The sequence below is a fragment of the Nibribacter ruber genome, from assembly GCF_009913235.1.
Taxonomy (GTDB): Bacteria; Bacteroidota; Bacteroidia; order Cytophagales; family Hymenobacteraceae; genus Nibribacter; species Nibribacter ruber.
Map to the genome: position 1 here is coordinate 3,220,073 of NZ_CP047897.1, position 57,671 is coordinate 3,277,743.

Genomic DNA, 57,671 nt, shown 5'->3' on the forward strand with positions numbered 1-57,671 from the left:
GCGCTCAAGCTTTTGAACCAGCACGGCGAATTCATCGATGACCAGGAAGGAAAACTGGTGTTGGAGCTAGCAGAGAAAGAGTCGTTTCAATTTGCCGAGGTGACCAAGCTGGGCAAGTACACCCAGAGTGACAAATTCCTTAAAAAGCACATCAAGGCCATCACTGATCTGCCCTTGGTAGACGTAGAGGCCATCAAAGCCGCTAACTTTAAAGTGGTGGTAGACGCAGTGAACTCCTGCGGAGGCTTTGCCGTGCCAATGCTCTTAGAGGCCTTGGGCGTGACCCAGATAGAGAAACTGTACTGCGATCCAGACGGCAATTTCCCGCACAACCCAGAGCCTCTGCCAGAGAACCTAGGCGAAATCTCCCGCATGATGGAGAAGGGCAAGTTTGACTTGGGCATAGTAGTAGATCCAGACGTAGACCGTTTGGCCTTGGTAAACGAGGATGGCAGCATGTTCGGTGAAGAGTATACCCTGGTAGCCGTGTCTGACTATGTGTTGCAAAACACGCCTGGCAATACCGTGTCTAACCTGTCTTCTACCCGCGCCCTGCGTGACGTGACGGAGAAAGCCGGCGGTACCTACTTTGCCTCTGCCGTGGGCGAGGTGAACGTAGTGAATATGATGAAAGCCCAGAACGCGGTTATTGGTGGCGAAGGCAACGGAGGCATCATTTACCCAGAACTGCACTACGGCCGTGACGCCTTGGTGGGCATTGCCTTGTTTTTGACGCATTTGGCTAAGTCTGGCTTGAGCATCTCTAGACTAAGAGCTAAGTATCCTAACTATTATATCTCCAAAAACAAGATTGAGTTAACGCCAGACATTGACGTAGACGCGGTGTTGGCCAAAGTGCAGAAGCAGTACGCCAAGCAACCCATCAACACCATTGACGGCGTTAAGATTGAGTTTGACAAAGAGTGGGTGCACCTGCGCAAGTCCAACACAGAGCCCATCATCAGAATCTACGCCGAGTCTGACTCGCTTTCCACGGCAGACCATCTTGCCAACAAAATCATTGGTGACATCAAAGAAATCATCTCTGAATAAATACTAAGCAAAGGGCCGCATTGGTTGGAAAGAACTATTGCGGCCTTTTTTCCATTACACCCTATATCTTGCATTTGTATGCACCCTTCTACTTGTTTCACCTGTTGCTGTTGCCTTAATTAAGACCTATCACCATGCGAGTTTACCTGGACAATGCGGCTACCACGCCCTTAGACAAAGAAGTTTTTGACACCATGGCTCCCTTCATGCTGGAGCATTACGGAAATCCTTCCTCCATTCACTCGCACGGCAGGCAGGTGCGCGCCGCCATTGAAGGCGCCCGCAAAACAGTAGCCGGTTTGCTCAACACGTCGCCCGCAGAGATTTTCTTCACGTCTGGCGGAACCGAGGCAGACAACGCGGCCATTATCTGCACCATTCGCAGTTTGGGTATTCAGCATGCCATCACGTCTCCTTTAGAGCACCATGCGGTGTTGCACTCCTTTGAGTCTCTGGAGAAGCGCGGCGAAGTACAGGTGACCATGCTGCGCGTAGATGAGAAAGGCACCCTGGACCTGGCCCATCTGGAAGAGATTCTTGCCAGCCAGCCCCGCACCTTTGTCTCTGTCATGCACGCCAACAATGAAATAGGGAACCTGAATGACATCCAGACCATTGCCGACATCTGCAAGAAGTATGACGCCGTGCTGCACTCAGACACGGTGCAGACCATGGGCCACTACCAGCATGACGTCCAAACTCTAGGATTAAACTTTCTGGTAGGCTCAGCGCATAAGTTCCACGGGCCAAAAGGCGTAGGCTTCATTTATGTAGACTCGGCTATTAAAATCCATCCCTTGATCCAGGGTGGGTCACAGGAGCGCAACATGCGCGGCGGTACAGAGAACGTGTACGGCATCATTGGCCTGGCCAAGGCCCTGGAGATCGCCTATAGAGACATGGACGAGCATCACCGCCACATCCAGAGCTTAAAAGACCGCATGATTTCTAAACTGCGCGAGCAGATAGAGGACGTGCAGTTCAACGGCCTTTCTGCAGAAGCTGACAAGAGCTTGTACACCGTTCTGAATGTTAGCCTGCCAGCCTCAGAGATGAACGAGATGCTGCTGTTCAACCTGGACATCAACAAAATCTCTGCCTCGGGCGGAAGCGCCTGCACCAGCGGCGTAGACCTGGGTTCACACGTGCTTCGCGGCATGAACGCAGACATGAACCGTGGTAACGTGCGCTTCTCGTTCAGCAAATACAACACTGCAGAAGAGATTGACTACACCGTGGCCACGCTGGCCAAACTCTATCAGAAGGAAACGGTGTAAACCAAGACCCAAATATCCTCAAAAGCCCCACCTCAAACGTGGGGCTTTTCGTTTTTAGGCTATTTTCGCCAAAACAAGCCAAAAACGATCTACAACGCCCCAGGATGCTTTTGATAAGAAAAGAACAATTTTAAGCGTTAGAATAATGGCCTTTTCTTGCGTTGTGCTTGTAAAAATGCAACCTTACCATAAGTGCGGGTTGTTGTGTTTCTATACCCGTTTACTACCTTGTATATCAAAGACGTCAGTCTAAAGGCCGTGTGAAGGCAGGCCAACTTTCACGGCAGACCGCCGTACAACAAAGGTTTTGTGGAAGACTTATGCCGCCAGCAGCGCATAGTATCTGCCTATACAAGAAACAACCGGTACATTTATTAAATGTTTTTCCAGCCTGCTGATTTTTTTAAACAGTCGGCTTTGGCTTTACTTGAACCACCACTAGCATGAACTTAGAGATAGAAAGTACTTCCACTCCTAAGGCTATTAACCAGACAGAAGATAGGTACAGACTTTTAATTGAAAGCATTACAGACTATGCCATCTTCATGCTAGATGAAACCGGGCACGTGTCTACCTGGAACGCCGGAGCCAAGAAGATAAAGCAGTATGACGCTGAGGATATCATTGGCAAGCATTTCTCTACCTTTTACACGCCAGACGCCATTGCCAGAGACTATCCGGCGTATGAGCTGCGGGAGGCGCAGGCCCGGGGCAGGTTTGAAGACGAAGGCTGGCGCGTACGCAAAGACGGGTCCATGTTCTGGGCCAACGTCATCATTACACCCATCTATAGAGAAGACAAGAGTCTGCTGGGTTTCTCCAAAATCACCCGAGACCTCTCTGAAAGAAAGAAGGCCGAGGATGATCTGTACAAGGCCTATGAAGAAGTAAAGGAAAGCGAAGAACGTTTCAGGCTGCTGGTGGAAGGCGTGACAGACTACGCCATCTTCATGCTGGACCCTGCCGGGCGCGTAGCCACCTGGAACGAGGGCGCCAAAAAGATCAAAGGGTATGAGCCCCATGAAATCATTGGCCAGTACTTCTCAAAATTCTACGGCAAGGAGGCGGTGAAAACCGGTTTCCCGGCCTATGAACTCAGCGAGGCCAAAGCCAAAGGCCGCTTTGAAGACGAAGGCTGGCGCTACAGAAAAGACGGCACCGCCTTTTGGGCCAATGTGGTGATCACGGCCATTTACAACAGCAAGAAAGAACTGATCGGGTTCTCCAAAATCACCCGCGACCTCACCGAGAAAAAGCAACTGGAAGAACAACTGTTCCGGACGCACGAAGAACTGCGCGAGAGCGAGGAAAAATCGCGCCTGCTCATTGACAGCGTGCAAGACTACGCCATTCTCATGTTAAACCCAGACGGGTTGATCATAAGCTGGAACGCCGGCGCCGAGCGCATCAAAGGCTACAAGGCCAAAGAAGTCCTGGGCAAGCACTTTTCCACTTTTTACTCCAGAGAAGCCATTGAACGGGGGTTTCCGCAGTTTGAGCTGAGCAAGGCCATCAGAGACGGTAGGTTTGAGGACGAGGGCTGGCGCATACGAAAAGACGGAACTGCATTTTGGGCCAATGTGGTCATCACCACCATCTACAGTTCAGATAACCGGTTGCTGGGCTTCGCCAAAATCACCCGGGACCTGACGGAGCGCCGTCGCAACGAAGAGCTCATGCAGAAAAACCAGGACCTGGTACGCATCAACAACGACCTGGATAATTTTGTGTACACGGCCTCCCATGACTTGAAAGCGCCTATTTCTAACCTGGAGGGACTGCTGATGGCTCTGCTGGAAGATTTAGGGCCTGAAAAGGAGGCACACCAGGCGGTGATCTCCATGATGCAACGGTCCATTACTACCCTCAAAAAAGTGATCACAGACCTGGCAGACATCATTAAGCTGCAGCAGAGCAACGACGAGGTAGAGAACGTTTCCCTGGAGAGCCTGCTGGATGAGGTGAAAGCCAATTTGCAGGAATCCATAAAAACCACCAACGCCGAGATTATTTTTGACGCCTCTGGGTTTGACAAATTAGCCTACTCCAGAAAAAACCTGCGCAGCATCTTGTACAACCTGGTTTCCAACGCCCTTAAATACGCAGAGCCAGGGCGCGCGCCAATCATCAAAATCACCACTTTTGAGTCCCAGTCAGGGGATAAGCTGATTTCTGTAGAGGATAATGGCTTGGGCATACCGGCGCACCAGACAAGCAAAATCTTTTCCATGTACAAGCGGGTGCATGACCATGTAGAAGGCTCCGGCATTGGCTTGTACCTGGTCAAAAAGATTCTGGACAACTCAGGTGACCACATTGAGGTGAAAAGCGATGTAGGAACAGGCACCACGTTCACCATCTATTTCAGAAATAAACGTAGATAGGCTCTCCCACATAAAGCTGTTCCTCATTAAAAGCAGATGCTCCGCCTTGGATATACACAAACCAGGCGGAGCATCTGCTTTTAATTTATCAGGCAGTTTGCCTATAGATTAACCTGATTGCTTAGAACTCTGCAGAGACTAGGAAGTTTATGCTTGACCAGGCGTTTTTAGCCTCTTTTCCTGAAAACAGCCCAAAAACGGTGGCGCTGAGAAGGCATAGCTGAAAATAAGCTGAGAACGTACTAGCTTTGCATCCTTATATCAGCAACATGGCACGCATCGGCAAAGACATACCAACGGCAGTTTCATACCTAACCCAAGGCGATTTGGTGGCCATCCCTACAGAGACGGTCTACGGGTTGGCGGCCAATGCCTATGATGAGGCCGCCGTGGTCAAAATCTTTGAAGCCAAGAACCGCCCCGCCTTTGACCCGCTCATTGTACATACCCACTCTGTGCAGGAACTAGAAAAGATTGCCCGTGAGGTGCCAGATGTAGCCTATAAACTAGCCGAACGCTTCATGCCCGGTCCGCTCACGCTCATCCTCCCCAAGTCTGAGCAAGTGCCGTTGCTGGTCACCTCGGGCCATGATTCTGTGGGCATCCGCATCCCCAACCACCCGCTCACGCTAGACTTACTAAAGCAGTTGCCCTTTCCGCTGGCGGCGCCCAGCGCTAACCCATTCGGTTACGTGAGCCCCACCACCGCCCAGCACGTGCAGGACCAGCTAGACCAACGCATTCCCTATATCTTAGACGGCGGCGCCAGCAACATCGGGATTGAGTCTACTATTATAAGAGTAATAGGGGATGAGGTAGAAGTGTTACGCTTGGGCGGCTTGGCCCTGGAGGAACTGGAAGAATTAGTGCAGATTTCGCGCGCCAATATCAAAACCTCTAGCTCTAACCCAGCCGCGCCCGGCATGCTGAGCAGCCACTACAACCCTGGTAAAAAAGTCTTTTTAGGACATGTAGCTCAAAACCTAGAAAGGATAGAGGACAAATCAAGGGTAGGGATCATTTCTCTGCAACAGCAATTCTCAGCTATACCAGCGCACCATCAAATCCAGCTTTCAGAAACTGGTGATTTAAGTGAAGCCGCCCGGAATCTATTCTCTGCCTTGCGCAGGTTAGACACCCCCACAGTTGACATCATCCTAGCAGAGCGTATGCCAGAACATGGGCTAGGCCTCGCCATTAATGACCGCCTGCAGCGCGCCAGCTTTCAAGGGGAAGAGTAATAATAGGAATCATGAAAAGAAATTTCCTCCTACACGTCCTGCTGGCATGTTCCTCAATTACTCATTCATCTTGTCAAAGACCGAAGAAAATAAAATCCAAAGAATTTGGATTGGAGATTAAGACACATGGCCTTGGTCCAAGGTTTGAAGCTTTTATGTACAATACTGAAGTCAATGTCTATGACCAACAGCGCTTCAAAATCAACAATGGACGCTTGGATGAAAACACGCTCTATGTTTTAAAGCATCATTACAAAGATACAATTGAGGTAGTTGATACCTTGAAAGTAAAGTTTGAGGAGGACTCCGTTGATTCGCTGTATATTTTGAGTTATGCCTATCTCAAGACAATAAATATGGACAATGAGATGGATGAAAGTGATAGAAGTAGAATAAGAGAAGATATAAAGGATGGGGCAAGCTTTTCTGTTTCACTGCTTTATAACAAGAAGATATTAGAGGCTTCGCAATGGGGGCTGAGAGGAGTAAGAAGAGCATCTGGTCAAGCAGACCAGCTTTTTGACTTCATTAATAGAAGGTTACCTGAAGAGTTTAAGTTGTATTAGCAACACTCAATTAATAAACATCTCTCGTTTTTAGCTTACTTTCTGGAAAACAGGCCAAAAACGGCGTCAATAAAAAAGGCTCCCGTTCATCAAAGAACGGGAGCCTTTTCTTTATAAATCCAGAAACGACTACAAGTTGCGCAGGATAAACTCGGTCATTTTAGTGAATAGGTGAATGGTGGTGTTGCCGCCGCTGATGCCGTGGTTCCGGTTAGGGTAGTAGGCGCTTTCAAACGGACGGTTGGCTTTCACCAAGGCGTTGGTCATCTCAATGGAGTTCTGGAAATGCACGTTGTCATCGCCAGTGCCATGAATGAGCAGGTATTTGCCTTTCAAGCGGTCTGCGTAGAATACCGGCGAGTTCTTGTCATAACCGTCTGGGTTCTCCTGGGGAGTTTTCAAGAAACGCTCGGTATAGATGGTGTCATAGAAGCGCCAGTTGGTCACCGGGGCCACCGCAATGGCCGCTTTGAAAACATCAGCGCCTTTGGTAATGGCCAAAGAACTCATATAGCCCCCGAAGCTCCAGCCCCAGATACCAATTCTGCTTTTGTCTACATATGGCAGGTTGCCTAAATGCTTCGCGCCTTCAATCTGGTCAATTACTTCATAGTGGCCTAAGTTGCCATAGGTTACTTTCTTGAAGTCAGCGCCACGTCCGCCGGTTCCGCGGTTGTCAATTACGGCCACAATGTAGCCTTGGTTGGTTAAGTAGCTGTGCCACAGGTAGTTTCTGCCTCTCCAGCTATCCACTACTTCTTGGCTTCCCGGACCGCTGTACTGGAACATGAGCACTGGGTACTTCTTGTTCGGGTCAAAATCTGCCGGTTTGATGGTGTAGCCGTTCAGGTTAACTCCCTCCGACGTCTTGAACTGGAAAAACTCGGCCTTAGGTAGGTTGTAATTGGCTAAAGTAGTCTTCAGGCTCTCATTGCTCTCCAAGACTTTAATCTGCTTTCCGTCTGACGTATGCAGGCTTACCACCGTCGGGCTGGTGATGGTAGAGTAATAGTCCAGGTAGTATTTGAAATCACGGCTCAGGTTGATGGTGTGCGTGCCTTTGGCCGGCGTCAGGCTTTTCTTGTTCTTGCCGTTCAAGCCCATGCTGTACAGGTGACGCTCTAGAGGAGAAACCTCGGTTGAGGTGAAGTACACCAAGCCGTTCTTCTCATCTACGCCGTAGAAGTTGGCCACTTCCCAATTGCCTTTGGTGATTTGACGCACCAGCTTGCCGTTCATGTCATACAGGTACAGGTGGTTGAAGCCGTCCTTCTCTGAGCTGTGCACAAACTGCTTGCCGTTCTTCAGGTAATTCAAGTCATCAGTGATGTCAATGTAGGCTTTGTCGGTTTCCTTCAAAACCACTTTGCTTTGGCCGGTCTGGGAGTTGGCGTGCAGAATCTCCAGGGTGTTCTGCAGGCGGTTCATTCTTCTGATAGAAAGAAGGTTGGGCGTGTTGGTCCAGTTGATGCGCGGAATGTACTGGTCGGTCTCATTGCCGGTGTCCATCTTGGTGGTCTTGCCAGACCCTAGGTCGAAGGTGTAAATGGCCACGGTGGCGTTTTTCTCACCAGCCTTCGGGTATTTGAACTTGTAGTCAGTTGGGTACAAAGGTCCCCAGGTCTGCATGTTGTACTCTGGTACCTGGCTCTCATCGAACTTATAGAAGGCAATCTGATTGCCCTGCGGTGACCAGAAGAAAGCCTGCGCGAAGCTGAATTCCTCCTCATACACCCAGTCCGTACCGCCGTTGATGATGAAGTTCCACTTGCCGTCATTGGTCACTTGGCGCTCCTGCATAGAGGCCAAGTCTACGTAAAACAGGTTGTTATCACGCACGAAGGCCACGTACTTGTTGTCCGGCGAGAAGGTAGCATAGCTCTGCTTTCCGCCTTGGCTCAGCTTCTGCAATTTCTTGCTGGCTCGGTCATACACGTAAAAATGACCTTTACTGCTTCTGCGATAAATCGGCTCATGCTCGGTCTCAAACAAGATTTTGGTCTCATCTGTACTGAAGCTGTAGTCATCGTAGTTCAGGATTTTGCCGTCAATTTTGATGTCTTCGCCCTCAATGATGGTGCTCACCGGCTGGCCCGTGGTCACGTCTACCTGCACTACGTCCACGCTCTGGTTTTTCTGGTCGGCTACCTGGCTGGAGTAGAACTGGCCATTGCGCATCCAGTTCACGCCGTACACCGATTTGGCCTGGAACGTGCCCTTCCGGAAGATGTCGTCTAAATCAAAGCTTCGCTTCTGCTGGGCCTGCGCCTGTAGGGCAGTACCTACCACGGCTACTGTCAACAGCCAACGTTGTATGGTTTGTCTCATTCTAGTTTGTTAGATAGTTCTCAGCCTTAAAAATAGGGATTTATTTCGGCTTTGGCCTAAGAACGATGGCAAGGCGTTTTTAGCTTGTTTTCTGGGAATTAGCCGAAAAATGGGTTTGATTGTTAATTGTCAATTGCTGATTGTTTAGTAAGAATAACCGCCGTCGTTGGTGTTATCACCAATGACCTATGTTGCATCTCTAATTGCCATTACTTTCTGCTGCCGTTTGTGTGCACTTCCGTTGGCGATTCCTTCGTAGTGGCTGCTTCTTCCGGTGCGTACTCACTGCCCTGTTTCATTTGTTCCGGTAAGCGCTCACGGCCGCGGGGCCCCGTCCCGGCCCTTCGCACTGCTGGTGTTTGTGGGACTTTGTCCCTGCCGCCGCTGGCCGCGGCGCACAAACACCAGAGGCGCTCAGGACCAGGACTGGCTTGGGTTCCAATCCTGTAAAGGCTTGATGCTTGGTTAGCTGTTTGCAGGTAATTTACTTAGCTGTCGCTGCAGAGTCATTCGTGCTACGCACGGTTTGCTCTATCTTTTACTTATTGGTTTTACTTTGAAACAGCCTCCACGAAACGCGGATTCTCCCCTTGAGGGGAGCGTAGAGGGGTGTCTACATTAGCAGGTTTTAGAAAACCGTTTTTGCCCTATTTTCACCAAAACAGGCAGAAAACGATCACAACTTCACACAAACATTCTGCGCCTCGGTGAAGAAACGCAGAGCTTCCCAACCGCCTTCACGGCCTACGCCGCTTTGTTTCATGCCCCCGAAAGGCGTGCGCAAATCCCGGAGCAACCAAGTGTTCACCCAGACCATGCCAGCGTGCAGTTGATGCGAGACGCGATGGGCGCGGGTGAGGTCATTGGTCCAGACGGAGGCAGAGAGTCCGTATTCGGTGGCGTTGGCGTAGGAAATGGCGTCTTCCTCGGTGTCAAAAGGAATGAGCGTGACCACCGGCCCGAAGATTTCCTCGGTATTGGTCCGGCAGGAGTGAGGCAGGTTCTCAAAGACGGTGGGCTGTAGGAAAAACCCATTGGCACATCGGCCTTCCAATTGAACGCGTTGTCCGCCCGTAAGCAAAACACCGCCTTCTTCTTTGGCCAGTTCAATGTACTGCAATACTTTCTGCAGATGCGCTTCTGAGACCAGAGCGCCTTGTTTGGTGTCGGCCAACATTGGGTCACCCACGGTTAAGGTTTTGACGCGTTCTAAGAAAGCCGATTTGAATTGGTCATACAGCGGACGCTCTATTAGAATGCGCGAACCGCAAAGACAGATTTGGCCTTGGTTGGAGAAAGCGGACTGCACGGCAGTGGCCACGGTTTTCTCAAAGTCACAATCGGCAAAGATGACAGTAGCGTTCTTTCCGCCTAACTCCAGTGACAGTTTCTTAAACAAGGGCGCGGCCGTTCTGGCAATGGTTTTCCCGGTTTGGGTGCCGCCGGTGAAGGAAATGGCTTTCACCGAAGGATGTTCGCAGAGAGGCGCGCCTACGTTGGGGCCGGTGCCGTGCACAATGTTCAAGACGCCTGCGGGCAAGCCGGCTTCTATGCACAGCTCAGACAGAAGATAAGCGGTGTAGGGCGTGATTTCTGAGGGCTTGGCGACTACGCAGTTTCCGGCGGCTATGGCAGGGGCAATCTTCCAGGTGAATAAATAAAGTGGCAAGTTCCACGGGGAAATGCAGGCCACCACACCTAAAGGTTTGCGCACCGTATAGTTTACCGCCACGCCCTCCATGAAATGCGACTCAGACGCAAAGTGCTGAATGCCCGTCCCGAAGAAATGCATGTTACTGCTGGCCCTCGGGATGTCTACGGTCTTGGCCAGCCAAAGCGGTTTACCATTGTCGGTGGTCTCAGCTTCGGCTAGTCTATCCAAGTTCTGGTCAATGAGCTCAGAGATGCGCATCAAATACCGCCCCCGCTTCTCCGCTGACAAATTGGACCACGCTAGAAATGCCTCTTCCGCCGATTTTATCGCTTCTAAGACATCCTGCTCCCCAGAATCCGGAATCTGGGAATAGACCTCGCCGGTGGCTGGATTGATGTTAGGCAAGTACTGACCAGAAGCGGGCGCTACCAGTTTCCCGTTGATGTAATTCTGCAGGTGAAGCATAGGGCTAGACACAAGATGTAAGACGCAAGATTCAAGTAAATTTTAATTTAGGAAGAAAAGCAGCGCATACCGTCCCCCTTTGAAGGGGATAGGGGGATGATTTGCTCTATCTGATTTAGGCATTTTAGTAGGGGCAATCCCTTGTGGTTGCCCTCTTACATTGGCTCCCGTGATAGGGCAACCACAAGGGATTGCCCCTACTTTATGCATTGATTTCCGTTTTTGGCCTGTTTCCCAGAAAACAGGCCAAAAACGCATTCCAGACTCACGACTCAGGACTCAATCAAAGATTGCCAGTTCTTCCACCATCTACCGGCAGGTTAATACCATTGATGTAGCCAGCGGCGGGGGAGGCCAAGAACGCGGCGGCCGATGCCACTTCATGCGCCTCGGCGAAGCGGTTGGCTGGGATTCCGGACAGCATTTCGGCTTCAATGGAAGGGCGAGGCTGGCCGGTTTTCTCCATCTTGGCTTCAATGAGCGAATGGTGGCGGGCCGTGAGCGTGGCCCCGGGCAAGACGTTGTTCACGGTAATGCCAAATGGCGCGAGTTCAAAAGAAAGTGTCTTCGCCCAGTTGGCCACGGCCCCTCTAATGGTATTGGACACGCCCAAGCCTTTGATGGGCTGTTTCACCGAGGTAGAAATGATGTTGATGATACGTCCGTACTTGGCTTCTTTCATGTACGGTACCGTGGCCTGCGCCAGCACGTGGTTGCAAATCAAATGCGCCGCGAAGGCTTTCTCGAACTCTTCTACCTGGGCGTTGATGGCTGGTCCGCCCGCTGGTCCGCCGGTGTTGTTGACCAGAATGTGCGCCTGACCCATTTCCTGTAGGTGTGACTCTATGCGTTCCTGCACTTGGGTGGGATTAGTGAAGTCGGCTACTACGTAGCGGTGCTGTTGCCCGGCTGAGGTGGCTAGTTCTTGTACGGTTTCTTGCAAGCGGGCTTCGTTGCGGGCTACCAAGGTGACAGTGGCACCCATAGAAGCCAGTTCCACGGCAATGGCTTTTCCTATGCCTTGCGTGCTTCCGCAAACCATGGCATGCTTGTTCTGTAAATTCAAGTCCATATGTAGGTGAGTTCTGAGTCTAAAGTATGAATGGTCAAAATAGGGAAAATTGCGGTGAAGTGCTTCTGTTCCTTTGTTGTTATTATGCAAGTTATACCCCTTTGTCATCCTGAAAGGACTCTGTGAGCGAACTAGATAGGCGTTAGAGTAAACGCTATTCTCCCCTTGAGGGGGGCGAAGTGGGGTGTTTACATCAGTTGATTATAGCAAAGATGGCAATGCGCAGGAGACAAGGCAGTGCCTGGTCTCTACAATTGGAACATGTGTTTAATAGTAATTGCGCTTATCCAACCGCCTGCCTAGTTCGCTCACAAGGTCCTTTCAGGAGGACATGGAAGAGAGAAAGGGTAATTTGAAGTTTAATAAAAAACACAAACAGGAGAAATTCTAATTCATCGTTTTTGGCCTGTTTTCCAGAAAATAGGCTAAAAACGGAGGTCTATCTTTTCTGAAAGAGGTTTCGTACCTTGGAACGGCCTCCTGCGTGGAAGTGCCTTCATTTTTCACCTTAGATTTTTAGCGCCATGGCCATCCAATCAGCCTTCAATATTCAACAATGGATTGACGAACACCGCCACCTGCTCAAGCCTCCGGTGGGCAACCAGCAGGTATACAAAGACAACAAAGACTTTATTGTGATGGTGGTGGGCGGACCCAATTCGCGCAAAGATTACCACGTCAACAACGGCGAGGAGTTCTTCTACCAGTTGGAAGGTAATATCACGCTTAAGGTCATTGACGAAGGCGAGTTCAAAGACATCCACATCAAAGCCGGCGATATTTTCCTGCTTCCTCCTAACGTACCCCATTCCCCGCGCCGCGGCCCTAACACCGTGGGCCTGGTGATGGAACGCTACCGCGATGAAAAGGAGTTGGACGGTTTCCAGTGGTACTGCGAAAACTGCAACACCAAACTCTACGAAGAATATATTCCCGTCTCGGACATTGTAGGCCAACTGCCCGTGGTCATGGACGCCTTCTGGGCCTCAGAAGAAAAACGCACCTGCAGTAAGTGTGGGGAAGTGATGCAGAAACCAGCGCCAATACAGTAAATAAGAAAGCCAGCTACCTATTCTACATTCTCCTTTCTGTCATCCTGAAAGGGCCTTGTAGGCGAATTAGGAAGGCAGTAGCTATAGAAATAAAATCACTCATGGACACTCATCAAAGAGAGTACATCATCCATCAATACATAGAAGGCTACAACCAGTTTGATGTAGCTAAAATGGTCGCTCACTTTGATGAAAGTATTGTCTTTGAAAACGTGTCTGGCGGTGAGGTGAACTTGTCCTTACAAGGGATAGAGGCTTTTAAACAGCAGGCCGAGCAGGCAACCGCGTATTTCTCTTCCAGAAAGCAAACGCCCATCTCTTTCCAACACCAAGCCAACCAAACCGAAGTTACCTTAGACTATCACGCTATCCTCGCCATGGATTTCCCCACGGGCCAAAAGATAGGCGATGAGCTGGCGTTGCAGGGGAAATCTGTGTTTACTTTTTCGGGGGATAAGGTGATTAAGTTGGTGGATATAAGTTAAATACTCTAGGCTATTGGGAGACTGAGTATCTACGCTTCCTGTATGCCGGGGAAAGCATAAAATATTTTTATTCTACATTTTATATCTAAAATCTATGAAAGTTATCAAGGCCTTGGTCTTTGTCCTCTTTTTTTGCTCAACCGCAATGGGACAGGACAAACAGAGTATCGTCACTACAGATATTGCTAACTTCTGGCAGGCCTATGATAAAGTGACTTCCACCAAAGACAGCGCCCAGCAATACGCCTACCTTGACCAACTGTTTCTGAGCAAAGGTTCGCCGGGCCTCAAGGCCATCATGGAAGTGAAAGACTATACAGCGCAATCGTACATTGAGGCCATGAATCAGTATCCTCTGTTTTGGAATTCCATTAGAGCCAATACTCAGAAGGCAGATGGCTTTGGCAAAGAGATAGAGAAGGAAGTAACTAAACTAAGAAAGCTTTACCCCAGTTTAAGGCCATCCAAAGTTTACTTTACCATAGGCGCTTTTCAGTCTGGCGGTACCACCTTGCAAGACAGGGTGTTGATTGGAAGTGAATTGTCTTTGGTAGATAAATCTGTGATTACCAGTGAATTTCCGAAGAGCTTAAATCACTTAACCACTCATTTTCAGACCAATCCTATCAACGACGTTGTATTCACCAATGTGCATGAATACGTGCATACCCAGCAAAAGGCAACCACAGGAGATAACCTTCTGGCGAACACCGTCATGGAAGGAGTGGCCGAATTTGTTACCGTAAAGGCAACTGGTAAAAAGTCTTCGTCGCCCGCAATAAAGTACGGTAGTGAAAACGCAGAGCGCGTACGGCAAAGGTTCGCAAAAGAGGCGATGAATCTGTATGTAAACAACTGGTTTTATAACACCACAGAGAACGAGTTCAACACCAGAGACATGGGTTACTATGTGGGGTATGCTATCTGTGAGAAATATTATAACAAAGCAAAAGACAAAAAGCAGGCTATCAAAGAAATGATAGAGCTAGACTTTAATAATGAACAGGCCTTGCACCAGTTTATAGAACAGTCTGGCTATTTTACCCAAACCGTAGGCGAACTGAAGGACGAGTTTGATAAAAACAGACCCGCCGTTACACATATCACTCAGTTTAAAAACCAGGACAGAGACGTAAACCCCAGCCTGACAACTATCACTATTCATTTCTCTACCCAGATGAGAACTAGAGGCCGGAATTTTGAAATGGGCCCCTTGGGTATGGAAAATCTGATGCGGGTGAAGAAGTTTGTAGGGTTTTCGGAGGACGGCACATCTGCTACCATTGAGGTAGAACTAAAGCCTAATCACCGCTATCAATTAGTTGTTGGGGACCAGTTCAGAAGCAAGGACAATATTGCGCTTAAACCTTATTTAATAGACTTTACTACTTCTGGTAAGTAGGGACTTATTACAATATTATATGCCCAGACCTCCTGAAAATATCAATGCAGAAATAAGCCCTAGAGAATTTGAGCTTTTAGTGAAAGATTACCTAATGAACTTAGGGAAAGAGTTAAATACTTTCACTGCCACGCATGATGTTAAAATTCATCGAGTTGACGGGGAATATCAAATAGACGTTTTTGCAGAATTTGATTTTTTAGGAGCTTCCTTCAAAGTCCTTATTGAATGCAAGAGATATAAAAATAAAGTTAAGAGAGAGGTTGTTCAGCTACTGTTTGATAAGCTAAGGGCTACTGGTTCACATAAGGGTTTAATATTTCTACTTCGGGGTTTCAAGAAGGAGCAATCACTTTTGCAAAAGAGCATGGAATAGCCTTGATAAGAGTAATTGAAGGCAAGTATAATTATTTTACAAAGTCTTCTAGCCATCCAAACTTTCAGCCTCCGCCCTAGGCGGACACACCAAAATATGTTGGTGAGTATTGTAATGATAAGTACATAGCATACTTGCAGGATGGACATTTAGAGCCACTTAAAGAATTTCTATTTGACTAACCTCTTTTTTTAATATCAGCCAATTGGTGTTCAGATATTTTTCAACACAAAAGCCCGCCTTCTCTAAAGAAAGCGGGCCTTTGCTTTGTCTGCCGTTTTTAGCCTATTTCCCAGAAAACAGGCCAAAAACGAATTGTTATTCCTCGTCTTCGGCGTCTTCTTTCATGTTGTGGTACACGGCCTGCACGTCTTCGTCTTCTTCCAGACGGTCCAGGAGCTTGGTCATGTCTTCTTGTTGCTCTGGCGTCAGTTCTTTGAGAACGGTTGGGTAGCGCTGTAGCTCAGAGCTTTTCACGTGAAGGCCGCGTTCTTCCAGAGCTTTCTGCATGGCGCCAAAGTCTGTGAAAGAGGTTTGGATGATAATTTCGTTTTCTTCCTCGTCCTTGTCAATGCTCTCCAGCCCGAAGTCAATCAGGTCCAGTTCCAGCTCTTCCAAGTCCAGGCCTTCGCCGTTTAGATGGAAAACGCCTTTGCGCTCAAAGATAAAGTCGAAGGCTCCTGTACGGCCCAGTTCACCGCCAGTGCGGTTGAAGTGCATGCGCACGTTGGCCACGGTACGGTTCACGTTGTCGGTGGCGGTCTCTACCAAGACTGCTACGCCGTGCGGGCCGTAGCCTTCATATACTACTTCAGAATAGTCGTTTTCTTCCTTGCCCTGGGCGCGCTTGATGGCGGCCTCAACGCGGTCTTTGGGCATGTTCACGCCTTTGGCGTTCTGGATGCAGACGCGCAGGCGGGAGTTGGTGTCTGGGTCAGGTCCGCCAGATTTAACGGCCATCACAATCTCTTTCCCTATGCGGGTGAACTGCTTGGACATCATGTCCCAGCGTTTCATTTTACGGGCTTTCCGAAACTCAAATGCTCTTCCCATTGCGGTTTTCTAAAACTGATTGGTGCAAATATCAACAAAAACACGCTATGCCCCAAGCGTTGGGCTTACACGTGTTCGGCTAAATATTCCTCTAGCCGGCGCTGTCCTTTTACGGGCGCCACGCAATCGGTTTTGGTGACGGCCACTAAAAAAGCGGCTTTCTCAAACAAAGACTTGCTCACCAGTTTTATCATGGGCAGAAAGGTGTTGGCCACCCAATACGGCACCTGCGGAATTTTACGGTAATGTCCCACTTTCTTGCCTACCATCCTAATCAAATCCATTCTAGAATAAGTAACCGGACCGCCCAGTTCCACCACCGTGTCTGGAGAGATGAGGGCGTGTACGCAGGCTTCGGCCACTTCATGCTCATGGATAGGGTTGGTGATGTGGTCGCCGGGGCCTACAGAGGCCAGCTGTCCTTTGCGCGCCATGGGCACCAGTTCCAGCACCGCAGAAAACAGGGCGGGTGGTTTAATGATGGCATTGGGAATCCCGCTGTGCTGTAGCTCCCGGACAAAGTCCTCATGGGCTTTAAAATAGGCCACGCCGGGATGCTTCTCGCCGCTGAAGGCCGCCACGTAGACAAATTTCTGAATCTGGCCATGCGCCTTTGCCAGTTGCAAAACGTTGAGGTTGCCCTGATAGTCTACCTCATGAAAGCAGGATTTGCTTTTGTCTGCCAGACTCAGGCTCTTGCCCAAGGCAGAGATGATGAAGTCTACGCCCTGTACCAGTTCTGGGGCGAGTGTTTCTGGCTGCGTAGGGTCGCAGATCACTACTTCATGAACAGACTGTTGCAGTTGTTCGGCCTTTAAGGCGGTGCGTGCCGTGCCTCTTATGGTATATCCTTTCTCCCGCAGTACCTCAAGAATATGAGAACCCAAACACCCGGTGGCTCCTAAGACTAAAACTGTTTTCATAGGCCTTTCTTTTGGAGAAAACTGATACTCAATGCATAAGATATTTATTTTATGCTAGTTCTCCAAAAAATAGCCCAAAAACGATTCAGCCGCAGTACGCCGTGACCTCAATTTCTACCAGCAGTTTAGGGTCAATGAGCGCACTCACTTCCACCATGCTGGTGGCGGGTCTGATGTCTTTGAAGAACTCGCCGTGCGCCCGTCCCACTTCCTGCCATTGGCTAATGTCGGTGACAAACATCCTGGTCCGCACTACCTCTTCCAGAGACGCGCCGGCCTCTTGCAATACCTTTTCTATCTTCTGCAGAATGCAAATGGTTTGCGCATAGACATCTCCTTCACCCATTACTTGCCCATCTTCTACGGCGGTGGTGCCGGCCACCTCAATCAAAGGCCCCACGCGTACCGCACGCGAATAGCCAACGGTTGCTTCCCAAGGCGCTCCAGAGGAGAATAATTGACGAGTTGTTTCTGTAGACATTTTATTGATTGTTAGTTGCTGATTGTAAGTTGTTGGTGGAGTAATGTAGTGAGAAAATAAAGTAGGGGCAATCCCTAGTGGTTGCCCTTTACGGTGGCAGACGCGTTAGGGCAACCACGATGCCCCTACATGTTGAGACCAGCAATCAGCAATCTATCCGTTTTTCGCCTGTTTTCCAGAAAGTAGCCCAAAAACGGAGGCTGAATGGAAAAGCCTTTCCGTGAAAGTGCGCAGATTTTATTATTTTGAGCATCCAATCATCTGCAGACGCTAGAATCATGCATCAGTCGCTTAAAATAGACATCCACACGCACATCTTGCCCGAACGCTGGCCGGACTTGCGCGAGCGGTATGGCTATGGCGGCTTCGTGCGATTAGAGCACCACAAGCCTTGTTGTGCGCGCATGATGATGGATGACCGTTTCTTCAGGGAAGTGCAGGACAATACTTGGGACCCGAAAGTGCGCATGAAAGAGTGCAGTCACCACGGGGTGCAGGTGCAGGTCTTGAGCACGGTGCCGGTCATGTTCTCCTATTGGGCCAAAGCTGAACACACTTGGGACCTTTCCAAAATCCTGAACGACCACATTGCCGGCGTAGTGGCTGATTATCCCACACGCTTTGTAGGGCTGGGTACCCTGCCCATGCAAGACAGCAAGCTGGCCATTAAAGAGCTGGAGCGGTGCGTAAAGGAACTGGGCATGGCCGGGGTGCAGATTGGCTCCAACGTCAATGACCTGAACCTGGATGATGACGCGCTGTTCCCCATCTTTGAAGCCGCCGCAGACCTGGGTGCCGCCATTTTTGTACACCCTTGGGACATGATGGGCGAAAAGAAGATGCGCAAGTACTGGCTCCCGTGGCTGGTAGGCATGCCCGCCGAAACCTCTCGCGCCATCTGCTCCATGATTTTTGGCGGCGTCTTGGAGCGTCTACCTAACCTACGGGTAGCCTTTGCGCACGGTGGCGGTTCTTTCCCATTCACCATTGGTCGTATTCAGCATGGCTTTGACGTGCGCCCCGATTTATGCGCCGTAGACAACAACGTGCCACCGGTTAATTATCTAGGTAAGTTCTGGATAGACTCCCTGGTGCACTGCCCCAATACGCTGGACTATGTGGTCAAGCAGTTCGGGGCAGATAAGATTGCCTTGGGCAGTGACTATCCTTTTCCGCTGGGTGAACTAGAGCCGGGCAAACTGATTGAATCCATGCCGTATCCAGATGCGGTGAAAGAAATGCTTCTAAGTGGTTCTGCCTTGCAATGGCTGGGTCTTCAGAAAGAACAGTTCCTGCCCAATAGCCTCAAAACATCTCACAGCCCTTCTTTGTAATACAAAAGCCTGACAAGGTTAGTATTTCCTCGCTCGCCTCTGGCGAGTGTGAGCATCCCGTGGCCTCTGGCCGCTACAAAAGTTCACATCGGCCAGAGGCCTGAAGTAGCTCACACTCGCCGGAGGCGAGCGAGGGAACCGCTGTTTTTTGCCTGTTTTCTAGAAAATAGGCAAAAAACAGATTCCCGCAATCTGTTAAAGAATGTATGGTTGTCTAGCCTCTGTTAGGTAATTTAGCCAGCTATTCCAATAGACTATTAGTAGACTTATCAGATGACCTTTCAAAATACGTTGGCCTTTGCCCAGGCCCAGGATGCGGCAGATTCATTGCGCGGTTTCAGGGAGCAGTTTCACATACCGCAGCACAACGGGCAAGACACCGTTTACCTCTGCGGAAACTCTTTAGGTCTTCAGCCCAAATCTGCCAGAGCCTCGGTAGAGGAGGAGATGCACAAATGGGCCACTTTGGGCGTAGAAGGCCACTTTAAAGGAGACACGCCTTGGTTCACCTACCACAAAGCCCTGGCCGAGCCCACCGCCCGCATTGTAGGCGCCAAGCCAGAGGAGGTCATCGTCATGAACCAACTCACCGTGAACCTGCACTTGATGTTGGTATCGTTTTATCAGCCCAAAGAAGGACGCTACAAAATTCTAACCGAAGCCGGCGCTTTCCCCAGTGACCAATATGCCTTGGAGACGCAGGTGAAATTCCATGGCTACAACCCAGAAGACGCCATCATAGAAATCTCTCCGCGCGAAGGAGAGACTACCTGGCGCAACGAAGACATTCTGCAAGCCATACAGGAACACGGGAATGAGCTAGCTTTGGTGATGATGGGCGGTGTGCATTACTATACCGGTCAGGTGTTTGACATGGCGGCCATCACCAAAGCGGCGCATGCCGTGGGCGCTTTGTGTGGCTTTGATTTGGCGCATGCTGCGGGCAACGTGCCCTTGCAGTTGCATGACTGGGACGTGGACTTTGCCGTGTGGTGTACTTATAAATACATGAACTCGGGGCCGGGCGGAACTTCAGGTGCCTTTGTGCATGAGCGTCACGCCAATAACCCAGACCTGCCGCGCTTTGCCGGCTGGTGGGGACATGATCAGCAAGAGCGTTTCCAGATGAAGAAGGGTTTTATTCCCATGGCCGGCGCCGAAGGCTGGCAACTCTCCAATGCGCAAATCTTGCCTTTGGCCGTGCACAAAGCGTCCTTGGCCTTGTTTGAAGAAGCCGGCATGGAGAACCTACGCGCTAAGAGTGAGCGATTGACTGCTTACCTGGAATTCTTAATCAAAGAGCTGAACCAACCCAAAGAATTGCTGGAGATCATCACGCCGTCTGGACCAGAAGCCAGAGGGTGCCAGATTTCTTTGCTCGTGAACCAGAACGGCCGCCAGTTGTTTGACACGCTCATGGCTAACGGCTTCATCCTGGACTGGCGCGAGCCAAACGTGATTAGAGTCGCCCCAACGCCCATGTACAACACCTTTGAGGACGTGTATAGGTTCGGGCAGTTTTTGGCGGCCCACTTTGAAATAATGAATAATGATTAGTGACTAATGATTAATAATAACAATTAACGGTGGACGGCCATCATAGCTGAAGTGATATTACTTCCATGCTGAACGATGGTAAATACGGTGGCTCTTGTTGGTGTTGTCACCAACAAGCAAAGGACAGGAACCATTGCGCAGAATGGTCAGCCATACCAAGAGGTAGAGAAATGCCACCATCCCACTATTAGTCACTAATCATTATTCATTAATCATTATAAAAAATGCTTCCGTTTTTGGGCTGTTTTCTAGAAAACAGCCCAAAAACGGAAGCATTTTTTATAGGTATTTATACGAGGCCCTCGTATAAGACTCTCACTAAACCAAACAGCACCTATGGATTTGTACCTTCTCACGTTTGTAGTCATTGGCGCGGCGGCATTGACCATGGCCTGGCTCCCTACGTTGTTCCAGAAGGTGCCGCTCTCGTATTCCATCCTTTTTATTGTGGTGGGGCTTTTAATCTACCAGTTGCCCTTAGGCTTGCCAGACCCAGACCCACTCCGCAAGAATGACTTGGTGTTGCGTCTCTCAGAACTATGCGTCATCATCACGTTAATGGGCACGGGCATCAAAATCAACAGAAGGCTTACCTGGCAAAACTGGCGCGTGCCCTTGCGGCTGGTGAGTTGGACCATGCTGTTGTGTATTGCGGGCTTGGTGGCTTTGGCTACGTTCTGGCTGAACATGCCGCTGGCCTCGGCGGTGTTGTTAGGCGCCGCGCTGGCACCCACAGACCCCGTGCTGGCCGCCGATGTGCAGGTAGGGCCGCCCAGCGAGGAAGTGGAAGACCATACCCGGTTTTCGCTCACGGCAGAGGCGGGTTTGAATGACGGCATGGCCTTCCCGTTTACCTGGTTGGCTATTGCCTTGGCCCTAGCAGCGCAGGGCGAAGGGGAGGCTGGCTGGCTGGGGCATTGGCTGAGCTATGACGTGCTGTACCGCATTATGGTAGGCGTGGGCGTAGGGTTTCTCATTGGCAAGCTTCTGGCGTACCTTATCTTTAAGCTTCCCAGAAAAGGCGCCCTCCCCGAGACTCATGACGGTTTTGTGGCCATCTCTACCACGCTTCTGGTCTACGGCCTCACCGAGTTTCTGCACGGTTACGGGTTCATAGCGGTGTTCATTACGGGTCTTACCATCAAGAATTCAGAAAAGGACACCACCTACCACCGCGAGATGCATGATTTCACAGATCAGATAGAGCGCATGCTGGTAGTGATTGTCCTGATTCTCTTCGGCGGAAGTCTGGGGCATGGCTTATTGGCCGCGCTCACCTGGCAGGGTGCCTTGGTAGGGTTGGCGTTTATCTTCATCATTCGTCCTCTGGCCGGGATGATTGGTTTGCTGGGCAGCAACGTGCACCAGAGGGAGCGGTGGGCCATCAGCTTTTTCGGGATTAGGGGGATAGGCTCCATCTTTTACCTGTCCTTTGCCTTCGCGCACGCAAAATTTTTAAACCCAGACGAGATCTGGGCCATAGCCGGTTTCACTATTTTGCTCTCCATTATCACGCACGGTATTCTGGCCACGCCCATCATGCGCTACCTGGACAACCGCCGAAACCCGGAAGACATACGCGTTGAGTAAATTTCCTATGCCACTTTCAACAGCATTCACCGCGCAGTTTGCCAGCCAGGCATTGCCCATGCCAGATGCCGAAGTGTACCTGGTTCCAGACTTTATTCCGGTAAAGGACCAACCTAAGCTGTGGGAGGCTCTTCAAAACGAAGTGGCTTGGCGGCAGGAGGAAATCAAGTTCTTTGGCAAGTCCATTCCGCAGCCCAGGCTCACGGCTTGGTACGGCGATGCCGGAAAATCCTACACCTATTCGGGTCTGACCTGGCAACCACTCCCCTGGATTCCAATCTTAGCCCAACTGCGCGATCAACTCTTTGCCTGCACCGGTGTTTCCTTCAACAGCGTTTTGCTTAATCTGTATAGAAACGGCCAGGACAGCATGGGCTGGCACGCAGATGATGAACCAGAACTAGGACCCAATCCTGTCATAGCTTCTCTCAGCTTAGGCCAGGAACGGAGCTTTCACTTCAGGCACCGCACTCAAAAAGAATTAAAGCAGAAACTGGCGCTACCCTCCGGCAGCCTCCTCTTAATGGCCGGCCAAACCCAGCATCACTGGCAACACCAAGTCCCTAAATCTGCCAAGCCCCTTGAGCCCAGGATTAACCTGACGTTTAGGGTGATTAGGTGAATTTGAAAATTTGGAGATATGAAAATTGGAAGTTGATTTCTCAGAATAGAATAATGTAAAAGGGCATCTTCGTTTTTAGCCTATTTTCAAGAAAACAGGCTAAAAACGGTAATGTGTATTCTAGTAAAAGGAAGGGAAGCTGCGAGAACATCTAATTGGTGCCTTTGCAGTAGCCATAGTAAAACGGCAATGCAAGCAGGGTGCCGTCATTGACTTTTCTGTTAATAGTCAAGATGCGGTTATGGTTGTCCATAAATAGTTTGTCACTAAAATGAGCTGGCTTTTTGCCTCTGAAGTCCAAGATTAAAGTGTCTCCTTTTTGAATGTAAGAACCTAAGAAAAACTCGTCATAGAAAAACGCTCCAGTTGCATGAAGCTCAAATGTATTCTCTTCCCTAAGCTTAAAAGTTGCTTGATTCTGTGTGCCTTCATAACAAGCTCTAAAAAGTATTTTGCCATACGCCTTCTCCAAATCAATATTTAATGGATTGAAGAAGAAGTCTAGAAGAGTTAGTGTAAGTAGTAGCAGGGGAATATATGCCTTGGCATCGATGGGTGGTTTCCCTTTGGCTAGTTTATAAAGCTCACTTATGACTCTGACGCAAATCAAAATAAAGAATAACAGCATTAGCAGGTGAAAAAGAACCACCCACAAACTGCCTACGTGCCGCACCCAAACAGGCTGTAGCCTTAGAACGCTGATGAAGAGGATTGAAAGAAGTAGGGTTCTGGTAATTACTTGTGTCAACCTGTTATGTGTTCATTTGTTCAACCATTCAATCTATCCATCATTCAATCAAAATTCCAGAGCAGTCTGGTACACGCCGCTCAGTTTGGCCTCATGTTCCAGCAGCCATTTCTTGCGCCAGAGGCCGCCGGCATAGCCTACCAATTCTCCCTTCCCGCCGATGACGCGGTGACAGGGAACGATGACCAGCCAGGGGTTGGCGCCGTTGGCCACGCCCACTGCCCGCACCGCACCCGGGTTCTCAAAGCGTTTGGCCAACCCTAAATACGTGTCTGTCTTACCCATAGGAATCTGTTGTAAGGCCTGCCAGACTTGTTGTTGGAAAGCAGTTCCTTGTGGCTGTAATGGCAAGTCAAACGTAGAGCGCTCGCCGGCGAAGTAGGCGTTCAGTTGCGCTTCGGCTTCTCTTAAGATGGCCGGAATAACGTCCGAATCCGTTTTTTGCTCATTTTCTGGAAAACTCACCGAAACCAGCTGCGTGTCATTGGCGGTCAGGCGAAGGGTGCCCAAAGGGCTGGGCAGGTGCAACACAAACGGAGCGGCGGCAGTAGGCATGATGGATAATTCAGGAAATTTAACCAAGTTTAACCTTTCTAGCCGTAGAGCCCTACTATTTACGGGCTTTGCCCTCTGAAAATTTACCTGGACCCAATTTTTATGGAGAAAGAACCTCAGTTAAGCGTGATGGGTGGCGGCCTGGTGGGCTGTTTGCTGTCTTTGTACCTGGCCAAGCAAGGGTACAAGGTAGAGGTGTATGAGCGTAGGGCGGACCTGCGCAGCGCAGAACTGGCGGGTGGCCGTTCCATCAACCTGGCCTTGAGTGACCGGGGCTGGCGCGCATTGGAGACCATTGGCATTGCAGAAGACATCAAGAAGGTGGCCATTCCCATGTACCGCCGCGTGATGCATGACGTGCAGGGCAACCTTTCCTTTCAGCCGTACGGGCAGGCGGGGCAGGCCATCTATTCGGTGAGCCGGGGTGGCTTGAACATGGCCTTGTTGGACCTGGCAGAAGCGCAGCCCAACGTAAACCTCCATTTTCAACAGCAGGTACTGGAGGTAGAACTCAAAACCAATGAAGTCACGCTCTTAGACAACGCCACCGGGCAAGAGCATACCATACAGCCAGACGTTTTGTTTGCCGCAGACGGTGCTTTCTCCATGGTGCGGCTGTCCATGCAAAAGACGGACCGGTTCAACTATGAGCAGAGCTACCTGGACTATGGCTACAAAGAACTCACCATTCCGCCGGCGGCAGACGGTTCCTGGCAACTAGAGAAGAACGCCCTGCACATCTGGCCCCGTGGCCAATACATGATGATTGCGCTGCCCAACGTAGACGGTACCTTTACCTGCACCCTGTTCTTTCCTTATGACGGCGAGGTCTCTTTCAAAGAGCTGCAGACGCCTGAGCAGGTAGAAAGCTTTTTCCAGAAGGTGTTTCCAGACGCCACGGCCCTCATGCCAGAACTAACCCAGGAATTCTTTGAGAACCCGGTAGGCTCCCTGGTGACGGTCAAGTGTTTCCCGTGGAGCCATTCAGATAAAGTAGTATTGTTAGGCGATGCCGCCCACGCCATTGTGCCCTTCTACGGACAGGGCATGAACGCCGGCTTTGAAGACTGCACCATCCTGCGCGGCCTCTTAGAAGAGCACGGTTCTGACTGGAAGACCATTTTCAAGACCTTCCAAGAGCTTCGCAAGCCCAACACAGACGCCATCGCAGACCTGGCCGTGTACAATTTCATTGAGATGCGGGACAAAGTGGCTGATCCAAGATTCCTGCTTCAAAAGAAGATAGAATCCAAGATTACCGCGCAATACCCAGATGCCTGGCTGCCCTTGTACAGCATGGTCACGTTTTCGCCGGATTTACCATATTCTCAGGCGCTGGCCAACGGGCAGCGGCAGGAGGAAATCATGCGGCAGCTGATGGTGCACATAGCCACTGAGGCAGATTATGACAAACCAGAAGTGCAAGCCTACCTACAAAGCCAACTTGCGTAGGCACTTTTTCGTTTTTAGGCTATTTCCCAGAAAAGAGGCCAAAAACACCTGGCGGCGCTTCCACTCTCTGGCCGGTTAGCGGCAGAGCAACCTATTCCCCTACATGATCATATCACGGCTAAAAGACTATTACCTGGCCATCGGCTCCTTTGTACTGGTGCTGGGGATAACGCTGTATGCGTATTACGTCTCCAAGTCCAGTGACCAGGAACGCGACGCCAAGCTGTTTGAGCTGCGCACCCAGCTAGTGAAAACTTCGCTGGAGCGGCGCATGGGCCATTACGTGCAGATCTTGAAGGGCGTGAAAGGCCTGTTTCTTTCCTCAGACTCCGTCACGCGCCTTGATTTCAAGCAGTACCAGCAGTCGCTGGAGGTAGAGAAGAACTACCCGGGCATGCAGGGCATCGGCTTTGCCGCCATGTTAACCCCAGAGCAGGTGCCCTTGCTGGAGCAGCGCATACGGGCAGAAGGGTTTGCGGGGTTTGAGGTAAAGCCCAAAGACCTTCGGCCAGAATATTCTACCATTCTGTACATTGAACCCATGGACGTGCGCAACATGCGCGCCTTTGGGTTTGACATGTACAGTGAGCCCACCCGCCGCGAAGCCATGGAAGCCGCCCGTGACTTCGGGAAGCCCGGCATGACCGGCAAGGTGAAGCTGGTGCAGGAGTTTGTGAAAGGCGTGCAGGCCGGTTTCCTGATTTACCTGCCCGTCTATAACACCAGAGATTCGCTTGCCACCATAGAGGAGCGCCGCGCCCACCTCAAGGGGTTTGTGTATGCTCCGTTCAGGGCCAAGGACTTGATTGAGGGCACCCTGCGGGATGACTTCACAGACGTGACCATTCATATCTATGACGGGAAGGAGATACGGGACGAAGACCTGCTCTACAGCAATGACACCAGCCAGACCAAGCTAGACGCCAGCGGCCGCAGGCTGTTCAGGACGGAGCAGGTGCGTCTGGCGGGCCGTACCTGGACGCTGGCCTTCAAGCCCACGCGGGCTTTCTCTAACAACCCCGGCATAGACGAGCACAACCTCATTCTGCTGGCGGGCAGCATCATTAGTTTGCTCATCTTCTTTGTCACCTGGTCTTTGCTCCGGTACCTGCAGTCTAACCAGCTCACAGAGCTCATCACCAAGAATACCACGGCTGGCTTGTTTTTGCTGGACAATTACGGCTACTGCACCTTCCAGAACCCGGCGGCGTACCGGCTGTTGGGCATTGACATGGAGGACCTGCGCAAGAAACCTTTTCAGGACGTGGTGCACTCTACCTTAGACAAAACGCCCCAGGCCTCTCCGTATACTTCGCTCACGCCCGTCAGCTTTGAAGACACCTACCTTTGCCAGGACGGCAAAAGCATTCCTGTGTCCTGTTCTGTGCGTTCTGTGCGGCAGCGCGGCGAGGTGGTGGGCTATATTCTGGAAGTGCGCAACGTAGCCGAAGAGCGCCGCGCCCAGCAGGCCCTTTTGGAAAGCGAGGCCCGTTTCAGGAACATGGCAGACAACACCCCGGTCATGGTCTGGATGACAGACGCCCAAAAGCAGTGCACCTACGTGAACCGCCAGTGGCTGGAGTTCACGGGCTCTACCCTGGAGGAGAACATGGGCCGCGGTTGGGAGCAGTTTGTGCACCCAGAAGACAAGGAGGTCGCCTATAAAGCCTATGCCGCCTCCATTGAGTTCCACCAGGAGTTCAGGAGCGAGTACCGCCTGCGCCGGCAGGACGGGGAGTACCGGTGGGTGTTGAACACGGGCAGCCCGAGGTTTGAGAACGAAGACGTGTTTTTGGGCTACATAGGCTCAGTGTCTGACATTACAGAGCGCATAGCCATCGTGAACCGCCTCAAGAGCAACGCCGAGATGCTGCAGCGCATTTTCATGCAGGTACCCGCCATTGTGGGACTGGTGCGGTTGCAGGACATGACGTACACGCTGGTCAATTCGTACCTGAGCGAGCTGTATGGCGGCAAGGCCAAAGTAGGCGGAGACGCCTTTGCCGCACTGCCGCCTTCGCAGCGAGAGCCGTTCAGGAAAATCCTCCACATTGTAGCCCAGTCCGGGAAAGCCTATATTGCCCAGGGGGTGCCCGTTACATTTGATGCCGAAGCCCCAGCCCAGGAAGACGTCATCCGTTTCTTCAACATCGTCTATGAACCCATTCTGGATGACCAGAACCAGGTAGAATCTGTCCTGACCTTTGCCGTAGAAGTGACCGAGCAGGTGAAAAGCCGCGAGCAGTTGGCCTTCATCAATGAGGAACTGGTCAAGAAGAACGAGGAGCTGCTGCGCATCAACAATGACCTGGACAACTTTGTGTACACGGCCTCGCATGACCTGCGCTCACCGCTCTCTAACCTGGAAGCCCTCACCACCGCGCTCATTGACAACGCCTCCACCAAAGACGAGCACGAAGAAGACCAGGTTCTCCTGAAGATGGTGGCCGCCTCTATTGGCAAGCTCAAAGGCACCATCATGGATCTCACCGAGATTACCAAGGTGCAGAAGAACATGGAAAGCCAGCAGGCCGAGGAGCTTCTCTTTGCCGAGGTGCTGGCCGGCGTAGAGGAAGACATTGCCCCCATGATTCATGAAGCCAAGGCCCGGATTAACGCTTCCTTTGAAGTGCCTTCCCTCCAGTATGCCCGCAAAAACCTGCGCAGCATTCTGTACAACCTGGTGTCTAACGCCGTCAAGTACCGTGACCCCGCCCAAGATCCCGTAGTGAACCTGACTACCAAACGAGAGGGAGGCTACATTGTGCTCACGGTCCAGGACAATGGTCTGGGCATTAGAAAAGACCAGCAGGGCAAGCTCTTCAGCATGTTCCGGCGGTTGCACTCGCATGTAGAAGGCACGGGCATTGGGCTCTACATTGTCAAGCGCATTATTGAGAACAACGAGGGACGCATTGAGGTAGACTCTGAGCCCGGCAAAGGCACCACCTTCTCTGTGTATTTCAAGGATTCCGTAAAAGAGTCCTGAGTCCTGAGTCAAATGTGTGAAACCAGAAGGCCCGATGATCAATCACCGGGCCTTCTGGTTTTTGGGCTGTTTTCTGGAAATCATGCCAGAAACGGAATAAATGGCTATCTAGAGATTCCTTTTGTCATGGTACAAGCGCCCGCTTGCGCCATGAGCCACCAAACTACAGCTCCATTTAGACAAGTCCAGAGAGGTGCTGCCTATAAATCCTTGGCCACCAGGTCTGGGTCAATTTTCTGCAGTACTTTCTGAATCATGCGCTGGTCCATGTTGCCTTCCACCAACAGAAGCAGGAAGCCATTGCTCCGTTGGCCAAACACCGCTAGTTCCTTTACTTTCTCCTGCTCTTCCTTTACACGCAGTTCCAAACCTGCTGGTCCGTTCAAGGGCAAAGAGCTATAGGATGGGGTCTTGAACACATTCTGAATCTCGGGTAAGAGACTGTTGGTCAAAAAGCGCTGGCCTTTGTTGTTCTCAGGGGCATAGGTGAGCATGCGTACGCTTCTAATACCCTGTAACATGGCCTTGGTAGAGTCATCCAGCTGACTGCCAATCAGGCGCGCCGCCAACCCCACCGGAATGCTGTTGCCCTTAAAGCCGGGCTGGTTGCGGTACTTGTCATAGAATTCCAGGCTGGTTTGGGCCGGCGGCAGTTTGCTGGTGCTGCTACAGGCCTGCGCACCCAGCAATACCGCCGTGCACAGGAATAGAAGGTACTTTCTGATGTGAAGATTTGTCGTTATAACGGAGGTGGACGTTGCCATAGGAATGTCGTTTTTAGCCTGTTTTACGGAAAACAGCCCAAAAACGGTCAGAAGCACCTACTTCTGGTCCAGGAAAGCGGCGGTCTGGTAGGCATTGGGCGTGTGCAACTGCATGAACGGCTCAGCAGAAGGCAGCGGCGTAAACCCGAACTGGGCATACAGGCTGTGCGCGTCTCTGGTGGCTAATAGCCAGCGCCTCAGCCCTTGTAGTTGTGGGTGTGCTTGCAAGGCTTCCAGCATCCATTTAGACAATCCCTGGCCGCGCGATTCTTCCAGTACAAACACATCGCAGAGGTAGGCAAAGGTGGCAAAATCAGTGATGAGGCGGGCGAAGGCTACTTGCTTTTCTTGATGATACACGCCCACGCACAGTGAATTTTCTATGGCGCGTTCCACCACCTCTCTGGGAATACCCGGCGACCAATAACTCTTCGCCAGATACCCATGAATGACGTCCAGTTGCAGTCGCGCTTTGTCAAAACTCAGCAGGAAATCAAGGGGTCGGTGTTGGTTCAGGTCCATGGAGACAAGATAAGAGGCCTGCCCCTTTTAAGCAACTACAAACTCTGGATGACCAGCAGGCTAGAAATGCCCAAACCCAGCCATAACAAAATACCCAGCAAGAATGGTCTGATGCCCACTTGCCGCAAGGTTTCCTTGGCTAGGCCGGCGCCTACCAGAAACAGCGTCAAAGTTAGGCCGCGTTTTGCCGCAAAGGTGATGCCTTCATACAGCGGTTCAAGTTTGATGGGGCCGTAGCTGCCAATGAGCATGGTGAGTACAAAACCGCCAATAAAGTAAGGAATAGACACCTTGGCGCCAGACTGTTTAAAGGCGAAGGCCGTGAAAAACGCCAGCGGAATAATCCACAGCGCGCGGGCCAGTTTAACCGTGGTGGCTATGCGCAAGGCTTCTTCACCGTACGTCTGCGCTGCGCCAACTACGGAGCTGGTGTCATGAATGGCCAGCGCCGCCCACAAGCCAAAGTCTGCCTGCGTCATCTGCAACAGGTTGCCAATCCAAGGAAATACTAGCAAAGCCACCGAATTGAGTACGAACACCGTCCCCAATGCCATAGTCATCTGCTTTTCTTCGGCGTGAATGAGCGGTGAGACGGCGGCAATGGCGCTCCCGCCGCAAATAGCCGTCCCTGCACTCACCAGATACGCCGTCTTGTAATCTACGCCCAGCCATTTGCCCAGCAGGTAGCCCGCTGTCAAAGTAAGTATAATGGACGCCACCGTTAACAGCAGTCCTTCCTGACTCGCCTGCAAAGCCTGTTGCGCGTTTATCCCAAAGCCCAGCCCGATGATAGAATACTGCAACAGTTTCTTGGTGAGTTTGGACGTGAGCGGCCTAAACGGATTGCCCACGGTATTGGCCAAAATGGCTCCTGCGGCCAACGCTACCGGCGGAGATACCCAAGGCGTGAGACACGCCGCGCCCACTACAATGAAAATGGCTCTGGAAATAGTAGGGGAAGAAAGCGCGAGGGACATGGATGTTTTAGAAAAGATACCACAAAAGTACCTTCCTTGTATGCCCTGCACAAATGACAAATGGTGATTCGCTATTCCGGTAGGTTATACTGACGCAAACAGAACTGCTGGAAAAGCTGGGAGAGTCCCTGGGGCTGGCCCACTGGTTGCACAAACCAAAACGACCGTTTCAAACTGAACCCATCAGGGAGAAGCGTCACCAATTTACCGGTTTCTAACTCCTGCTGGATAGAATACCTTGACAAGAGCGCCACACAGTCTGAATGCTGAAGAAAGGACTTGATGGTCTCTGAGCTTCCTAAATCTAAGACCACATTCAAATCAGGGAGACGAAGTTGATGTGCACGCAGGGCTTCTTCAATCACTTCCAGCGTACCTGAGCCGCGCTCCCGCAAAACCAACGGTTGCAAAGCCAGTTCTGGCAAAGTAATGCTCCCCGCTTGGGTGAGAGCGTGTCCGGCACGGACCACGGGCACTAACTCGTCGGGCAGGAAAGGCGTGTACTGGAGTTCTCTTCTATGGCTGTGGCCCTCTACAATGCCCAGGTCAATGTCCTGGTGGATGAGCGCCTGTTCCATGGCCTCGGTATTGCCATTGAGCAAAGACAACTTCACGTGCGGGTACCGCTGATGAAACGCCGACAGCACCGGTGCCATCACGTACTGCGCAATGGTGGTACTGGCACCCAGTCGTAAATGGCCGCTTACCTGGTCTTTGAGCTTGCCCATGGCGAAGGCCACTTCTTCCTGCAAGGCATGCGCGCGCTCAGCAAAAGCCAGCATAGTCTCACCGGCGGTCGTAAGCTGGATGCGGTTGCCCTTGCGCAGGAACAAACGCAAACCTACTTCGGCTTCCAGTTCCTGCACGCGCTTGGTGGCCGCTGGCTGCGTGATGAACAGCTCACCGGCCGCCTTGGTAAAGCTCAGGTGCTTGGCCACGCTTCTAAAAACCTTCCACCTGAAATCTAGCATGCTTTTTTATTGAGAGATTGAATGGTTGAATGATTGAGAGAATGGGGTGATGTGGAATGAATTAACAATTAACAATTAACAATCAGCAATCAACAATCAACAATCAATCGTTTTTGCCTGTTTTCTGGAAAGTAAGCAAAAAACGGATGCTACTGGTCCAGCCAGGCTCTAAAGGTAGAAACCCGTTCGCGGCTCACCAAGACTTCTTCTTGGGTGTGTTGCCTGAGCACTAGTTTGAGGCGGCTGTTGGTGTAATGGATGATGTCTTTGATGGCTTGCAACTGCACCAGGTAGCCGCGGTTCACCCTGAAGAACTGTTGCGGGTTGACCAGTTGCTCTAGTTGGTCCATGGTGTAGTCTAGGGCAAAGCGACGGTTGTCTGCGGTCTGCAAAAAGGTGGCTTTCTCGAAGCTGTAAAAAAAGTCAATCTCCTCTATCGGAATGGCCCGCAGATGCTCACCTACCTTCAACACAAACCTATTCTTATACGCCCGCGCCGAAGGGCTTTGCAGTTGTTGCAAGGCCTGCTGAAGCAAGTGTAGAGAGGCATCTGGCGCTGGTGTAGGGCTTGAAGAAGTGGTAAGCCGTTGCAGTTTCTGGAGGGCCTTGGTCAGGTCCTCGTCGTCAATGGGTTTTAAGAGGTAGTCAATGCTGTTGGCTTTGAAGGCGCGCAGGGCATACGCATCATAGGCGGTGGTGAAGATGATGGGGCATTGCACATCTACCTGTTCCAAGATCTCAAAGCTCAATCCATCGCCTAGTTGAATGTCAAAGAAGGCCAAGTCTGGCAGAGGATGCTCCTTGAAATACTGCACCGCCTCCTGCACCGAAGCCAGCGTAGCCACCACGGTAAGCGGCACCTGGGTTTGGGCCTGCAGGAGTTGCGCCAGACGATTGGCAGCCAGAGGTTCATCTTCTAAGATAAGGGCACGGAGCATTTAGTAATGGCTGATGGTTAATGGCTGGTGGTTCGTTTTTGGGCTGTTTTCTGGAAAAGAGGCGAAAAACGGTTATTGGAACGTGAGCAAGGGCAATTGAACGATGAAGTATGAAGGCGTGGGCAGAACTTCTACCGGTCTGTTAGTGAGCATCTGGTAACGGGCCTGGATGTTGGGCAGACCCAGGCCGCTAGGTGGCTCATGCTGGGTTTTGGGTTGCAGATTGTTTTCTATTCGCAGGGTATCGCCTTCTACCGTCACCTGAATGTGTAATGGCTCTTTTGCCAGTATTTTGTTGTGTTTGATAGCGTTTTCCAGAAGCATCTGCAGGGCCAGCGGCGGCACGTAAAAGCCAGGCGGGACGTTGTCTGGAAGCGTCACCTGCAGCCCTTCGGCGTGCCGAATCTGCTGTAAAAACACGTAGCGCTGGGCAAAGGCCAGTTCTTCTTCTAACTCCACTACCTCTTTGTGCTGTGAGTCCAGAACGTAGCGGTATACCTCAGACAACTGCTTGATGAACTTGACAGCCAAATCGGGCGACGGATGGACCAGGCTGGTGAGCGCGTTTAGGCTGTTGAACAGAAAATGCGGGTTCACTTGGTTTTTGAGGGCCTCATATTGCGAGAGGGCATTTTCTTTCTGGAAACGTTCTGCCTTGACGGCCGCTTCGCGCCAGCTTCGCAAAAAGGAGACGGCGTACACAGACAGGGTGATGAAGAACGTGACCAGCAACTGCGTGAGCATGGTCCACCTGAACCTAGTAGAAAGCAAAAGCTCCGCTGAGAGGCCGTTTAGCAACACAATGTACACCCAGTTGACCAGCAGGATGGCCACCGCCGAGAAGAGGGTGGTAGCGACAATGGTAATCAAAAACCGCTTACCTGGATTGTCTACCCACGTGACTACCCGGTTAAGGGCGCTGCCTATAAACCCATTGCCCAGCCAGAGGCTAGAAAACAGCAGAAAGGCATAGGTAAAGTTTCTGACTACCCAGATGCCGTCAGAGAAGCAGTTGGCGCACAGCAGCATCATGTTCAGGAGGGCGAAGCCAGAAAAGACAGCCACCCATTTCAAGACAGATTTTACGTGCAGGTCTGGGATAGCGAAGTTAGCCATGGCAGAAAGGTAAAGATTTTTAAGGATTCCTGCGCCCTGCAGAAAGCAAAGGCGCAGGATGGAAGGTTACTCGCATTTGGCCAACAGGCTCTTGGCGCTGTTCATGCCCCAGCTTGGTGACAGGCTGTTGGCAAGCTGATACGCGCTGAATTTCTCCACGGCAGTAGTTAAAATAGGCTTGGCCACGTCTTTGCCACCACCTACCATTTTGGGCATGTGCAGGTAATGCTGACCCAACAAGAAATAGGCTCTTGGGTTCTCAGGGTTCAAGGCTTTGGCTTTCTCCAAAGCAGCCACGGTAAGGCCAGAATACTTCATCCCCCGGCTCATAGGCGATACAGATAATCTGGCTTGGTGCAGATACCCCTGCAGAACGTGCAATTCAGATTCTTTGGGCTCCAAGACCAATGCCTTGTCCAGATACGTTTGTGCCTGGTCCAGCACGGCGTCCTTCTGGGGCTCTTCCTTCAGCTGAAAGCTCAGCACAATATGCGCATAAGTGGCATAGTAAGACGGTAGCCAAGCCTTAGGTTCAGCGGTGGCAATACGGCTGATTTTGTTGGCAACGGCTTGGGTTTCTTCGGGAGTCTGGGAGGCTTTCAACTCAGTGAGCGCCTCGCCCAGCGCGACTTGGTAATTTCCCTGAGCCTGTACTAAAAAGGTGATGAAGAATACTGGTAATAAGAGTAGTTTTTTCATGATAGTAAAGTTTAAATTGTTGGATTGCTGATTGTTAATTGTTGGTCAGTTCTGTTGAAGCGTTTTTAGCCTGATTTCTGGAAAAGAAGCCAAAAACGGATGGAGGCAGGCTATTTATTCTCTCATTCACTCAATCACTCATTCAATCATTAATGGAGATGAGCAGGGCCACCAGCGCGAAGCGTTTGGCGCTAGGCAGAATGGGTTGGGCGGCAAACTGACCGTCTTGCCCGGGCGTGGAGGCGTAGCGGTACCCGAACACATTGTTGAAACCTAACAGGTTGCTGCAGCTGCCGTGCAGAATCACGCTGTGGCCTTTGACCGTGGTGAGGTAGCTGGCGTTCAGGCTCAGATCCAGGTAGTTTCTGGTGCGTCCCTGCATGAAACCTTCCTGGTTGGGATTGTGGAATGGTCGTCCGCTGGTGTAGCTGAAAGTGGTGCCCACGTAGGTTTTGATGGGGTCAATCATCTGTTTGTATACCAGATTCACGTTGTGGGTAGAGGCGAAGGACGGGCGCGCCAACTCTGGATAGCCTTTGTACAGGCGCTTGCTGTCCAGGAACGAGTAAGAAATCCAGTAATCGCCTTTCTTGATGGTTTCCTGGTCTCTAAAGAAAAACTCCACGCCTCTTGCATAACCATGGCCGCCGTTAGTAATCTGCGTGGCGTTCTGCAACTCAGGGGCGTTGTACCTGATGAGGTTCTGGTACTGCTTGTGGTAGCCTTCTACCCTAAGCGTGCGTTTGCCAAAAGTGCGCTGATAGTTTAAGATGTAATGCACGGCCTTCTCAAAGGTGAGCGGCTGTTGGTACTTGAGGTAGTCCTGCTCTGGGGTCTGGTAAAAGTGACCATAAGCGAAGGAAACCTGTCCGTCTTTTCCAGCTTGGTACGCCAGTGCCAGCCTAGGCGACAAGGCATGTTTGCTCAGAAACTGAGACTGTTCAAAGCGCAAGCCCGGTCTGGCCACTAGTTTACTCCCTAAGTACACATCTGCCTCCGCGAAGCCCGCTATGTTCTGCTCCTTCACCAAGCCGTGACGTGTTTCCGTTTCTGGGTCCTGTTGATAGGTCTGGTCATAATTACTCAATTGTGTCTCCAGGCCGGTGCGCAAGGTCACTGCGTGCCCCAAGTCTCTAATCACAACGGCCTTTCCATTCCAGGTATGCGTGCCGGTGTTCACGTCTGTGGTGCCAGCTGTTATGTCTAGGTTAGTATAAGTGTAGGTAGTGCCGGTTTGCAAGGTCCATTTCTCCTGAAAGACTTCTTCATAGGTGCTGTTGAGAAACAGATTTTGGTTGGATAGGTTAATCTGGGTAGGCGTTTCTGGCGCATTGATGTCATCCTGAATAAGGCTGAAGTCACTGCTGGCATAGGTGCCGTACAGTTTAAACATACCCGTAGCCGACGTCTTTTGTCTGAATACCACGCTCCCGGATTTGGTCTCGGGCATCTTGATCCAGTCCTGGCGCTGAGGCACCAGACTCATGTACGGTTGCAGGTTGGTGTACTCCCCAGACACGGCCAGTGACGTATTCTCCCAGCGCTTGGTGCGGGAAAGGCTGGCGCCCACGCTCATCAAAGAGATACCGGTTTGCGACTCCTCGGCTAAGTCCTGGCTTTGCAACAGCAGGGCAGAGGAAAGCGCCTGGCCGTACTCCGCAGAATACCCACCAGAACTAAACGCCATGCCACTAAACAGAAACGGCGAGAAGCGGCCGCGGGCTGGTACGTCTGGCACGCTGGCGTTGTAAGGGTTGGCCACCGGCAGGCCATCAATAAAGGTTTTGGTTTCATAACTGTCGCCGCCGCGCACGAAGAGCTTTCCTTCTTCGCCCACTTTCTGGGTGCCGGGCAGGGCATTGATGGCGCCCATGATGTCAGCAGCGGCTCCGGCGGTGGTGACAATGTCTCTGGAGTTAAGCAGGGCCGCGCGCTTCTCATCACTGGCCTCAAACGCCCCCGCCGAAATCTGTACCGCCTGCAATTGACGGTAGTCTGGCTTCAAGACCAAAGCCAAGTGAGCCAATGGCTGGTCCAGGTTGACAGACTTTTCTAAGGTGATATAGCCCAGGTAGCTAATGACAAGTGCCTGCGTTCCAGTGCTTTTGGTTTTAAAGGAGAAGGAACCGGCCGCATCTGTAGAAGCTCCGTCATACGCACCCTTCAGCATGACATTGGCGCCAATGATAGGCTGACCATCTGGGTCTTTCACCTGGCCTTTCACCAGCGTTTGGGCTAGTAGCTGATGGCTAGTCAGGAGCAGTAGGACGAAGAGAAGGAGCGTAGCGGTTTTCATAGCGGTTGCGGTTAGGTTCTGAGCAAAGGTGCACCGCCAGCAAAGGCTATGAAATTAAAAGAGGATGAACTGTAGAGAGAGATGGATGAACTGTCAAAGAGTGGGGATGGATCTTTCCCAAGAAAGGTCGTTTTTAGTCTATTTTTGGCAAAACAGGCTAAAAATGGGGTTCACGTTGCCTAGCTATGTAAAGATTATCCTTTAAATTGGATTCGTTGAAGTAGGGCTTGGTCTGAATATGACCTAAAAAAAGCGAAGCCGGTAGACTTCGCTTTTAAAGCAGTGAGAAAAGGCTTATCGCTTTTTTAGTTCGTATCTGTCGGTCCAGACACCTTCTTCACCAGGATAGGTAGACATTTCTTTTTTCTCTATGACCAAGTCTTTGGCCGTGAACGTGACTACGTTGTACGTGCGCACCCGGCCTGGATCGTCATTGTAAGTCAGGTTGAATTTTTTGTTGGCCTCATCATACACATATTTTCCTTCATCAGGGAAACCTTCAAAATTGAAAGTGAAGTCCCCGTTGCTTTCAAACTCAATATAACCTACATCTAAGTCTGTGTCATTAACGGTTCCGTCTGGCTCAATCTCCTGGTACTTATCAATATTCCAAATACCTACAATGTTGGCTGCCGCTGGATCATCATCTTTAGAATCGCAGGCAGTGAAGACAAAAAGAGTCAATAAGAAGAACAAGATTTTTTTCATGTGTACTAAGGATTAAGTGAAACAAAGACACGCAGCCAGACAAGGCAACCCAAAATAACGTCATCAATATTAATTTTGCTATACTTATTATTTGGTATTATTGTCATGTTATTTATAACTGTTGGAGGATGTTGGATGTGGGTCTAGAGCTGAGCAAAGTCCGGAAGTTTATTGTTTTTAGGCTATTTTCATCAAAACAGGCTAAAAACGAAAGAGCCCGCTTTAAGGGCGGGCTCTTCTAAAATATATGGACTTGAAAACTGTTAGGCCTTTTTCTTTTCTCTGGCGGCGGCTTTCTTATCGGCTTCTTTTTGTTTAGCGGCAGCGGCTTTCTCCTTGGCGGCTAGCTTTTTGGCCTCGGCCTTTTGCTTGGCTTCAGCGGTTTTGGCTTTTTCTTTCTCTTTGGCGGCTAGCGCTTTTTGCTTGTCAGCGGCTTTCTTCTCAGCAACTTTTGCTTTGGCGGCGGCGGCCTTTTCTTTGGAGGCTAGTTTTTTGGCGGCTTCTTTTTCTTTGAGAGCGGCAGTCTTGGCTTTCTCTTTTTCTTTGGCGGCCTGGGCTTTGGCTAGGCCTTCGGCTTTTTTCTCAGCAGCCTTTTGCTTGGCCAGTTCTTTCTTTTCTTTCTCCTTGTCTTTTGAAGACTGAGCCTGCGCACTGCCCACAACAAGGGCCAACACCAACAGCAGAGAGGTTGCGTACTTCTTCAACATAGTAATTAAGGGTTTTGTGTTATTCTGCTAAAAGTAGAAACTTCTAAAGAAAGTTTCACCAAGTGTGCTTTTATAAAATTGAGGTGTACCGCCTGTAAGCCTTTAGCCCTCAATTAGAAAATCCGTTTTTGGCTTGTTTTCAGGAAAAGAAGCCAAAAACGAACCACTAGCCTCTACTGGACCCGTTTCTCTATCTCGGCCAGCAGGTCTTGGTAATGGTCCAGTGTGTTCGGGATGAAGAGGGTCTTGGGTGGGGCTGTAGAAATAAGCTGAACCCCCTTCTTTGTCGTTTTGATGTCCGTCAGGTGGTGGGTCTCCAGGCTGGCCGTGGCTTGGCCGTTCACTACTTTTTGCACTTCAGCGTCTGTCACCACAAAATACTGCTTGCGCAGAATGGCTTCTAACAGCCGGACCATGTAATAACCCACAAGCCCCGTAAGGAGCATGCTGCCTAAAAGAAAGAGGATGGCAGTAGTAGTGCTCAGCCCCAAGGTTTTGCCTATAAACAGAATATAGACAAGGGTAAGGCAAATAAACGCCCCCAGCAAGGCGAAAAAGGTAATCTGCTTTTTCTTGAGTTGCTGGATGGTACGCTCACTGTAGGCGAATCTGGTCATTAGGCTGGTTGATTTTGCTGCAAAAAAGAAGTGAGAGAACGTTAGCACTTCTGCTTCCATTCTCTCACTCATTCAATCTCTCAATCTATCAATTTCAATTTAAAACTCAGCGCTCTTAGGGAAGCGTGGGAAAGGAATCACGTCTCTGATGTTGCCCATGCCGGTCACAAACAGTAACAGACGCTCGAAACCAAGGCCAAAACCGCTGTGCGGCACAGAACCAAAACGGCGAGTGTCCAGGTACCACCACATTTCTTTCTCTGGGATGTTGAGCTCCTGCATGCGGGCTACCAGTTTGTCATAGTTTTCCTCGCGCTGAGAACCGCCAATGATTTCGCCAATGCCCGGGAACAACACGTCCATGGCGCGCACGGTCTTGTTGTCATCGTTGAGCTTCATGTAGAAAGACTTCACCTCTTTAGGGTAGTTGGTCAAAATCACCGGTTTCTTGAAGTGCTTCTCTACCAGATAACGCTCATGCTCGCTCTGCAAGTCGGTGCCCCAGTCAACCTTGTACTCAAACTTCTGCTTGGCATCGCGCAGAATGGCTACGGCTTCAGAATAGGTCAGGCGCTGAAAGTCATGCTCCACCACAAAGTTTAGGCGGGCCAAGAGTTCCTTGTCATACATGTCGTTCAGGAACTGCAGGTCGTCCAGGCAATGGTCTAGGGCATAGCGCACCAGGTAGCGCAAGAAGTCCTCGGCCAGGTCCATGTTATCTTCCAGGTCATAGAAAGCCATCTCTGGCTCCACCATCCAGAACTCAGCTAAGTGACGGCTGGTATTGGAGTTCTCGGCTCTAAACGTTGGGCCAAACGTGTAAATCTCAGAAAGCGCCATAGCACAAACCTCGCCCTCCAACTGGCCAGAAACGGTCAGGTTGGTTGACTTACCAAAAAAGTCTTGAGAGAAATCTACTTGTCCGTCCTCGGTGCGTGGTGGGTTGATTGGGTCTAGGGTGGTTACTCTGAACATCTCACCGGCGCCCTCGGCGTCTGAAGCCGTGATGACCGGGGTGTGCACATAGAAGAAACCGTTGTGGTTAAAGTAACGGTGAATGGCAAAGGCCATGGCGTGCCGAATGCGCAATACTGCGCCAAAGGTGTTGGTGCGCGGGCGCAAATGAGCAATCTCCCGGAGGAACTCCAAGGAGTGGCCTTTCTTCTGCAACGGATAGGTCTCTGGGTCTGCCAAGCCAATCACCTCAATGGTGCGAGCCTGAATCTCTACAGACTGGCCTTTGCCCTGGCTTTCTACCAAAGTACCTAAAACAGAAACGCTGGCGCCGGTGGTCACATCGCGCAGAGATTCATCTGTAAACAGATTCATGTCTGCCACCACCTGTATATTATGAATGGTAGAACCGTCATTGACGGCAATAAACGTCACATACTTGTTTCCGCGCTTAGTGCGCACCCAACCTTTCAATAAAACTTCGTGGCCTCTCTCCGCAGATTGGAGCAATGCTTTTACTTTTGTTCTTTTCATATTCTTGAGCGTATCACTTTAGTGCGTATCAGGTAGCACGTATCAAGTATCAGGACAAAGGTAACAGGTAACCGTACAAAGTATGAAGAACTTATAAAAAGAAGTCTTGCTACCTGATACTTGCTACGTGATACCTGGTGCCCTTGGCACGAAATTCAAAATTAACCTTTTTTGCAAAGCCGTAGTAAAAAACCATAACTTTGGCCTAGTCCGCGCTTGTGGGGCCGGTGCCGTTCGCCTATGCAGAGACTTGACTTAAAACAGCTTTTATCCCAGAAATTATCACCCCAGCAGATACAGTTCATAAAACTGTTGCAGGTGCCTACCGCCGAGTTGGAGGCCCGCATCAAAGAAGAACTGGAAATCAACCCTGCGCTGGAAGAAGGTGACGTAGCCGATGATGCCCCCGCCGAGGAGGACACCTCATCAGACGCGGACGAGGATTTCGACAATACCGAAGAAGATTACGCCGAGGAGGAGATGCGCCGTGACGATGACGACGGCGACCTCAACCTGGAAGAATATATGTCTGACGATGACATTGCCGGCTATAAAATGCAAGGCGATGGACCCGGCGAAGAGGAAGACCGTGAAATGCCCATTGCGTTCACCGGCTCTTTGACAGATTCCCTCATGGACCAGCTGGGTTTTCTCAACCTCAATGAGAAGCAACATGCCATTGGCGTGCAATTGATTGGAAGCATTGACGAGGAAGGCTACATACGCCGCGACTTGCAGGCCATCTCCAATGACCTGGCTTTCTCGCAGAACATAGAAGCTAGTCCCGAAGAAATTGAAGACGTCCTACGCCGCATCCAGGCCTTTGACCCGCCCGGCATTGCCGCCCGCGATTTGCAGGAATGCTTACTCTTGCAACTAGAGCGCCGTGACCCAGACGAAATCACCGAGGTGGCGGAGCAAATCATCCATGACACCTTTGACGAGTTCACCAAGAAGCACTACCCGCGTATTCAGCAAAAGCTGGAGCTGGAGGACTATGAGTTGAAGTCGGCGATAGACTTAATTCTAAAACTCAATCCCAAGCCCGGCGGAAGCGGTGGTGCCACGCGCGTGCAGTACGTGATTCCAGACTTCATCATCACCAATGAAGAAGGCCAGTTGCAGTTGTCTCTGAACGCCCGCAATGCCCCAGATTTGCGTATCTCCCGCTCTTATGCAGACATGTTTGACGCCTATGACAAAAGCTCCAAGACAGACAAAAAGCTGAAGGAGACGGTCACGTTTGTGAAGCAGAAGCTGGACTCTGCTAAGTGGTTTATTGACGCCATTAAACAGCGCCAGAATACCCTTTTGCGCACCATGGAATCCATCATGAAGCGCCAGTATGAGTATTTCCTGGACGGCGATGAAAGCAAACTGCGTCCCATGATTCTGAAAGACATCGCTGAGGACATTGGCATGGACATTTCTACCGTCAGCCGGGTAGCCAACAGTAAGAGCGTGCAAACGGAGTTCGGGATTATTCCATTGAAGTTCTTCTTCTCTGAAGGCATTGCCACCGATGCCGGCGAGGAAGCCAGTAGCCGTGAGGTGAAAGCCATTCTCAAGGACATTATTGAGAAAGAGAACAAGCGCAAGCCGCTCTCTGATGACAAGATTGAAAAGATGCTCAATGAGAAAGGCTACAACATTGCCCGCCGCACCGTGGCCAAATACCGTGAGCAACTCAACATACCAGTAGCCCGCCTTCGCAAGGAGTTGTAAGGCGCGCCTTACAACTCCTTGCGAAGGCCAATTAGAAATTAAAAATTAGAAATTATTTTTAACCAAATTTACAGCTAAGCTAAAGTTGAAAAGTCCTTTGTCGAGTGCCCATTCCTAATTTCTAATTTTTAATTTCTAATTAACGAAGTGAATTCCCGCCTAGCGATGGTTTTGTCAGTGGTGTTTCATCCGCTGCTGCTGCCTTCGTACTTGTTCGCCCTCATTCTGTTTTACTTACCCGTAGGAGCCCTGACGTTCCCTATGGAAGGGCGGCGCCTGGTCTGGATTATGGTATTTATCACCACCTTCGTGATTCCGGGGTTGGGAGCGTATGCCATGCGTAGGTCTGGGCAGATTTCATCGCTGACCCTGGAAAGCCGGGCAGACCGGCGCTGGCCGTTGCTGTTTGCCGCCGCCTGTTACACCGTCACCACCGTGCTGTTTTACCGCCAGAGCTACTTTGACGACCTTTTCTTTTACGTGATGGCCATTATCACCGCTTCGGTGTATATGACGCTGGTCATCAATCAGTTCTGGAAAATCAGCGCGCACGCCATAGGGGTAGGAGGGGCCTTGGGTATTTTGGTGCTGCTCTATGACTGGCTCCCCGAACCTTATTTGTTTTATCCTGCGGTAGCCAGTATTGTCATTGCCGGGGCCGTCCTCTCCGCACGTCTGGCCTTGGGCGCCCACAACGCCAAACAAGTCTACACGGGCTTTATCCTAGGCTTTCTGCTAGGCGTCATTCTCTGGGGATTGCCGTTTTAAAGAGACGTAAGACACAAGATATAAGACGCAAGGCCTACTAGTACAGCCGCACTAGCCAAATTCATTTGTCATCCTGAAAGGACCTTGCATGCGAACTTGATTGGCTGGTGACTAAGCGCGATTATAATTAAATACAAATTCCCTTTTGTAGAGACCAGGCACTGCCTTGTCTCCCGCGCGTTGCCTTCTGCTGCTGATTTAACCTGCTGATGCAAACACCCCCCTTCGCCCCCCTCAAGGGGGGAGTCTGCGTTTATTTAACGGCTAATCAAGTTCGCTCGCAAGGTCCTTTCAGGACGTAAGGGAAAGTAATGTAGAGGAAGAGCCAAAGTAGGAAGGCCTTTTAAATACCAATCCAAGAATTTAGTTAGCAATCAGCGATTTACAATCCACCATCATATTTTCGTTTTCAGCCTGATTCCCAGAAAACAGGCCAAAAACGGGGAGGCCCTGAAGAATTGTCTTCACGGTCTCCCCGTTTTTAATATGCTTAACTCGCGACTCAAGACTCTGAACTCGCGACTAATTTTAAAGGCTTACTCCTTTTTGTTTGCCAGCCTGCCGGATGACTTCGCGCACGGTTTCCAGGTGTTCTTCGGGCACGTCTTCTAACAGGATTTCGCCGGTTTGGCCGGTGGAAAGGCGGTAGATGAGTTTGTCTGGTTGTACGCGCAACAGGTGAATGCTGTCCCAGGGGAGGGTGTAGGGCGCTTCGTTGGGTTCCAGTTTGAGTTCTATCTGCTGATCATCTACCTGCACGTAGCTCTGGCCCGAGGGGCGTCTTTTCCGGAGGAGCACGGTCAGGTAAGAAACTCCCAGTGCCATCTGGATGGCTGGCAGCACGTAGTCAAAAAGCGGGGCCTGCTGGCTAGAGGTGTACGCGGTGAACATACCAATGCAGCCCACCACCAGAAAGATGGCAGCCATGGCAGAATAAAGCCAAGACAGCGTTGACCTGTCCTCATGTGGGGGAGACAAGTTCAAAAAGAAAGGCTCCATAGGGTACGGTATTATTATTTCTGTTTACGGTTTCTGAAGGCCATCATAAACTTGAGCACTACAAAGACGATGAACCCAATAAAAGACATCAAAGGCACCACAATGTTGGGATGCTCCAGGTTGCGCATAAGAATCAAAAAGGAAACTACCAGCATGCCGTTCAAAAGCATGTTTGCGTTACGAGCATTCATAAAAGCGGAATAGGGTAATTAGTAAAGATACACAATTGCGCTGAACAGTGAACAGGGTTTTCAGGAAACAATGAGCAGGCCAAAGTAAATTCCGTTTTTGGCTAGTTTCCCAGAAAAGAAGCCAAAAACGAAGCCTCGTTTACAAAACAAAGGCCCGATGCTCTGGAAAGAACATCGGGCCTTTGGGATTTAATGTAAAACGTAAACCTTATGACTGCGGCTTCGGCATGGGTTTGCGCGGCAGTTTCTCGGTGCGGTTGGCGGTCTGGTACACAAAGTTGGCGACAATCACCGAGGCTTGCTTCAGATCCTCAGGCTGCAATCTGTCATAAGTGTCCATGTTGGTGTGGTGGGTACGGGTGTTGTACTCAATCTCATCTTGGATGAACTGGAAACCCGGTACGCCCAGCGCGTCAAAAGACAGGTGGTCGGTGCCGCCGGTGTTGCGGTTGGTCACGGTAGTAGCGCCCATGGCGTTGAACGGCTTCAGCCACTCAGAGAACAATGGAGCCACAGCCTCATTGCCTTGGGTATAAATACCTCTGATTTTACCGGTACCGTTGTCTAAGTTGTAGTACGCCGAGATTTTCTCTTGCTCTGGCAATACCTGCTTGGTTTTGGCATCTCCAATGTGTTTCTGGGCATACCCTCGCGAACCGTGCAGGCCTTGCTCTTCGCCACCCCAAAGCGCGATGCGGATGGTGCGCTTGGGCTGAAGGTTCAAGGCTTTGATAATGCGTACGGCTTCCATCATCACAGCTACACCTGCGGCGTTGTCTGTAGCGCCGGTGGCGGCGTGCCAGGAGTCAATGTGGCCACCCAGCATTACCACTTCATTTTTTAGCTTTTTGTCCGTGCCTGGGATCTCAGCAATGACGTTGTAGCCTTGTGGGTCTTCGGTTAAGAAACGGGTTTTGCTTTCCAGTTCAATCTCCACCGGAATGCCTGCGCTCAACAGACGGCTCATGCGGGCCAGATCTTCCTGGGCAATCTCAAACTCTGGCAAAGCAGGCTTGGCGTCCATAGCGTATGGTGCACCATTAGTTGTGAAGAACGTGCCGTGTGAACCACCGCGTGAGCTCAAAATAGCAGCGGCACCTTCTGATTGAATCATCTCATTCATCTTGGTCACAAAGGCGCGGCGCGCGCGCATCTGGGCCATACGCTCATCGCTCATAGGGGCGCGTCCTTCAGTAGGAGCAACGGGTTCGGCCATCTTGTGCAAGGCCTCGTCTGTGTAGCGGCTTCCGTCTGCGGCAAAAGTGGTTTTGATAGGATTGGTGACTTCGGCCATCACAATTTTGCCTTTGAGCTTGCCGGCATATTGGGCCAGGTCTTCTTCTTTGGTGGCTTTCACCAACACCACTTGTCCTTTTACCGGGCCGTTGGTGCTAGGCGTCCAAGCCTTAGGCGAGCCGATCATGGGCTGGTAGTACGGTTTGGTCAGGGCCAGATACGACTTCTCTACTTCCCAGCCTTTGCCAAACGTTCCCCACGGTTCAATGGTCGCGTTCTTCAGGCCCCAGGAGGCCAGTTTTTCTTTGGTCCATTGGTTGGCTTTGGCCAGACCGGTAGAGCCCGATAGGCGTGGTCCGTTCACGTCTGTGAGGTAGAACGCAATGTCCATCACTTGTGACTTTTGCAGACCTTCCTGCTTGATTTTTTCAACGATGGCCGCGTCCAGGGGCTCGGCTTTTTGTTGGGCCAATGCCGGAAACGCCAAGAAAGCGGCCCCCAGCAAAAGGGTATAGGTTTTGTTCATGGTTAGGTTGGAGTGTGGGATTAAAGAAATTGGAGTAGGAAAGAAACAGAAAAAAAGTGCAAATGGCAACCTCTGTTTACGGGACGGTCACTTATGCAGGAAGGAATAGAAACCTCTTTCATTGGCCTTAGAAACCATGGAAGCCAGGCAAATGATAAATGTGATGATGGTGAAAAGGTAACCTATGGCAATAAAACCAACCGCTGCTGTCACGCATCCAGAACTTGCTTCCATTACTGCGGAATTATTTACCATCTCACCCGCTGCTACCATCGTGGCTAGCCAAGGCGTTATCATCCCAACTGCACAAATGCAAAAATATAGGATGGCAAATGTGCGGAGTCGTGTTTTCTTAGGCGTGAATCTCATAGTCAAACCTGTCAGAACCAAAGGTGAAAGTGCAAGGAATAAGGGCTGGGAAAACATAGAAAACCACTTAGAAGAAAAGAAATATGTGACACGTATTGCCTTTAATACGCAGTGGTTCTCTTGGTAACCTTACCTCTTGGCACTGCCACTGCAAATCTGTACTTTTGGTAAAACCGTTTTTGACCCCATTTCCACAAAACAGCCCAAAAACAACATGTCTGAGCAAATTCTACAATATAGCGTCACCAATGGCATAGCCACCATTACTTTAAATCGTCCAGAGGTGTTCAACGCCTTTGACGACCAGCAGAGCTATGAACTGCAAGACGCCCTCAAGCACGTGACCAGAGACGTGAATGTGCGCGTGGTGATTTTGACCGGTGCAGGCCGAGCCTTCTGCAGCGGCCAGGATTTAAAAGCCATTGCTGGCGCCGAGAAACGCTCCCTCGCTGACAGCCTGTACAAGCGCTACAACCCCATCATCAGAGCCATGCGCGAACTGCCCAAGCCTATCATTTGCCGTCTGAACGGTGTGGCCGCGGGCGCCGGTTGTTCTCTGGCGTTGGCTTGTGATTATGTGGTGGCCAGCACCGAAGCTAGTTTGATTGAGGTGTTTGTAAACGTAGGACTAGTGTTAGACTCAGGTTCTTCCTACTTCTTGCCGCGTCTGGTGGGCATGCGCAAAGCCTTTGAATTGAGCACACTGGGCACCAAAGTAAAAGCCGAGGAAGCTTTGCGTCTGGGATTAGTAAACCAAGTAGTGGCCCCAGAAGAACTGGACGCCGCCGTGCAGGAGATTGCCGACCGTTATGCCAGTGCGCCTACCAAAGCCATTGGCCTGATGAAGAAGATGCTGAACAAATCCTTTGAGTCTAGCCTGGATGAGATGCTGGACTATGAAGCCTACTGCCAGGAGATTGCAGGTAACTCAGCGGACAACCGCGAGGGGGTGGCCGCCTTCAATGAAAAGCGTAAACCAGTCTTCACCGGCGAATAGCGTTTTTAGGCTATTTTACAAAAAACAACCCAAAAACGAAGAGAGCCCGTGTCTTGCAAAAGGCGCGGGCTCTCTTCGTTTAAAATCTATTTTGCAGAATCAGAAGAATCTGCCTTTGCAAGCAAGAATAGTACCTATGATAACCATCCTATACAAAGCCCGTAAAAATAGCCAGCAGGTACCGCCTGTATGCCATATGTACAAAATACCACTATGAAAAAAAGATTGTGTTTTCTTCTGTGCAGCGCGTGTATGTTCATGATGAGTAGCTGCGGTGGATCTTCAGACTCCACTTCTGTAGACGCCGCCGGGAAACACAATGAAGATCTTCTGGAAACCACCGGCAAAGATGAGAAAGCCGGCTGGTTTGTAGCAGAAGCGGCCAGCGCCGGTATGTTAGAGGCAGAACTGGGCCGCCTGGCCAGCAGCAAAGCCAACGCGCCACAGGTGAAAGCATTGGGGCAGACGCTGCTCAACCACCACACCCAAACCAACGGCCAGCTAAGACAGATTGCAGACCTCAAGAACCTGATGCTGCCCACCCAGATGGGCGACGACCAGCAGGAGAATTACAACGAGGTCATGAGCAAGAACGGCCCGGCGTTTGACAAAGCCTACCTAGAGGGCATCATCCAACATCATAAGAAATCCATTAAGGAGTATGAAGAGATGGCGCAGGAAGGAACAGACGTAGAACTGAAAGCCTTTGCCTCCAAGAGCCTTCCTATGCTGCGGGCCCATCTGGCACAGGCAGAGCAGCTGGAAGATCAACTAAACCTCTAATCAACCCAACCACAGCAGCATGATGAAGAATTGGATCTACGCCCTTGGGGTGGCAGGAATACTATGCACCGCTAGCGGGTGCGCCACCCTTGGAATTGGAACAGACGGAACGCCCGCAGACACCGGCACCGGAACAGGAACCCCCTCCACCAAACAGGCAGACCAGGCGTTTGTCTCCAGCGCCGCCAGCAGCGGACAATTGGAGGTGCGGTTAAGCGAGGTGGCGGTGCAGAAAGCGGTGACCATAGAAGTGCGCGAGTTCTCGCGGCTCATGGTGCAGCACCATACCAAAGCCAACAGTGAACTGCAGGGTCTGGCGCGGCAGCATGGGCTTACTTTTTCCACCACGCTGCAGGCAGACCACCAGGCTATTTATGAACGGGTGTCTAAACTGACAGGGGCCGCGTTTGAGAAAGCGTACGCCAGTGAGATGGAAGCCGCGCACCGGCAAGACGTGGTATTGTACCAGGCAGCTTCTTCCGGAGTGACGTTGAACACTCCTTTGCGGGGCTTCGCCTTAAAGACGCTGCCGGTGTTGCAGGGGCATTTGCGCCTGGCCACGCAATTAAAGAACGTACTCAACTAAACGCTCACGGCACAGGTGTTGACCTGAAAACCACCAGCTTACGTAAACACCAGATACTATGAGAAACTTAAAACATATATGGATGGGCGCACTAGCCGCAGGAGCCTTGGCAGGCTGCAGCAGAATAGACGCGTCCACCGCCAATACCGTACCCACCACAGACGGCTACACCAACAACGTGATGTCTACCAATGATGCGGCCGGCGTGACCAAAGAATCTGGCAGCGCGGGGTACATGACCACCACAACCACTGGCGTGCCGCCCGCCACCATGCAATATGACAACCGCCCCCTCACCGAGGAACGGTTCCTGACTGAGGCCGCCAGCAGCAGCCTGCTGGAAGTAGCCCTGGGGCGCCTGGCCGTGCAAAAGGCCATGGATCCAGAAGTGAAGCAGTTTGGCCAGACCATGATAGACTACCACGCCAAGGCCAGACAGGACCTGAAGACCGTGGCAGACGGCATGAACCTGGACCTGCCCGTCACTATGATTCCCAGACACCAGAAACTGCTAGGCAAACTGCAGGACGAGTCTGGCGCCTCTTTTGACAGAAAATACATGGACGCCATGGAAGAAGCACACAAAGAAGACCTGGCCAAGTTTGAGATGGTCAGCAACTCGGCGGCTTCTACCAGCGTGCGGGCCTTCGCCATCAGAACCTTGCCCATCCTGAGAGTCCACACCCACCGCGCCGACCAGTTGGAAGACAAGGTAGAAAGAGCCGGCAATTAACCGGCGGCCATACAGTGCTTACACCATTGAACACCTAACCATTAATACTACTTCTATGAAAAAAACATTGTTCTTCTTTGCCGCCGGCGCCATGCTATTTGGCGCGGCCTGTACCAGCACCACTACAGACGCAGACACCAACACCACCGCAGAAACCACCACAGACGCCACGGCCACCACAACCACAGAGACTACGACCACTACTACTGCTGATGCCAGCAGCACAGACAACGCCAGCGGCATGCTGGACGCCACCACCATTGCCAACATGAATGACGCCACCTTCATGATGACGGCGGCCAGCAGCAACATGCTGGAAATAGAGGCGGGTAAACTGGCAGCCCAGCAAGCCACCAACGCCGAGGTGAAACGCTTCGCGCAGATGATGGTAGACCATCACACCAAAGCCAGCCAGGAACAGATGACCATTGCATCGCAGATGAACGTGACCTTGCCTACGGCCCTAATGCCCATGCACCAGACCATGTTGGATAAGCTGCAGAACAAAACCGGCAAAGACTTTGACGAAGAATACATGGACATGATGGAAGTAGCCCATAAAATGGACATCGCGCTGTTTGAGGCCAAGAGCAACAATGCCCAGGAGCCAACCGTGAAAGCGTTTGCCGCCAAGGGCCTGCCCATGCTCAAGTCACACCAAGAGATGGCCACCAAGATTGAAGACCAGGTAGACTAAACCCCACCTGCTTTGATCATCTGCAAGAAGGCCAACCGGAGGAGTCTCTGGTTGGCCTTCGTTTTTAGGCTATTTCCTGGAAAACAAGCCAAAAACGACTGAGGAGATAAAAGAAAAGGCGTCCTTCATCCGGCCTTGGTCAAGAGTCTTACAAAGTTCTGGGAAGGCGAAAGGGCCTGCGCCGCGTTCAGGGAAAGACAGAACTCGGCATTGCCGGAAATTTGTGCCGGTTGCCTAAGATAAACTCCTGAAACAGGGTGTCGTATAAACCCCAAATTCTTTACCTTTGCCGCAACACATTACAAGATATATGAAAAAGATAATGCCATTTTTTGTGGCTGGCGCCTTATTGATGGGCTCGGCTTGTAATACTTACACAGCCTCCACAGATGTAGATGATAAGGGTACAGGCTATGCGTTGACAGGCCAGGAAACCGAAGCCGGTCAAAACAACAGCGCTGCCGTTGCTGAATCCAACAGCAAAGCCATGCTGGCCAACCCAGATACGCAGTCTCCTAAAGACTCTACCGGTACTGACTCTGCTGCTGTGGCAAAAGATACTACCGCTGCTTCGGCTAAGAAAGACACTGCCGCTAAGAAGTAGGCCCATCTCCTGATTTCTGGTAATTACCTGTTGGAAGGTTAACCAGGAAGGAGTGATTTTAAGGCGATGCACTTTGAGCGCCTTTATTCTGAAACAGAAAGCCCTTCCCGTATCATGTACGGGAAGGGCTTTCTGTTATACATTCGTTTTTGGGCTGTTTTCAGAGAAACAGCCCAAAAACGCTACTCGGTTTTCTTCTTTTTGGGGCCGGGCTTTTTCTTCTCCTTCACCTCTGAACTGGTAGAACCATCCACGTTTTCCTCTTTCTTTTTGCGGCCTCTGGGCTTCTTCTCCTTCACTTCTTCCACAGGCGCATCGTCAAAGGTGTCTTCTGGTTCATCGGCTACAAACTTGGGCGCGTCTACGTACAGGCTGGTACTCAGCTCGTCCTTTAAGAAGCGTGAGGTATGGCCTAAACCGGTGGCGGCTACTTCTTCTGGCGTTCCTTGGGCTACAATAGAGCCGCCCTTGGCACCGCCTTCTGGTCCTATGTCAATCACATGGTCCGCTACTTTAATCAGGTCCATGTTGTGCTCAATGATGAGTACGGAATTGCCTTTGTCTACCAGACGGTTTAAGACGTCTGAGAGGTGTTCAATGTCCTGGAAGTGAAGACCCGTGGTAGGTTCATCTAGAATGTACAGCGTGCGGCCCGTGTCTTTCTTGGAAAGCTCCGTCGCCAGTTTGACGCGCTGTGCTTCACCACCAGAAAGGGTAGTCGCCTGTTGGCCCAGGGTGATATAGCCTAAGCCTACATCATTTAGGGTCTTAATCTTGCGCAGGATTCTAGGCTGGTGCTCAAAGAACTCCACCGCCTGCTCTACGGTCATGTCCAGAATATCCGTTACCGACTTGCCTTTGAACCTTACTTCTAGGGTTTCGCGGTTGTAGCGCTTGCCTTTGCAGGTCTCACACGGCACGTATACGTCTGGCATGAAGTTCATCTCAATGGTACGCATACCGGCACCCTCACAGGTCTCACAGCGGCCACCTTTCACATTAAAGGAGAACCTGCCCGCCGCATAGCCTCTAATCTTGGCCTCGGGCATAGACGCGAACAAGCTTCTAATCTCGGTGAACACACCAGTATAAGTGGCCGGGTTAGAGCGCGGCGTACGTCCGATTGGGCTTTGATCTACTTCAATGACCTTGTCAATATGGTTCAGGCCTTCAATACCCTTGAACGGAAGCGGCTCACGCTTGGCATGGAAGAAATGCTTGTTCAGGATGGGGTACAACGTGTCATGAATCAACGACGATTTTCCACTCCCCGAAACCCCGGTCACGCAAATCAACTTACCCAAAGGCAGTTCCAGCGTTACGTCTTTCAGGTTGTGGCCAGTGGCTCCGCGCAGAATAACAGACTTACCATTGCCTTCACGCTTTTGACGGCGCACGGGAATACCTCTTCTATAGCTTAAATAGTCTGCGGTGGTGGTACCGCTTTCCATCATTTCTTGAGGCGTACCAGCGGTTACAATCTGTCCGCCGTGAATACCCGCTCCCGGACCAATATCCACCACGTAATCGGCGGCCAGAATCATGTCTTTGTCGTGCTCTACTACCACCACTGAGTTGCCCAGGTCACGTAAGTCCTGCAAAGCCTTAATCAGCTTTTCATTGTCACGCTGGTGCAAACCAATGCTAGGTTCATCCATGATGTAGAGCACACCCACCAACTGCGTACCAATCTGCGTGGCCAATCTAATCCGTTGGCTTTCACCACCAGACAGTGTTCGCACGGAGCGGTGCAAATGCAGGTATTCCAATCCCACGTCTACCAGGAAACCAATCCGCTTGCGGATCTCTTTCAGAAGCTCGCGGGCGATGAGGTTCTGGCGGTCATTGAGGCGGTCTTCCAGGTTGGCAATCCAGTCAGCGAGCTGTTGGATGTCCATTTCAGACAGTTGCCCAATGTGGGTGTTGTCCAGTTTGAAGTGCAGGGATTCCTTCTTCAAGCGGTAGCCGTTACACTCGGGGCAGGTGCTCTGCTGGGTGTATTCCTGAATCCAGGCGCGCACGTTGTCAGAGTCAGACTCCAGTTGTTTCTTCAAGAAGTTGATGACACCCTCAAACACGAACGGCTCTTTCTTGCCTTTGGGGTCTTCCTCTTCAAAACCGTACATGAGCTGGTGCCACGCTTCCTCAGGGATGTCCTCAATGGGAGCCATCAAAGAAAGCTTATGACGCTTGAGCAGGGCCTGTATCTGCGAGAAAATCCAGATGTCGCGGTACTCGCCTAGCGGCGCAATCCCGCCCCGGCTAATGCTCACGCTTTTGCTGGGTACTATGGATTCCTCGGTTAGTTCCTGGATTTCGCCCAAGCCATTACACACTGGGCACGCGCCGTAGGGTGAGTTGAAGGAGAAGGTATTTGGGGCCGGATCATCATACGCAATGCCCGTGGCCGGGTCCATCAAGTGACGGGAATAGAACTGCGTCTCGTTGGTGTCGGCGTCCATGGCCAGGGCGGTGCCTTTGCCGTGTTGCAACGCGTTCTGGATAGAGGTAGACAGGCGGTAGCGGTCCTCAGCAGACGGTACCAGCTTGTCAATCACAATCTCAATGTCGTGGATTTTGTAGCGGTCCACCTGCATTTTGGGCGTGAGTTCCACCAGTTCGCCGTCAATGCGGGCACGCAGGAACCCCATCTTGCGTATCTGCTCAAACAGCTCGCGGTAATGGCCCTTACGGCCTTTCACCACAGGCGCCAGAATGATGGTGCGCTTGCCGTTGAAGTACTCCATGATGTGATTCACAATCTGGTCGTCAGACTGCTTCACCATCTTCTCACCGGTCTCATAACTGAAGGCCTCGGCGGTACGGGCGTATAGCAGACGCAGGAAGTCATAAATCTCAGTGATGGTGCCCACGGTGGAGCGCGGGTTGCGCGACGTGGTTTTCTGCTCGATAGAAATCACCGGCGAAAGCCCTTCAATCTTGTCTACGTTGGGACGTTCCATGCCCCCCAGAAAGGAGCGGGCGTAGGCCGAAAACGTCTCCATGTAGCGGCGCTGGCCCTCGGCGTAGATGGTGTCAAAGGCCAGGGAGGATTTTCCCGAGCCCGAGATACCCGTGAAGACCACCAACTCATTGCGCGGTATCTTCAGGCTGATGTTCTTGAGGTTGTGCTCCCGGGCCCCGTACACTTCAATGAAGGGCACATCCACGGTGGTTGAGGTATGTTTGTTGGCTACCTGCGTAGCATCCGTATCTTTTGGCGTCATCCGATTTGGTTCGGTTTAAAGAGCAAAGGTAGGCATTCCCGCGCTACCATGACACCGGGCAATCCATCTCTTCTTAACCGAATTTGTAAAGGAATAGTTTAGCGGAAGATGATTGTTCTTTGTGAAGATGGGTAGATGCGTTTTTGGCCTGCTTTGGTGAAAAGAGGCTGAAAATGGTCAGGTTTGAGCCTTTTGCTAATAAGTTGACTATTTAGTCTTCCCACACTAAAAATGGATCTTTGATGTAGTGTAAGTTTTTGAAAGAAGTCTTGATTTCCCCAGGCAGAGAACTATCAAACCCAGTGATATTCTCCTTTTTTAATTGATTTAAAAGCTTGGGTGAGATATAGGTTCTCCAAGATAAGTGAGGAATTCTAAATAAATCAAGCGTAAAGTCAAAGTTGTTGCCGAACGTAATTTTATCTGTTTCTATATTCATCACATCTTCAGGGACAACAGAAACCATCTCCTCATTATTCTCTGTGGAGTAGAACTTTACTTTTTGTTTTTCACCTTTAAAATAAATAAAAAACTGTCGGAGTTGATTCGCGTTTTCCAGTGTGAATGTTACTTTCTGCTTGCTTCGGGTAATGCCCCAAAATTTTGTCTTAGAGTAATCAATAAAGTCCAAGTAGTCATTTGCATACTCAGTATCGAAAAAGAGATTATAATATTTTTTATTAATAGGGAAGTTTAATTCAAAGCCAAGCCATTTTTTTTGTTGATATAACTTAATGTCAAAAAAATTATGTGGCGGTAAGTTGTGAGTTTTAAAAATTTCTTTTGTCTTCTCAGATATTATAAGTCCATCGGCAATTGAATGGATAAAGTCGTTTCGCTTGTTAAATTGTTCATCATCATAAATAGCTTGCTTTAACAGTGGAGTAAAACTAGGAAACTTTCCCGTTGACCGTAGTTCATCTCTATATCTGGACATGCCATTTCTACCATACCAATCATAATTAGATGGAGCCTCGGCTGCTGACTCATCTGAAACACTGAGAGCAAAGTACTTACTATTCATAAATCACTATTTAATTTACTAAAAACGGTAATTACCCTTATAAAACCACTCCACTCAAATGCTCCAGCCATTCGCCTGTCAAGGTCAAATAGCTTCTGGCAACATCTGCCGTCAAACAGGAATGTACGGGTAACACCCCCACCAAACCGCCTTGCTGAAAATGATGCATCAATTTTGGCGTGGTGCGCACAATGCCGTGCTCCTGCGAGAGAGAGACCACTGCCGTATTGGGTAGAGATTCTCCCCAACCTTTCTCCGTCAACGGCACTACCAAGCCGAAGATGTTGCCCTCAGGCAAAGGCAAAACGTCCTTGGAGAAATGCACGGAGCCACCGTAGAGAATGACCTCGTTTCGGTCTGGGTGCAGGGCTACGATGGGGCAGGCCAGTGCTACGGCAATGTCTTGTAACTGGCAGGAGCCGATTTGGTGCTGGGTGAGGTCATAGAAGACGTAGTTGCCGGGGCGTATCTCATCTATGCCCGAGAAGTCTTCCATCACACTGCAACACGGCGTGTCGCCAATGGAGAGTTGCAGGTGAGGCCAATCACCTAAGTAGCGCTCTTTCAAGCTGCGCATCTTGTCCAAGGTCTGCTGATGGACGGCGGCAATCTGCTCTTGGCCGCGGGCTTTGTACGAATGCCCGGCATGCGCCAGAAACCCCTGGAACCTATGAGCCGAGGGTTGCTTTAATTCTTGTAGAACCGCATCCAACGTGGCGGTGTCTTCGGCTTTGATGCCGGTGCGACCGTAGCCAGTGTCTACCTTAATCCAAAGATGAACTGGGTGTTGCAGATGCTCGCGTAGAAAAACGACATCGTCTGCAGAGGTAATTACCAGGTGCAAGGTAATCTGCTGGGCCAGTTCTTGAATCTGGGGCAACTGGCGGCGGTTCAACGGGAAGGCCACGGTAATATCCTGCCAACCGTGCCGCGCGAAGTACTGCGCCATCTTCACCGAGGAGACCGTGATGGCTGTGGTGCCAGCTTCTTTAAACCATTCGCCTACCTGCCAACTTTGGTGCGTCTTAAAATGCGGACGCAGGCGCACGCCGGCACGCTGGGCTTTCTGGGCCATGCGCTGGATGTTGGCCTTGGCAATCTGCTCATTCAAGAGCAGGGTAGGTTCAGAAATTTGGTTAAGAAAAGAAGTAGCCATGGCGTAAAGCAACAGAATTTACCGGACAATCTCCACCCAACCTTTGAGCAGGCGTCCGTCCTGGCTATGGGCTAAATGATAATAGTAAACGCCATCAGAAAAGCCCTTGCCTTCCCATTCATTGCGGTAATCCTTGGTGTAATACACGCGCTTGCCCCAACGGTCATAGACAGACAATTCCCAGCGTGCCACATCAGTGTTATTCTTAGGATCCAGCAAGCCCATGATGAAGAAGTTGTCGTTGATGCCGTCACCGTTAGGAGTGAAAATGTTAGGAATGAACAAGCCGCCCACGCAGTCTTTCGTCTTGATGGTGAGGATATCTGATTCAATACAAATGTCTTGCAAAGAGACCGTTACGCGGTACGTGCCAGGCTTGGTCACGTCTAGCGTGGCGTTGGTGGAGCCGTCAGACCATAAATAGGTTACGTCAGGGAGTTCCTTGCCAATGGTGAGTACATCACCGTAGCAGAGGGTGGTGTCATTGCCTAGTTCAATAGTAGGCGGCGTGAGGTAGTAGACCTTAATCTCATCACGGGTGGTGCAGTTGAACTCATTGGTGACGTCTACCCAGTAGGTGCCTTGCTCAGTTACGGTAAACGTGGGTAGGGTAGAGCCGTCTTGCCATCTGTAAGTAGCATTAGGCCTTTCTACAGACATTAGTTTGGTTTTGCCTAAGCAAAGGGTTACATCTGGTCCCAGATTGACCACGGGCAGCGGATTAAAGAGCACGTTTACCTCGTCTCTGGAGGTACAGCCGTTGATGGTTACTTCCTGCCAGTAGGTACCTGAGACCGCGGGAGAAATGGTAGCCGTAGTAGCGCCCGTTGACCATTTATAACTAGCCCCAGCCTGGGCTGTGCCTAGCGTAAGTGGATCTTGAGCACAAAGCACGCGGTCAGGACCTAGGTTCACCAAGGGCAAAGGCTTGTATGCAATGGTAATGGCATCTGAGGTAGAACAACCTTCAGCATTGGTAACTTTTACTTCATAACGGCCCGGTTTAGTGACGGTATAGGTGGGACCGGTGCTGCCGTCTTGCCAGAGGTAGGTGAAGGAGTTTCCGGAGGCAGGTGTAGCGTTCAGAACGGTTGTTTCCCCTTCGCAGAGGGACAGGTTGGCGCCTAGATCAAAAGCCGGTACCGGAAGCAAAGAGACTATCACCTCATCTGTTTGAGTGCAGCCAGTACTGGACGTTACCTGCACACTATATGTGCCCGGTGTGGAGGTAGTAATGGTGGGGGTGGTAGCACCATTGCTCCAAAGGTAGGCGGTGGCGTCTGAAGTGGTGGCATCCAGCAAGGTTAACGTGCCGGGGCAGATTTGACGGTCGGGTCCCAGGTTCACGTTGGGCAAGGGTTGCACTACAAACTCAATGGTATACTCTTCCAGGGTGTTGATAAATTTACGGGTGAGCTTCACTTTATACTTGCCCGGCGCCGTAAACGTATGGTTGCCAATGGTTTCATTGGAGCTGTTTAAGATGCCCGAGGCTGGGTCTCCAAACTCCCAGACTGTAGACTGCGGCGCAGGCGAATTAGGCCCCATGTTCAGTGTAAAGGTGGTTTCCTCTCCAAAGCAAGTATTG

Annotated in this window: 51 protein-coding genes (2 of these 51 running past the window's edge); 24 read left to right on the top strand and 27 right to left on the bottom strand. The window is 50.8% G+C overall.

The annotated features are described in order from the left end of the window. The 5 genes from glmM to GU926_RS13595 all read left to right on the top strand — a co-directional run. Positions 1–1,053: the 3' portion of a phosphoglucosamine mutase gene (gene glmM, locus GU926_RS13575; protein ID WP_160692778.1), read on the top strand. 333 nt of this gene lie to the left of the window's left edge; 1,053 of the gene's 1,386 nt are visible here — the last part of the coding sequence; its start codon lies off the left edge, out of view; its stop codon occupies positions 1,051–1,053. A gap of 134 nt (positions 1,054–1,187) precedes the next feature. After that, positions 1,188–2,330: a cysteine desulfurase family protein gene (locus GU926_RS13580; protein ID WP_160692780.1), complete on the top strand. Its 1,143-nt coding sequence runs from the start codon at positions 1,188–1,190 to the stop codon at positions 2,328–2,330. A gap of 443 nt (positions 2,331–2,773) precedes the next feature. Continuing rightward, the gene (locus GU926_RS13585) at positions 2,774–4,714 is read left to right on the top strand and encodes a PAS domain-containing sensor histidine kinase (protein ID WP_160692782.1); all 1,941 of its coding nucleotides are present in this window, start codon (positions 2,774–2,776) and stop codon (positions 4,712–4,714) included. 269 nt (positions 4,715–4,983) lie between these two features. Beyond that, a complete protein-coding gene (locus GU926_RS13590) occupies positions 4,984–5,955 on the top strand; it encodes an L-threonylcarbamoyladenylate synthase (RefSeq protein ID WP_160692784.1) in 972 nt (323 codons plus the stop codon). 11 nt (positions 5,956–5,966) lie between these two features. Further along, positions 5,967–6,521 (top strand): hypothetical protein, encoded by a 555-nt coding sequence (locus GU926_RS13595; protein ID WP_160692786.1) that lies wholly within the window; start codon positions 5,967–5,969, stop codon positions 6,519–6,521. A 129-nt stretch (positions 6,522–6,650) separates the two neighbouring features. Here GU926_RS13595 and GU926_RS13600 read toward each other — a convergent pair whose 3' ends face one another. The 3 genes from GU926_RS13600 to GU926_RS13610 form a co-directional block, all read right to left on the bottom strand. Beyond that, a complete protein-coding gene (locus GU926_RS13600; protein WP_160692788.1) occupies positions 6,651–8,849 on the bottom strand; it encodes a S9 family peptidase in 2,199 nt (732 codons plus the stop codon). Between the two features lie 676 nt (positions 8,850–9,525). Further along, positions 9,526–10,968 carry an aldehyde dehydrogenase gene (locus tag GU926_RS13605; protein WP_160692790.1) on the bottom strand — a complete coding sequence of 481 codons (1,443 nt, stop codon included), beginning with the start codon at positions 10,966–10,968 and terminating at the stop codon, positions 9,526–9,528. A gap of 283 nt (positions 10,969–11,251) precedes the next feature. Beyond that, positions 11,252–12,040 carry an SDR family oxidoreductase gene (locus tag GU926_RS13610; protein ID WP_160692792.1) on the bottom strand — a complete coding sequence of 263 codons (789 nt, stop codon included), beginning with the start codon at positions 12,038–12,040 and terminating at the stop codon, positions 11,252–11,254. Positions 12,041–12,564: 524 nt separating this feature from the next. Here GU926_RS13610 and GU926_RS13615 point away from each other — a divergent pair. From GU926_RS13615 to GU926_RS13630, 4 genes are all read left to right on the top strand, one after another. Beyond that, positions 12,565–13,092, top strand: coding sequence for a 3-hydroxyanthranilate 3,4-dioxygenase (locus tag GU926_RS13615; RefSeq protein WP_198001418.1), 528 nt, complete (start codon positions 12,565–12,567; stop codon positions 13,090–13,092). Positions 13,093–13,193: 101 nt separating this feature from the next. Further along, positions 13,194–13,577, top strand: coding sequence for a nuclear transport factor 2 family protein (locus GU926_RS13620; protein WP_160692794.1), 384 nt, complete (start codon positions 13,194–13,196; stop codon positions 13,575–13,577). A 145-nt stretch (positions 13,578–13,722) separates the two neighbouring features. Further along, positions 13,723–14,979 carry a DUF2268 domain-containing putative Zn-dependent protease gene (locus tag GU926_RS13625; protein ID WP_160692796.1) on the top strand — a complete coding sequence of 419 codons (1,257 nt, stop codon included), beginning with the start codon at positions 13,723–13,725 and terminating at the stop codon, positions 14,977–14,979. 19 nt (positions 14,980–14,998) lie between these two features. Then, a complete protein-coding gene (locus tag GU926_RS13630; RefSeq protein ID WP_160692798.1) occupies positions 14,999–15,355 on the top strand; it encodes a restriction endonuclease in 357 nt (118 codons plus the stop codon). A 318-nt stretch (positions 15,356–15,673) separates the two neighbouring features. On the opposite strand, the gene GU926_RS13635 is transcribed toward GU926_RS13630, so the two are convergent. From GU926_RS13635 to GU926_RS13645, 3 genes are all read right to left on the bottom strand, one after another. Next, positions 15,674–16,408, bottom strand: a complete 735-nt coding sequence (locus GU926_RS13635; protein WP_160692800.1) for a YebC/PmpR family DNA-binding transcriptional regulator — start codon at positions 16,406–16,408, stop codon at positions 15,674–15,676. A 65-nt stretch (positions 16,409–16,473) separates the two neighbouring features. Further along, entirely contained in the window at positions 16,474–17,331 is an 858-nt protein-coding gene (locus GU926_RS13640) for an SDR family oxidoreductase (protein ID WP_160692802.1), read from the bottom strand. 85 nt (positions 17,332–17,416) lie between these two features. After that, positions 17,417–17,812 (bottom strand): RidA family protein, encoded by a 396-nt coding sequence (locus tag GU926_RS13645; RefSeq protein ID WP_160692804.1) that lies wholly within the window; start codon positions 17,810–17,812, stop codon positions 17,417–17,419. Between the two features lie 278 nt (positions 17,813–18,090). On the opposite strand from GU926_RS13645, the gene GU926_RS13650 reads away from it, so the two are divergent. The 4 genes from GU926_RS13650 to GU926_RS13665 all read left to right on the top strand — a co-directional run bounded on the left by GU926_RS13650 (position 18,091) and on the right by GU926_RS13665 (position 22,915). Next, positions 18,091–19,146, top strand: coding sequence for an amidohydrolase family protein (locus tag GU926_RS13650; RefSeq protein ID WP_160692806.1), 1,056 nt, complete (start codon positions 18,091–18,093; stop codon positions 19,144–19,146). Between the two features lie 273 nt (positions 19,147–19,419). Further along, entirely contained in the window at positions 19,420–20,703 is a 1,284-nt protein-coding gene (gene kynU / locus GU926_RS13655; protein WP_160692808.1) for a kynureninase, read from the top strand. A gap of 336 nt (positions 20,704–21,039) precedes the next feature. Continuing rightward, positions 21,040–22,293: a cation:proton antiporter gene (locus tag GU926_RS13660; RefSeq protein WP_160692810.1), complete on the top strand. Its 1,254-nt coding sequence runs from the start codon at positions 21,040–21,042 to the stop codon at positions 22,291–22,293. Between the two features lie 7 nt (positions 22,294–22,300). Beyond that, entirely contained in the window at positions 22,301–22,915 is a 615-nt protein-coding gene (locus tag GU926_RS13665; protein ID WP_232058332.1) for an alpha-ketoglutarate-dependent dioxygenase AlkB family protein, read from the top strand. Positions 22,916–23,066: 151 nt separating this feature from the next. Here GU926_RS13665 and GU926_RS13670 read toward each other — a convergent pair whose 3' ends face one another. Then, positions 23,067–23,543, bottom strand: a complete 477-nt coding sequence (locus GU926_RS13670; protein ID WP_160692812.1) for a hypothetical protein — start codon at positions 23,541–23,543, stop codon at positions 23,067–23,069. A gap of 168 nt (positions 23,544–23,711) precedes the next feature. Then, positions 23,712–24,245: a methylated-DNA--[protein]-cysteine S-methyltransferase gene (locus tag GU926_RS13675; RefSeq protein WP_232058333.1), complete on the bottom strand. Its 534-nt coding sequence runs from the start codon at positions 24,243–24,245 to the stop codon at positions 23,712–23,714. Between the two features lie 75 nt (positions 24,246–24,320). Here GU926_RS13675 and GU926_RS13680 point away from each other — a divergent pair, with 75 nt between their 5' ends. Next, positions 24,321–25,670: an FAD-dependent oxidoreductase gene (locus GU926_RS13680; protein WP_160692814.1), complete on the top strand. Its 1,350-nt coding sequence runs from the start codon at positions 24,321–24,323 to the stop codon at positions 25,668–25,670. 103 nt (positions 25,671–25,773) lie between these two features. Then, a complete protein-coding gene (locus tag GU926_RS13685) occupies positions 25,774–28,659 on the top strand; it encodes a CHASE domain-containing protein (protein ID WP_160692816.1) in 2,886 nt (961 codons plus the stop codon). A gap of 200 nt (positions 28,660–28,859) precedes the next feature. Here GU926_RS13685 and GU926_RS13690 read toward each other — a convergent pair whose 3' ends face one another. From GU926_RS13690 to asnS, 12 genes are all read right to left on the bottom strand, one after another. Continuing rightward, positions 28,860–29,423, bottom strand: a complete 564-nt coding sequence (locus GU926_RS13690) for a DUF4252 domain-containing protein (RefSeq protein ID WP_160692818.1) — start codon at positions 29,421–29,423, stop codon at positions 28,860–28,862. 57 nt (positions 29,424–29,480) lie between these two features. Further along, entirely contained in the window at positions 29,481–29,945 is a 465-nt protein-coding gene (locus tag GU926_RS13695; protein WP_160692820.1) for a GNAT family N-acetyltransferase, read from the bottom strand. 35 nt (positions 29,946–29,980) lie between these two features. Beyond that, positions 29,981–30,922 carry a YeiH family protein gene (locus GU926_RS13700; RefSeq protein ID WP_160692822.1) on the bottom strand — a complete coding sequence of 314 codons (942 nt, stop codon included), beginning with the start codon at positions 30,920–30,922 and terminating at the stop codon, positions 29,981–29,983. Positions 30,923–30,993: 71 nt separating this feature from the next. Beyond that, positions 30,994–31,893: a LysR family transcriptional regulator gene (locus GU926_RS13705; protein WP_160692824.1), complete on the bottom strand. Its 900-nt coding sequence runs from the start codon at positions 31,891–31,893 to the stop codon at positions 30,994–30,996. A gap of 149 nt (positions 31,894–32,042) precedes the next feature. After that, the gene (locus GU926_RS13710; protein WP_160692826.1) at positions 32,043–32,831 is read right to left on the bottom strand and encodes a LytR/AlgR family response regulator transcription factor; all 789 of its coding nucleotides are present in this window, start codon (positions 32,829–32,831) and stop codon (positions 32,043–32,045) included. A gap of 72 nt (positions 32,832–32,903) precedes the next feature. Then, positions 32,904–33,947 (bottom strand): sensor histidine kinase, encoded by a 1,044-nt coding sequence (locus GU926_RS13715; RefSeq protein WP_160692828.1) that lies wholly within the window; start codon positions 33,945–33,947, stop codon positions 32,904–32,906. A 66-nt stretch (positions 33,948–34,013) separates the two neighbouring features. After that, a complete protein-coding gene (locus GU926_RS13720; RefSeq protein ID WP_160692830.1) occupies positions 34,014–34,646 on the bottom strand; it encodes a hypothetical protein in 633 nt (210 codons plus the stop codon). 142 nt (positions 34,647–34,788) lie between these two features. After that, the gene (locus GU926_RS13725; RefSeq protein ID WP_160692832.1) at positions 34,789–36,942 is read right to left on the bottom strand and encodes a TonB-dependent receptor; all 2,154 of its coding nucleotides are present in this window, start codon (positions 36,940–36,942) and stop codon (positions 34,789–34,791) included. Between the two features lie 294 nt (positions 36,943–37,236). After that, entirely contained in the window at positions 37,237–37,650 is a 414-nt protein-coding gene (locus tag GU926_RS13730) for a lipocalin family protein (RefSeq protein WP_160692834.1), read from the bottom strand. Between the two features lie 263 nt (positions 37,651–37,913). Further along, positions 37,914–38,357, bottom strand: coding sequence for a hypothetical protein (locus tag GU926_RS18395; protein WP_198001419.1), 444 nt, complete (start codon positions 38,355–38,357; stop codon positions 37,914–37,916). Positions 38,358–38,530: 173 nt separating this feature from the next. Beyond that, positions 38,531–38,974 carry a hypothetical protein gene (locus GU926_RS13740; protein ID WP_160692836.1) on the bottom strand — a complete coding sequence of 148 codons (444 nt, stop codon included), beginning with the start codon at positions 38,972–38,974 and terminating at the stop codon, positions 38,531–38,533. A 99-nt stretch (positions 38,975–39,073) separates the two neighbouring features. After that, positions 39,074–40,462, bottom strand: coding sequence for an asparagine--tRNA ligase (gene asnS / locus GU926_RS13745; protein WP_160692838.1), 1,389 nt, complete (start codon positions 40,460–40,462; stop codon positions 39,074–39,076). Between the two features lie 240 nt (positions 40,463–40,702). Here asnS and rpoN point away from each other — a divergent pair, with 240 nt between their 5' ends. Together rpoN and GU926_RS13755 are read left to right on the top strand one after the other, a co-directional pair. Beyond that, a complete protein-coding gene (gene rpoN, locus GU926_RS13750) occupies positions 40,703–42,187 on the top strand; it encodes an RNA polymerase factor sigma-54 (protein ID WP_160692840.1) in 1,485 nt (494 codons plus the stop codon). A 147-nt stretch (positions 42,188–42,334) separates the two neighbouring features. After that, positions 42,335–42,955 (top strand): phosphatase PAP2 family protein, encoded by a 621-nt coding sequence (locus GU926_RS13755; RefSeq protein WP_160692842.1) that lies wholly within the window; start codon positions 42,335–42,337, stop codon positions 42,953–42,955. Positions 42,956–43,483: 528 nt separating this feature from the next. Here GU926_RS13755 and GU926_RS13760 read toward each other — a convergent pair. The 3 genes from GU926_RS13760 to GU926_RS13770 form a co-directional block, all read right to left on the bottom strand. Then, the gene (locus tag GU926_RS13760; RefSeq protein WP_160692844.1) at positions 43,484–43,882 is read right to left on the bottom strand and encodes a hypothetical protein; all 399 of its coding nucleotides are present in this window, start codon (positions 43,880–43,882) and stop codon (positions 43,484–43,486) included. An 86-nt stretch (positions 43,883–43,968) separates the two neighbouring features. Then, on the bottom strand, positions 43,969–44,145 hold the full coding sequence (locus tag GU926_RS13765; protein WP_160692846.1) for a hypothetical protein: 177 nt from the start codon (positions 44,143–44,145) through the stop codon (positions 43,969–43,971). Between the two features lie 208 nt (positions 44,146–44,353). Next, on the bottom strand, positions 44,354–45,907 hold the full coding sequence (locus GU926_RS13770) for a M28 family metallopeptidase (protein WP_160692848.1): 1,554 nt from the start codon (positions 45,905–45,907) through the stop codon (positions 44,354–44,356). A gap of 184 nt (positions 45,908–46,091) precedes the next feature. On the opposite strand from GU926_RS13770, the gene GU926_RS13775 reads away from it, so the two are divergent. From GU926_RS13775 to GU926_RS13805, 7 genes are all read left to right on the top strand, one after another. Continuing rightward, entirely contained in the window at positions 46,092–46,403 is a 312-nt protein-coding gene (locus GU926_RS13775; RefSeq protein ID WP_160692850.1) for a hypothetical protein, read from the top strand. A gap of 87 nt (positions 46,404–46,490) precedes the next feature. Beyond that, complete coding sequence (locus GU926_RS13780) at positions 46,491–47,273, top strand: enoyl-CoA hydratase-related protein (protein ID WP_160692852.1); 783 nt, start codon at positions 46,491–46,493, stop codon at positions 47,271–47,273. A 213-nt stretch (positions 47,274–47,486) separates the two neighbouring features. After that, on the top strand, positions 47,487–48,056 hold the full coding sequence (locus GU926_RS13785) for a DUF4142 domain-containing protein (protein ID WP_160692854.1): 570 nt from the start codon (positions 47,487–47,489) through the stop codon (positions 48,054–48,056). A 19-nt stretch (positions 48,057–48,075) separates the two neighbouring features. After that, complete coding sequence (locus GU926_RS13790) at positions 48,076–48,642, top strand: DUF4142 domain-containing protein (protein ID WP_160692856.1); 567 nt, start codon at positions 48,076–48,078, stop codon at positions 48,640–48,642. Positions 48,643–48,700: 58 nt separating this feature from the next. Then, entirely contained in the window at positions 48,701–49,375 is a 675-nt protein-coding gene (locus GU926_RS13795; protein WP_160692858.1) for a DUF4142 domain-containing protein, read from the top strand. A gap of 55 nt (positions 49,376–49,430) precedes the next feature. After that, positions 49,431–50,072, top strand: coding sequence for a DUF4142 domain-containing protein (locus GU926_RS13800; protein ID WP_160692860.1), 642 nt, complete (start codon positions 49,431–49,433; stop codon positions 50,070–50,072). Between the two features lie 310 nt (positions 50,073–50,382). Next, positions 50,383–50,676: a hypothetical protein gene (locus GU926_RS13805; protein WP_160692862.1), complete on the top strand. Its 294-nt coding sequence runs from the start codon at positions 50,383–50,385 to the stop codon at positions 50,674–50,676. A gap of 182 nt (positions 50,677–50,858) precedes the next feature. Here GU926_RS13805 and uvrA read toward each other — a convergent pair whose 3' ends face one another. From uvrA to GU926_RS13825, 4 genes are all read right to left on the bottom strand, one after another. Continuing rightward, complete coding sequence (uvrA, locus tag GU926_RS13810; protein ID WP_160692864.1) at positions 50,859–53,903, bottom strand: excinuclease ABC subunit UvrA; 3,045 nt, start codon at positions 53,901–53,903, stop codon at positions 50,859–50,861. Positions 53,904–54,114: 211 nt separating this feature from the next. Next, positions 54,115–54,927, bottom strand: coding sequence for a hypothetical protein (locus GU926_RS13815; protein WP_160692866.1), 813 nt, complete (start codon positions 54,925–54,927; stop codon positions 54,115–54,117). A gap of 37 nt (positions 54,928–54,964) precedes the next feature. Further along, a complete protein-coding gene (locus GU926_RS13820; RefSeq protein WP_160692868.1) occupies positions 54,965–56,083 on the bottom strand; it encodes an alanine racemase in 1,119 nt (372 codons plus the stop codon). An 18-nt stretch (positions 56,084–56,101) separates the two neighbouring features. Then, positions 56,102–57,671, bottom strand: the 3' portion of a protein-coding gene (locus tag GU926_RS13825) for a T9SS type B sorting domain-containing protein (protein ID WP_160692870.1). 1,166 nt of this gene lie beyond the right edge of the window; the window shows 1,570 of its 2,736 coding nt (coding positions 1,167–2,736); the start codon falls outside the window, past its right edge — the gene reads right to left on this strand; it ends in the stop codon at positions 56,102–56,104.

Excerpts from the sequence above, each read along its gene's own strand:
- GU926_RS13580 (WP_160692780.1), top strand. The coding sequence starts at position 1,188 with ATGCGAGTTTACCTGGACAATGCGGCTACCACGCCCTTAGACAAAGAA.
- GU926_RS13585 (WP_160692782.1), top strand. The coding sequence starts at position 2,774 with ATGAACTTAGAGATAGAAAGTACTTCCACTCCTAAGGCTATTAACCAG.
- GU926_RS13590 (WP_160692784.1), top strand. The coding sequence starts at position 4,984 with ATGGCACGCATCGGCAAAGACATACCAACGGCAGTTTCATACCTAACC.
- GU926_RS13595 (WP_160692786.1), top strand. The coding sequence starts at position 5,967 with ATGAAAAGAAATTTCCTCCTACACGTCCTGCTGGCATGTTCCTCAATT.
- GU926_RS13600 (WP_160692788.1), bottom strand. The coding sequence starts at position 8,849 with ATGAGACAAACCATACAACGTTGGCTGTTGACAGTAGCCGTGGTAGGT.
- GU926_RS13605 (WP_160692790.1), bottom strand. The coding sequence starts at position 10,968 with ATGCTTCACCTGCAGAATTACATCAACGGGAAACTGGTAGCGCCCGCT.
- GU926_RS13610 (WP_160692792.1), bottom strand. The coding sequence starts at position 12,040 with ATGGACTTGAATTTACAGAACAAGCATGCCATGGTTTGCGGAAGCACG.
- GU926_RS13615 (WP_198001418.1), top strand. The coding sequence starts at position 12,565 with ATGGCCATCCAATCAGCCTTCAATATTCAACAATGGATTGACGAACAC.
- GU926_RS13620 (WP_160692794.1), top strand. The coding sequence starts at position 13,194 with ATGGACACTCATCAAAGAGAGTACATCATCCATCAATACATAGAAGGC.
- GU926_RS13625 (WP_160692796.1), top strand. The coding sequence starts at position 13,723 with ATGGGACAGGACAAACAGAGTATCGTCACTACAGATATTGCTAACTTC.
- GU926_RS13630 (WP_160692798.1), top strand. The coding sequence starts at position 14,999 with ATGCCCAGACCTCCTGAAAATATCAATGCAGAAATAAGCCCTAGAGAA.
- GU926_RS13635 (WP_160692800.1), bottom strand. The coding sequence starts at position 16,408 with ATGGGAAGAGCATTTGAGTTTCGGAAAGCCCGTAAAATGAAACGCTGG.
- GU926_RS13640 (WP_160692802.1), bottom strand. The coding sequence starts at position 17,331 with ATGAAAACAGTTTTAGTCTTAGGAGCCACCGGGTGTTTGGGTTCTCAT.
- GU926_RS13645 (WP_160692804.1), bottom strand. The coding sequence starts at position 17,812 with ATGTCTACAGAAACAACTCGTCAATTATTCTCCTCTGGAGCGCCTTGG.
- GU926_RS13650 (WP_160692806.1), top strand. The coding sequence starts at position 18,091 with ATGCATCAGTCGCTTAAAATAGACATCCACACGCACATCTTGCCCGAA.
- kynU (WP_160692808.1), top strand. The coding sequence starts at position 19,420 with ATGACCTTTCAAAATACGTTGGCCTTTGCCCAGGCCCAGGATGCGGCA.
- GU926_RS13660 (WP_160692810.1), top strand. The coding sequence starts at position 21,040 with ATGGATTTGTACCTTCTCACGTTTGTAGTCATTGGCGCGGCGGCATTG.
- GU926_RS13665 (WP_232058332.1), top strand. The coding sequence starts at position 22,301 with ATGCCACTTTCAACAGCATTCACCGCGCAGTTTGCCAGCCAGGCATTG.
- GU926_RS13670 (WP_160692812.1), bottom strand. The coding sequence starts at position 23,543 with ATGCTGTTATTCTTTATTTTGATTTGCGTCAGAGTCATAAGTGAGCTT.
- GU926_RS13680 (WP_160692814.1), top strand. The coding sequence starts at position 24,321 with ATGGAGAAAGAACCTCAGTTAAGCGTGATGGGTGGCGGCCTGGTGGGC.
- GU926_RS13685 (WP_160692816.1), top strand. The coding sequence starts at position 25,774 with ATGATCATATCACGGCTAAAAGACTATTACCTGGCCATCGGCTCCTTT.
- GU926_RS13690 (WP_160692818.1), bottom strand. The coding sequence starts at position 29,423 with ATGGCAACGTCCACCTCCGTTATAACGACAAATCTTCACATCAGAAAG.
- GU926_RS13695 (WP_160692820.1), bottom strand. The coding sequence starts at position 29,945 with ATGGACCTGAACCAACACCGACCCCTTGATTTCCTGCTGAGTTTTGAC.
- GU926_RS13700 (WP_160692822.1), bottom strand. The coding sequence starts at position 30,922 with ATGTCCCTCGCGCTTTCTTCCCCTACTATTTCCAGAGCCATTTTCATT.
- GU926_RS13705 (WP_160692824.1), bottom strand. The coding sequence starts at position 31,893 with ATGCTAGATTTCAGGTGGAAGGTTTTTAGAAGCGTGGCCAAGCACCTG.
- GU926_RS13710 (WP_160692826.1), bottom strand. The coding sequence starts at position 32,831 with ATGCTCCGTGCCCTTATCTTAGAAGATGAACCTCTGGCTGCCAATCGT.
- GU926_RS13715 (WP_160692828.1), bottom strand. The coding sequence starts at position 33,947 with ATGGCTAACTTCGCTATCCCAGACCTGCACGTAAAATCTGTCTTGAAA.
- GU926_RS13720 (WP_160692830.1), bottom strand. The coding sequence starts at position 34,646 with ATGAAAAAACTACTCTTATTACCAGTATTCTTCATCACCTTTTTAGTA.
- GU926_RS13725 (WP_160692832.1), bottom strand. The coding sequence starts at position 36,942 with ATGAAAACCGCTACGCTCCTTCTCTTCGTCCTACTGCTCCTGACTAGC.
- GU926_RS13730 (WP_160692834.1), bottom strand. The coding sequence starts at position 37,650 with ATGAAAAAAATCTTGTTCTTCTTATTGACTCTTTTTGTCTTCACTGCC.
- GU926_RS18395 (WP_198001419.1), bottom strand. The coding sequence starts at position 38,357 with ATGTTGAAGAAGTACGCAACCTCTCTGCTGTTGGTGTTGGCCCTTGTT.
- GU926_RS13740 (WP_160692836.1), bottom strand. The coding sequence starts at position 38,974 with ATGACCAGATTCGCCTACAGTGAGCGTACCATCCAGCAACTCAAGAAA.
- asnS (WP_160692838.1), bottom strand. The coding sequence starts at position 40,462 with ATGAAAAGAACAAAAGTAAAAGCATTGCTCCAATCTGCGGAGAGAGGC.
- rpoN (WP_160692840.1), top strand. The coding sequence starts at position 40,703 with ATGCAGAGACTTGACTTAAAACAGCTTTTATCCCAGAAATTATCACCC.
- GU926_RS13760 (WP_160692844.1), bottom strand. The coding sequence starts at position 43,882 with ATGGCTGCCATCTTTCTGGTGGTGGGCTGCATTGGTATGTTCACCGCG.
- GU926_RS13765 (WP_160692846.1), bottom strand. The coding sequence starts at position 44,145 with ATGAATGCTCGTAACGCAAACATGCTTTTGAACGGCATGCTGGTAGTT.
- GU926_RS13770 (WP_160692848.1), bottom strand. The coding sequence starts at position 45,907 with ATGAACAAAACCTATACCCTTTTGCTGGGGGCCGCTTTCTTGGCGTTT.
- GU926_RS13775 (WP_160692850.1), top strand. The coding sequence starts at position 46,092 with ATGGCAATAAAACCAACCGCTGCTGTCACGCATCCAGAACTTGCTTCC.
- GU926_RS13780 (WP_160692852.1), top strand. The coding sequence starts at position 46,491 with ATGTCTGAGCAAATTCTACAATATAGCGTCACCAATGGCATAGCCACC.
- GU926_RS13785 (WP_160692854.1), top strand. The coding sequence starts at position 47,487 with ATGAAAAAAAGATTGTGTTTTCTTCTGTGCAGCGCGTGTATGTTCATG.
- GU926_RS13790 (WP_160692856.1), top strand. The coding sequence starts at position 48,076 with ATGATGAAGAATTGGATCTACGCCCTTGGGGTGGCAGGAATACTATGC.
- GU926_RS13795 (WP_160692858.1), top strand. The coding sequence starts at position 48,701 with ATGAGAAACTTAAAACATATATGGATGGGCGCACTAGCCGCAGGAGCC.
- GU926_RS13800 (WP_160692860.1), top strand. The coding sequence starts at position 49,431 with ATGAAAAAAACATTGTTCTTCTTTGCCGCCGGCGCCATGCTATTTGGC.
- GU926_RS13805 (WP_160692862.1), top strand. The coding sequence starts at position 50,383 with ATGAAAAAGATAATGCCATTTTTTGTGGCTGGCGCCTTATTGATGGGC.
- uvrA (WP_160692864.1), bottom strand. The coding sequence starts at position 53,903 with ATGACGCCAAAAGATACGGATGCTACGCAGGTAGCCAACAAACATACC.
- GU926_RS13815 (WP_160692866.1), bottom strand. The coding sequence starts at position 54,927 with ATGAATAGTAAGTACTTTGCTCTCAGTGTTTCAGATGAGTCAGCAGCC.
- GU926_RS13820 (WP_160692868.1), bottom strand. The coding sequence starts at position 56,083 with ATGGCTACTTCTTTTCTTAACCAAATTTCTGAACCTACCCTGCTCTTG.